This window comes from Prauserella aidingensis (genome assembly GCF_024171865.1).
Taxonomy (GTDB): domain Bacteria; phylum Actinomycetota; class Actinomycetes; order Mycobacteriales; family Pseudonocardiaceae; genus Prauserella; species Prauserella aidingensis.
This window is the reverse complement of record NZ_JAMTCN010000030.1, coordinates 1-57,505: the sequence shown is the minus strand read 5'-3', so window position 1 is coordinate 57,505 and position 57,505 is coordinate 1. Positions and strand designations below refer to the sequence as shown.

At 69.7% G+C, this 57,505-nt stretch carries 51 protein-coding genes and 1 tRNA gene (1 of these 52 cut by a window edge); 28 read left to right on the top strand and 24 right to left on the bottom strand.

What is annotated here, in order from left to right:
- Positions 1 to 143: the 5' end (the start) of a glycosyltransferase family 2 protein gene (locus tag LY13_RS22350; protein WP_253830518.1), read on the bottom strand. The gene continues 691 nt to the left of window position 1, outside the view; only the first 143 of its 834 coding nucleotides appear in the window; the start codon lies at positions 141 to 143; the stop codon falls past the left edge of the window.
- Positions 140 to 964: a GntR family transcriptional regulator gene (locus LY13_RS22345; RefSeq protein WP_253830517.1), complete on the bottom strand. Its 825-nt coding sequence runs from the start codon at positions 962 to 964 to the stop codon at positions 140 to 142. The genes LY13_RS22350 and LY13_RS22345 overlap by 4 nt, the downstream gene beginning before the upstream one ends.
- Before the next feature lie 123 nt (positions 965 to 1,087).
- On the opposite strand from LY13_RS22345, the gene LY13_RS22340 reads away from it, so the two are divergent.
- The 6 genes from LY13_RS22340 (at position 1,088) to LY13_RS22315 (ending at position 6,840) form a co-directional block, all read left to right on the top strand.
- Entirely contained in the window at positions 1,088 to 1,561 is a 474-nt protein-coding gene (locus LY13_RS22340; protein WP_253830516.1) for a hypothetical protein, read from the top strand.
- 258 nt (positions 1,562 to 1,819) lie between these two features.
- On the top strand, positions 1,820 to 2,170 hold the full coding sequence (locus LY13_RS22335) for a hypothetical protein (RefSeq protein ID WP_253830515.1): 351 nt from the start codon (positions 1,820 to 1,822) through the stop codon (positions 2,168 to 2,170).
- Positions 2,170 to 3,687: an FtsK/SpoIIIE domain-containing protein gene (locus LY13_RS22330; RefSeq protein ID WP_253830514.1), complete on the top strand. Its 1,518-nt coding sequence runs from the start codon at positions 2,170 to 2,172 to the stop codon at positions 3,685 to 3,687. The genes LY13_RS22335 and LY13_RS22330 overlap by 1 nt, the downstream gene beginning before the upstream one ends.
- Positions 3,687 to 5,423 carry a replication initiator gene (locus LY13_RS22325; protein ID WP_253830513.1) on the top strand — a complete coding sequence of 579 codons (1,737 nt, stop codon included), beginning with the start codon at positions 3,687 to 3,689 and terminating at the stop codon, positions 5,421 to 5,423. The genes LY13_RS22330 and LY13_RS22325 overlap by 1 nt, the downstream gene beginning before the upstream one ends.
- Positions 5,424 to 5,434: 11 nt before the next feature.
- Positions 5,435 to 5,653 (top strand): helix-turn-helix domain-containing protein, encoded by a 219-nt coding sequence (locus tag LY13_RS22320; protein WP_253830512.1) that lies wholly within the window; start codon positions 5,435 to 5,437, stop codon positions 5,651 to 5,653.
- Positions 5,653 to 6,840: a tyrosine-type recombinase/integrase gene (locus LY13_RS22315; RefSeq protein WP_253830511.1), complete on the top strand. Its 1,188-nt coding sequence runs from the start codon at positions 5,653 to 5,655 to the stop codon at positions 6,838 to 6,840. Before LY13_RS22320 ends, LY13_RS22315 begins: the two co-directional genes overlap by 1 nt.
- Before the next feature lie 91 nt (positions 6,841 to 6,931).
- Here the strand turns inward: LY13_RS22315 and LY13_RS22310 are convergent.
- Positions 6,932 to 7,005, bottom strand: a tRNA-Gly gene (locus LY13_RS22310).
- A 137-nt stretch (positions 7,006 to 7,142) separates the two neighbouring features.
- Here LY13_RS22310 and LY13_RS22305 point away from each other — a divergent pair.
- The 3 genes from LY13_RS22305 (at position 7,143) to LY13_RS22295 (ending at position 9,886) form a co-directional block, all read left to right on the top strand.
- A complete protein-coding gene (locus LY13_RS22305; RefSeq protein WP_253830510.1) occupies positions 7,143 to 8,372 on the top strand; it encodes an oxygenase MpaB family protein in 1,230 nt (409 codons plus the stop codon).
- Between the two features lie 25 nt (positions 8,373 to 8,397).
- Positions 8,398 to 8,979 (top strand): dCTP deaminase, encoded by a 582-nt coding sequence (gene dcd / locus LY13_RS22300; RefSeq protein WP_253830509.1) that lies wholly within the window; start codon positions 8,398 to 8,400, stop codon positions 8,977 to 8,979.
- Between the two features lie 106 nt (positions 8,980 to 9,085).
- On the top strand, positions 9,086 to 9,886 hold the full coding sequence (locus LY13_RS22295) for a CAP domain-containing protein (RefSeq protein WP_253830508.1): 801 nt from the start codon (positions 9,086 to 9,088) through the stop codon (positions 9,884 to 9,886).
- Between the two features lie 62 nt (positions 9,887 to 9,948).
- On the opposite strand, the gene LY13_RS22290 is transcribed toward LY13_RS22295, so the two are convergent.
- Complete coding sequence (locus tag LY13_RS22290) at positions 9,949 to 11,577, bottom strand: acyl-CoA dehydrogenase family protein (RefSeq protein WP_253830507.1); 1,629 nt, start codon at positions 11,575 to 11,577, stop codon at positions 9,949 to 9,951.
- Positions 11,561 to 12,166, bottom strand: coding sequence for a TetR/AcrR family transcriptional regulator (locus LY13_RS22285; RefSeq protein ID WP_253830506.1), 606 nt, complete (start codon positions 12,164 to 12,166; stop codon positions 11,561 to 11,563). Before LY13_RS22285 ends, LY13_RS22290 begins: the two co-directional genes overlap by 17 nt.
- 143 nt (positions 12,167 to 12,309) lie before the next feature.
- Here LY13_RS22285 and LY13_RS26060 point away from each other — a divergent pair, with 143 nt between their 5' ends.
- A complete protein-coding gene (locus tag LY13_RS26060) occupies positions 12,310 to 14,550 on the top strand; it encodes an esterase-like activity of phytase family protein (RefSeq protein ID WP_253830505.1) in 2,241 nt (746 codons plus the stop codon).
- Positions 14,551 to 14,653: 103 nt separating this feature from the next.
- Here LY13_RS26060 and LY13_RS22275 read toward each other — a convergent pair whose 3' ends face one another.
- Positions 14,654 to 15,601, bottom strand: coding sequence for a DUF742 domain-containing protein (locus tag LY13_RS22275; protein ID WP_253830504.1), 948 nt, complete (start codon positions 15,599 to 15,601; stop codon positions 14,654 to 14,656).
- Positions 15,602 to 15,817: 216 nt separating this feature from the next.
- Positions 15,818 to 18,130, bottom strand: a complete 2,313-nt coding sequence (locus LY13_RS22270; protein WP_253830503.1) for a (Fe-S)-binding protein — start codon at positions 18,128 to 18,130, stop codon at positions 15,818 to 15,820.
- Positions 18,131 to 18,290: 160 nt separating this feature from the next.
- On the opposite strand from LY13_RS22270, the gene LY13_RS22265 reads away from it, so the two are divergent.
- Both LY13_RS22265 and LY13_RS22260 read left to right on the top strand, forming a co-directional pair.
- Complete coding sequence (locus LY13_RS22265; protein ID WP_253830502.1) at positions 18,291 to 18,617, top strand: DMT family transporter; 327 nt, start codon at positions 18,291 to 18,293, stop codon at positions 18,615 to 18,617.
- Complete coding sequence (locus tag LY13_RS22260; protein WP_183647948.1) at positions 18,614 to 19,177, top strand: TetR/AcrR family transcriptional regulator; 564 nt, start codon at positions 18,614 to 18,616, stop codon at positions 19,175 to 19,177. Before LY13_RS22265 ends, LY13_RS22260 begins: the two co-directional genes overlap by 4 nt.
- Positions 19,178 to 19,557: 380 nt before the next feature.
- Here the strand turns inward: LY13_RS22260 and LY13_RS22255 are convergent, their stop codons facing one another.
- Positions 19,558 to 20,106: a YbhB/YbcL family Raf kinase inhibitor-like protein gene (locus LY13_RS22255; protein ID WP_253830501.1), complete on the bottom strand. Its 549-nt coding sequence runs from the start codon at positions 20,104 to 20,106 to the stop codon at positions 19,558 to 19,560.
- A 348-nt stretch (positions 20,107 to 20,454) separates the two neighbouring features.
- Between LY13_RS22255 and LY13_RS22250 the strand changes: the two genes are divergently transcribed.
- The 5 genes from LY13_RS22250 (at position 20,455) to LY13_RS22230 (ending at position 25,726) form a co-directional block, all read left to right on the top strand.
- On the top strand, positions 20,455 to 21,120 hold the full coding sequence (locus LY13_RS22250) for a DUF4097 family beta strand repeat-containing protein (RefSeq protein ID WP_253830500.1): 666 nt from the start codon (positions 20,455 to 20,457) through the stop codon (positions 21,118 to 21,120).
- 312 nt (positions 21,121 to 21,432) lie between these two features.
- A complete protein-coding gene (gene dnaK / locus LY13_RS22245; RefSeq protein ID WP_253830499.1) occupies positions 21,433 to 23,301 on the top strand; it encodes a molecular chaperone DnaK in 1,869 nt (622 codons plus the stop codon).
- Complete coding sequence (grpE, locus tag LY13_RS22240) at positions 23,298 to 24,029, top strand: nucleotide exchange factor GrpE (protein WP_253830498.1); 732 nt, start codon at positions 23,298 to 23,300, stop codon at positions 24,027 to 24,029. The genes dnaK and grpE overlap by 4 nt, the downstream gene beginning before the upstream one ends.
- 27 nt (positions 24,030 to 24,056) lie before the next feature.
- Positions 24,057 to 25,277: a molecular chaperone DnaJ gene (gene dnaJ / locus LY13_RS22235; RefSeq protein WP_253830497.1), complete on the top strand. Its 1,221-nt coding sequence runs from the start codon at positions 24,057 to 24,059 to the stop codon at positions 25,275 to 25,277.
- Positions 25,277 to 25,726 (top strand): heat shock protein transcriptional repressor HspR, encoded by a 450-nt coding sequence (locus tag LY13_RS22230; protein ID WP_301299484.1) that lies wholly within the window; start codon positions 25,277 to 25,279, stop codon positions 25,724 to 25,726. The genes dnaJ and LY13_RS22230 overlap by 1 nt, the downstream gene beginning before the upstream one ends.
- A gap of 155 nt (positions 25,727 to 25,881) precedes the next feature.
- On the opposite strand, the gene LY13_RS22225 is transcribed toward LY13_RS22230, so the two are convergent.
- From LY13_RS22225 to LY13_RS22210, 4 genes are all read right to left on the bottom strand, one after another.
- Positions 25,882 to 26,586, bottom strand: coding sequence for a dienelactone hydrolase family protein (locus LY13_RS22225; protein ID WP_253830496.1), 705 nt, complete (start codon positions 26,584 to 26,586; stop codon positions 25,882 to 25,884).
- Between the two features lie 281 nt (positions 26,587 to 26,867).
- Positions 26,868 to 28,043, bottom strand: a complete 1,176-nt coding sequence (locus LY13_RS22220; protein WP_253830495.1) for a globin domain-containing protein — start codon at positions 28,041 to 28,043, stop codon at positions 26,868 to 26,870.
- 514 nt (positions 28,044 to 28,557) lie between these two features.
- Positions 28,558 to 30,147 (bottom strand): alanine/glycine:cation symporter family protein, encoded by a 1,590-nt coding sequence (locus LY13_RS22215; protein ID WP_253830494.1) that lies wholly within the window; start codon positions 30,145 to 30,147, stop codon positions 28,558 to 28,560.
- A 415-nt stretch (positions 30,148 to 30,562) separates the two neighbouring features.
- A complete protein-coding gene (locus tag LY13_RS22210) occupies positions 30,563 to 32,164 on the bottom strand; it encodes an alanine/glycine:cation symporter family protein (protein ID WP_253830493.1) in 1,602 nt (533 codons plus the stop codon).
- Positions 32,165 to 32,568: 404 nt separating this feature from the next.
- Between LY13_RS22210 and clpB the strand changes: the two genes are divergently transcribed.
- The 7 genes from clpB (at position 32,569) to LY13_RS22175 (ending at position 40,555) form a co-directional block, all read left to right on the top strand.
- Positions 32,569 to 35,184: an ATP-dependent chaperone ClpB gene (gene clpB, locus LY13_RS22205; protein WP_253830492.1), complete on the top strand. Its 2,616-nt coding sequence runs from the start codon at positions 32,569 to 32,571 to the stop codon at positions 35,182 to 35,184.
- Positions 35,185 to 35,257: 73 nt separating this feature from the next.
- Entirely contained in the window at positions 35,258 to 36,013 is a 756-nt protein-coding gene (locus tag LY13_RS22200; protein WP_253830491.1) for a TtfA family protein, read from the top strand.
- On the top strand, positions 36,013 to 36,777 hold the full coding sequence (locus tag LY13_RS22195; protein WP_253830490.1) for an SDR family NAD(P)-dependent oxidoreductase: 765 nt from the start codon (positions 36,013 to 36,015) through the stop codon (positions 36,775 to 36,777). The genes LY13_RS22200 and LY13_RS22195 overlap by 1 nt, the downstream gene beginning before the upstream one ends.
- 108 nt (positions 36,778 to 36,885) lie before the next feature.
- Positions 36,886 to 37,455, top strand: a complete 570-nt coding sequence (gene pyrE, locus LY13_RS22190; protein ID WP_253830489.1) for an orotate phosphoribosyltransferase — start codon at positions 36,886 to 36,888, stop codon at positions 37,453 to 37,455.
- A gap of 161 nt (positions 37,456 to 37,616) precedes the next feature.
- A complete protein-coding gene (locus LY13_RS22185) occupies positions 37,617 to 39,203 on the top strand; it encodes a flavin monoamine oxidase family protein (protein ID WP_253830488.1) in 1,587 nt (528 codons plus the stop codon).
- A 224-nt stretch (positions 39,204 to 39,427) separates the two neighbouring features.
- Entirely contained in the window at positions 39,428 to 39,823 is a 396-nt protein-coding gene (locus tag LY13_RS22180) for a DUF2784 domain-containing protein (protein WP_253830487.1), read from the top strand.
- 60 nt (positions 39,824 to 39,883) lie between these two features.
- Positions 39,884 to 40,555, top strand: coding sequence for a TrmH family RNA methyltransferase (locus LY13_RS22175; RefSeq protein ID WP_253830486.1), 672 nt, complete (start codon positions 39,884 to 39,886; stop codon positions 40,553 to 40,555).
- Positions 40,556 to 40,635: 80 nt separating this feature from the next.
- On the opposite strand, the gene LY13_RS22170 is transcribed toward LY13_RS22175, so the two are convergent.
- A complete protein-coding gene (locus tag LY13_RS22170) occupies positions 40,636 to 41,088 on the bottom strand; it encodes an OsmC family protein (RefSeq protein WP_253830485.1) in 453 nt (150 codons plus the stop codon).
- 65 nt (positions 41,089 to 41,153) lie between these two features.
- Here LY13_RS22170 and LY13_RS22165 point away from each other — a divergent pair, with 65 nt between their 5' ends.
- On the top strand, positions 41,154 to 41,837 hold the full coding sequence (locus tag LY13_RS22165; RefSeq protein ID WP_253830484.1) for an ArsR/SmtB family transcription factor: 684 nt from the start codon (positions 41,154 to 41,156) through the stop codon (positions 41,835 to 41,837).
- A gap of 177 nt (positions 41,838 to 42,014) precedes the next feature.
- On the opposite strand, the gene LY13_RS22160 is transcribed toward LY13_RS22165, so the two are convergent.
- Complete coding sequence (locus tag LY13_RS22160; protein WP_253830483.1) at positions 42,015 to 44,195, bottom strand: molybdopterin-dependent oxidoreductase; 2,181 nt, start codon at positions 44,193 to 44,195, stop codon at positions 42,015 to 42,017.
- A 196-nt stretch (positions 44,196 to 44,391) separates the two neighbouring features.
- Positions 44,392 to 45,426, bottom strand: a complete 1,035-nt coding sequence (locus tag LY13_RS22155) for a LacI family DNA-binding transcriptional regulator (RefSeq protein WP_253830482.1) — start codon at positions 45,424 to 45,426, stop codon at positions 44,392 to 44,394.
- Positions 45,427 to 45,601: 175 nt separating this feature from the next.
- Here LY13_RS22155 and LY13_RS22150 point away from each other — a divergent pair, with 175 nt between their 5' ends.
- Both LY13_RS22150 and LY13_RS22145 read left to right on the top strand, forming a co-directional pair.
- On the top strand, positions 45,602 to 46,237 hold the full coding sequence (locus LY13_RS22150) for a nucleoside/nucleotide kinase family protein (protein WP_253830481.1): 636 nt from the start codon (positions 45,602 to 45,604) through the stop codon (positions 46,235 to 46,237).
- A gap of 469 nt (positions 46,238 to 46,706) precedes the next feature.
- Positions 46,707 to 48,281 (top strand): ABC-F family ATP-binding cassette domain-containing protein, encoded by a 1,575-nt coding sequence (locus tag LY13_RS22145; RefSeq protein ID WP_253830520.1) that lies wholly within the window; start codon positions 46,707 to 46,709, stop codon positions 48,279 to 48,281.
- Between the two features lie 29 nt (positions 48,282 to 48,310).
- On the opposite strand, the gene LY13_RS22140 is transcribed toward LY13_RS22145, so the two are convergent.
- The 3 genes from LY13_RS22140 to LY13_RS22130 all read right to left on the bottom strand — a co-directional run bounded on the left by LY13_RS22140 (position 48,311) and on the right by LY13_RS22130 (position 50,636).
- The gene (locus LY13_RS22140; protein WP_372493875.1) at positions 48,311 to 48,982 is read right to left on the bottom strand and encodes a DedA family protein; all 672 of its coding nucleotides are present in this window, start codon (positions 48,980 to 48,982) and stop codon (positions 48,311 to 48,313) included.
- 87 nt (positions 48,983 to 49,069) lie between these two features.
- Positions 49,070 to 49,891 carry a YceI family protein gene (locus LY13_RS22135; protein WP_253830480.1) on the bottom strand — a complete coding sequence of 274 codons (822 nt, stop codon included), beginning with the start codon at positions 49,889 to 49,891 and terminating at the stop codon, positions 49,070 to 49,072.
- Positions 49,892 to 50,102: 211 nt separating this feature from the next.
- Complete coding sequence (locus LY13_RS22130; protein ID WP_253830479.1) at positions 50,103 to 50,636, bottom strand: MarR family winged helix-turn-helix transcriptional regulator; 534 nt, start codon at positions 50,634 to 50,636, stop codon at positions 50,103 to 50,105.
- Between the two features lie 236 nt (positions 50,637 to 50,872).
- On the opposite strand from LY13_RS22130, the gene LY13_RS22125 reads away from it, so the two are divergent.
- A complete protein-coding gene (locus LY13_RS22125; protein ID WP_253830478.1) occupies positions 50,873 to 52,279 on the top strand; it encodes an FAD-binding oxidoreductase in 1,407 nt (468 codons plus the stop codon).
- A gap of 64 nt (positions 52,280 to 52,343) precedes the next feature.
- Here LY13_RS22125 and LY13_RS22120 read toward each other — a convergent pair whose 3' ends face one another.
- The 6 genes from LY13_RS22120 to LY13_RS22095 all read right to left on the bottom strand — a co-directional run.
- Complete coding sequence (locus LY13_RS22120) at positions 52,344 to 52,745, bottom strand: hypothetical protein (RefSeq protein ID WP_253830477.1); 402 nt, start codon at positions 52,743 to 52,745, stop codon at positions 52,344 to 52,346.
- A 65-nt stretch (positions 52,746 to 52,810) separates the two neighbouring features.
- Entirely contained in the window at positions 52,811 to 53,980 is a 1,170-nt protein-coding gene (gene nagA / locus LY13_RS22115) for an N-acetylglucosamine-6-phosphate deacetylase (RefSeq protein WP_253830476.1), read from the bottom strand.
- Positions 53,981 to 54,117: 137 nt separating this feature from the next.
- The gene (locus tag LY13_RS22110; protein WP_253830475.1) at positions 54,118 to 54,861 is read right to left on the bottom strand and encodes an ESX secretion-associated protein EspG; all 744 of its coding nucleotides are present in this window, start codon (positions 54,859 to 54,861) and stop codon (positions 54,118 to 54,120) included.
- Positions 54,862 to 54,867: 6 nt separating this feature from the next.
- Complete coding sequence (locus LY13_RS22105; protein ID WP_253830474.1) at positions 54,868 to 56,259, bottom strand: hypothetical protein; 1,392 nt, start codon at positions 56,257 to 56,259, stop codon at positions 54,868 to 54,870.
- A gap of 13 nt (positions 56,260 to 56,272) precedes the next feature.
- Positions 56,273 to 56,902 (bottom strand): DUF3558 domain-containing protein, encoded by a 630-nt coding sequence (locus LY13_RS22100; RefSeq protein WP_253830473.1) that lies wholly within the window; start codon positions 56,900 to 56,902, stop codon positions 56,273 to 56,275.
- A partial coding sequence (locus tag LY13_RS22095) for a hypothetical protein (RefSeq protein ID WP_253830472.1) occupies positions 56,899 to 57,505 on the bottom strand: 607 nt, incomplete at its 5' end. The genes LY13_RS22100 and LY13_RS22095, both read right to left, overlap by 4 nt.

Below are 57,505 nucleotides of genomic sequence, written 5' to 3'. Positions count from 1 at the left end.
GGATCGGTGCCGTCTTCCTGAATCAGCCACTCGAACTCCCAGCCTTCGGGCATGTCCTGGGCGAGCACGCTGCGCATGGCCTCGTCGAGGTAGTCGGCTTTCGGGCCGTAAGCGGCGGTGATGATCGAGACTCGACGTGTCACTTTTCGCTGCTCCAGGGCTTGAGTGGTGTGTGGAAGTTGAGGACGGTGCGGTCGGCCGGGTACTGGGCATCGGTCACCTCGACCACGCGGCCTTCGGTGTCGACCGACGTGCGCCGGCACCAGATCATGGGCACGCCGTCGGGTAGATGCCAACGTTCGACGTCCACGGTCGACGGCATCGACGCGGTGACGTCGTCGATGACCTCGATGACCTCGATCCCCACTGTGTAGAGCTGGTGCAGCGTGCCGCCCGGCCACGCCGCGTTCGCGGGGTCGGCGATGGCCGGGTTCGATTCGATGAGTTTCATCGGGATCCACGAGATCGACCACGCTTCGAGCCGTTCGGTTCGCGGGTCGGAGTGCTCGTAGATGCGCTGTAGCAGCTCGTCGGACGGGTCGATGTCGAACGCTTCGGCGAGCTTCTCGCCTGCGGGCACCGTCTGGTAGTCGGCCGTGAACTCGAGCTCGTCGAGCTCTACGTCCATGTCGTCCTCGGCGAGACCGCGTCGACTGCGGATCTCCTCGGTCTGCAGGACGACGTCCTTCTCTTCTTGGTGCCGCTTCGATGTGCGGACCACCTGGCGCGGCGGGATCCGAACGACCGGCGCCTTGCCCCTGCCGCCGGTGATCAGGCCTTGCTTTTTGAGCAGGTCGATCGCGGTGCGGGCACTGGTGGTGGAACATGCCCACTGCTCGGCCAGCTGGTGCAGCGTGGGCAGGGCGTCGCCCGGCTGACGCTGGCCAGACTCGATCTGGATGCGCAGATCGTCGGCGATGCGCACCGCAATCGGGCTCCGAGCTGGGGTCTTCTGAGGTTTCATAAGCCAACTTTAGCAGTTTGCGCGCAAACCCCTTGCATCCATCGCGGACCCGTGGTTAGCCTATTTGTAGGTTTGCGGGCAAACCTACAAACACGCAAACACTGGATTGGGAGTTCAAGTCTGATGGGTATGGAGCGTGGGCACCGGTTCGAGGTGCCGTTTGAGCAGGCGTTTCCGGCGGGTTTGGTGCTGAACGGTCAGGTGGAACCGGATAACGAGTTTCAGGAGAACCGCAACGCGCCGCCGCGGCAGAAGGTGGACGAGGCGACTGGGCTGCGCCGTTGGAAGGCAGTGTTCTCGGATCCGGGTTACGCGAAAGAGGCCGAGGCGTCGATCAAGGTGATCTTCCTGTCGGACGTGCAGCCGGTTCCGACGACGGAGGAGTTCATGCCGGGCTGCGGCATGCGTCCGGTGGTCCTTGAGGGGCTGCAGGTCTCGCCGGTGGTGACGGGTCAGGACAAGTTCAAGCGGCTGGGCTGGATGTATTTCGCGACGGGGTTCGCTGCGGCGCAGTCGTCGCCGGGTGGGTCGTCGGCGGGTAAGTCGGCGGGCCGGCGTTCGGGCGAGTCGTCGGCGTCGCAGGCGGAGGCGGCCTGATGTGCGATCCGGCTGCCGGCGATGGGCATTACTTCGTGTGGATCGTGGGCACGTGGCTGTGCTGCAAGTGCGGCGCTCCGGCCCCTGAGCGCGGGTTTGGGGGTGAGGTGGATGCGCGCCGGTCGTGATTTCTGAGGTATGTCAACGGTTTTCGGGAGCGGGGCCGAGCCCGCGGCCACGGACTCGGCCCCTGGTCTCCCAACAGTTTCCTTCCAGCCGTCCGCGGCATTGAAGAACGTTGAGAGGACTTCGACAGTAATGGACAGCCAGGTTTTCGCGGGGCCGGGATCGGTCCCGCACATGGTGGAACAGGGATTGGGGCGCACGCGGCGCGCCTATGTGCAGGCACAGAACAAGTGCGTCTCTGGTCGGTGCGGGACGGCACGCAAGATGGGTCGGATCGCGGAGCTGTACGAACGTGAGGCCCGTTGGTGGGGCGTGCTGTCGCGTTGGACGTCGCATCAGCGCGGCATTCAGTGGATCTACACCACCGCGGCGATCTCCGCGGAGCATGACGCCGAGCGCAGGGCCGAGAGTTACCGCGAGATGGAGGCCAGTTACTGGCGGCGTGCGTTGGCGGTGGCGGCTGATTCGGGGGTGGCTGCCTGATGCCGGTGACGATCGACAAGAACGCCGGCTGGCAGGAGATCGAGGTCCACCCTCGCCGGCATCGCCCGGACGGTGTGTGGGGCTCGCTCGCTGCCGCCCTGGTGTGGCTGGCCCGCGGGGTGGCCTTCGTGGCCACCGTGATCGTGACGTTCGTGGCCTTCAACTGGCTGCCGATGGCCGCGCTGCTGCCGGCGGTCTGGACGTGGGCCGTGGGTCTGGATGTGGTGGCTGCGGTGCAGGTCGTCGTCGCGGCGTGCGTGCTGGTGGCGTGGCTGCTGGTGTGGCCGTCCTCGTTCGATGTGTGGGTCGCCTCGCCGTGGCGCATGTGGATGCGGCGCCGCCGGTATTTCTGGAAGTGGGCCGATGTGATGGTCGCTTCCGGGCTGACGGCCAAGAAGCGGTCCAAGAAGCTGGTCGCGCCCAAGGTGGTGTTCATCCGGCACGGCCGGTTCGCCGACGTGCTCACGGTCCGACTTCCGGCCGGCATCACGCGGGCACGGCTTGCCGAGCACCTGGACGAGCTGGTCGAGGCGATGCATGCCCGTGAGGCACGGGTCGTGGATCCGCCGCGCTGGTCCTGGACCTGCTGGGTCAAGGCCCGCCTGGCCGGCGAGTTCCAGCGGACGGACAAGCCGGGTCTGGTGTTCGTGCGCCTGGCCTTCGGCGACCCGCTGGTGCACGTGCAGGCGCCGGCCCCGGCCGGGTCCGATGTGGACCTGGCGGCGGTGCCGATCGGCACGCGCGATGACGGCGGCCGCTGGCTGGTCAACCTCCTCGGCACGCACACCCTGCTGGCGGGCGCCACGGGCTCGGGTAAGGGCTCGGTGCTCTGGTCGATCCTGGCCGGCATCGGCCCGGCAATCCGCGGCGGGCTGGTGCAGGTCGTGGGGCTGGACCCGAAGGGCGGCATGGAACTCGGCTTCGGCCGGGAGTTGTTCCGACAACTGGTCACCATGGACGGCACCGAGGCCGAGGAAGAAGCCGTCTCGTTCCTGGAAGGCCTGGCCGATGAGGCGGACCGGCGTGCCTCGCTGTTGGCCGGCTATGCGCGGACGTTGGAGCCCTCGAGGTCGATGCCGTTCATCCTCGTCGTCATCGACGAACTCGCCTCCGTCACGGCGTTCATCTCCGATTCCAAACGGCAGAAGCGGGCCGAGGCTGCGCTGGGCCGGCTGCTGACGAAGGGCCGGGCGCCCGGGATGCATGTGATCGGCGCGCTGCAGGACCCGCGCAAGGAGGTGGTCCGCTGGCGCGACCTGTTCCCCACCCGCATCGGCCTGCGGCTGGTCGAAGCGTCCCAGCCGGACATGGTCCTCGGCGACGGTGCCCGTGACCGCGGTGCCCGCTGCGAGGAGATCGCCGACACCTCGCCCGGCGTGGGCTACGTCGTCGAAGACGGCTCCCGCACCGTGACCCGGGTTCGGGCCGGCTATCTGACCGATGACGACATTCGCCAGCTGGCGCAGACCTACCGGCCCGGGCCGGTGCTGCACTCGATCGACGGAGGCGTGGCCTGATGACCGCTGTGACCGAGACTGCGCTGACTGAGGACGTGGAGTTGCCGGCGCCGGTCGGGAAGATCATCCCGGCCACGCTCGAGGACATGGCCGAAACCACGGCCGAAGAGCTGGGCGCGTGTGTGCGGCCGATGGTGCTCGAACGCATCGATACCGCCACGAGCGAGAAGGTCCACGTGCCCGTGCCGTGCGGGGCCACCCAGAGCGCGGTGTGCCCCTCGTGTGCCGATAAGGCGCGGCGGCTGCGGATGCACCAGGCCCGCGAAGGCTGGCACCTGACCGACGAACCCCAGATCGAGACCGAGGAACCCACGACGCAGCAGCGGGCCGCGCTCGGCCAGATCGCCGATTTGACCGAGGCCCGCGCGCTCGCGGTCGGTATCGGCGATGACCGGGCCGCCGAGGAGATCGACGGCGAGATCGAGGCCGCGCACGCCCTGCTCAAAGCTGATGGGCTGCGCGGGGAGAAAGAACCCGTCGAGGACAAGAAACCTCGGACGGTGCGCTCGACCCGCCGCCGACAGGACGCCCCGGACTTGCCGCGGCGGCAGGTCGCCGACACCACCGTCGGCCGCGCCTTCGACACCGGCGACGGCAAGGTCTTCCGCCCGTCGACGTTCCTGACCCTCACTCTGGATTCGTACGGTCCGGTGCACTCGGCGTCCACAAAGCCCGAACACCCGACACGCTGTCGGTGCGGGCGGGTGCATCACCGCGAGGACGGCATCGTCGGCACGCCCCTCGATCCCGGTCGTTACGACTACCGGCGGGCGGCGCGCGATGCGATCCACTTCGGCAAGCTCGTCGACCGGTTCTGGCAGAACCTGCGGCGGGCGTGCGGGTGGAACGTGCAGTACTTCGCCGCCGTCGAACCCCAGAAACGCCTCGCGATGCACCTGCACGCCGCGGTACGCGGCACCATCCCACGGGCACTGCTGCGGCAGGTCGCGGCCGCCACGTATCACCAGGTGTGGTGGCCCGTGCATGACGTGCCGGTCTACAGCCCCGAGCATGCGCCGGTGTGGGACGAGGCCACCGACGCCTACGTCGACCCCGACACCGGGCAGGAGCTGCGGTCGTGGGAAGAGGCGCTGGACGAGACCTTCGACCCGGACGCCGAACCCGCCCACGTGGTGCGCTTCGGTACCGGCGGCATCGATATTCAGGGCGTCAACGCCGGTACGGACCAGGCCGGCAAGTGCCTGTCCTACCTGGTCAAATACCTCACCAAGGACCTCGACTCGTGCTACGAGGCCGACACCGACGCCCAGCGGCGCCACCACGACCGGCTCGCCGACGCGCTGCGCTGGGAACCCTGCTCCGAGGGCTGCGCGAACTGGCTGCTGTATGGCATCCAGCCCGAAGACGCCGGCAAAGGCCTCGTGCCCGGTGCGTGTCAGGGCAAGGCACACAAGCCGGCCACCCTCGGCTACCGGGGCCGGCGGTGCCTCGTCTCGCGCAAATGGTCGGGCAAGAACCTCACCGAACACCGCCACGAACGGCGCGAGCACGTGATGCGCACCCTCGGGGCCGTCGGCGCCACCCCCGAACTCGACACCCCCGACGACCCGGACGGCCGGTACCGGTGGGTGCCCATCCCGCGCGGCGACCCGAAACAACCCGACCGGACACAACTGCTGCTGCACTCCATCGCCCAGAAACGCCGATGGCGCCAGCAATACGACCAAGCACGACAAGCCGCCGAACTTTCGGCAACCGACCAGGCCGCGGCGTGAAGGGGGCACCGATGGACACCACATATCTCGACGTTCAGCAGGCAGCGGCCTACCTCGGCACCTCCGTCCGGTTCGTCCGCCGGCTCATCGCCGAACGCCGTATCGCCTTCCACAAGATCGGCACCCACGTCCGACTCGCCGTCGAAGACCTCGAAGCCTACGTCCAGGCCGGCCGAGTCGAGCCGGTGACTCGTAGCTCTGTGCTGCGAGACCTGGGAGGTGCTGCCTGATGGCGAACAAGAAGGGGCGCCGGAGTTTCGGCAACGTTCGTCAGCTGCCGTCGAAGCGCTGGCAGGCGAGGTATCCGGGCCCGGATGGGGTCGAGCGGCTGGCGCCGTACACCTTCGATACCAGGCGTGCCGCTGAGCGCTGGTTGGCCATGGTGGAAACCCAGATCAATCAAGGCGACTGGGTGGATCCGGAGAAGGGCAAGATCGAGCTCGCCGACTACGCCCGGCAATGGATCCAGGAACGTCCGGATCTACGCCCGCGCACCGTTGACCTGTACGAATGGCTGTTGACGAAGCACGTCGCCCCGGACCTCGGCGGGGTCCAGCTGGGCAAGCTGTCGACGGCGGTGATTCGGCAATGGCGGGCGCGCCGGTTGTCCTCGGGTGTGTCGCAGTCGGTCACGGCCAAGGCGTACCGGTTCTTGCGTGCGGTCCTGACCACGGCGGTGGATGAGGACAACATCCTGCAGCGCAATCCCTGTCGAATCCGGGGAGCGGACAAGGAGAGCCCGGCGGAGCGTCCAACGCTGTCCATTGCGCAGGTGTTCCAACTCGCCGACAAGATGCCCGCCCGTTTTCGCGCGTTGGTTCTGCTCACGGCCTTCACGTCGCTCCGCTGGGGCGAGGCGACTGCGCTTCGCCGCTGTGACGTCGCTGAGGATGCGAGCTGGGTGCGGGTGAGCCGGCAGTTCGTCGAGGTTCGCGGGCAAGGCCTGGTCGAGGGGCCGCCAAAGTCGCGGGCTGGCGCGCGTGAGGTGATCGTTCCGGCCGCGGTGCGGGATGACGTGCTGGAACACGTGGCTGAGTACGTCGACTCGGAACTTACGGCGCTGCTGTTCACGGGTGAACGTTCCGGCAACGCGATCCGCCGGCCGAACTTCAACCAGCGCGTGAAGTGGACGAAGGTTGTCGCGGATATCGGGCTGGAGGGCCTGCACTTCCATGACCTGCGGCACGCGGGCAACGTGTGGGCTTCGAAAACCGGCATGTCGACCAAGGACCTCATGGCTCGGATGGGACACGACGACATGCGGGCGGCGCTGATTTACCAGCGGGCCACGGATGAGGCCGGCCAGCGGATCGCCGATCAGCTCTCGGGGCTTGTCGAGGAATACCGCGAACGGCGTGGCGGAGACGATGACGAGCCGGGCGACGGTGGGGCCGGCCAGCCGGCCCCGGTCGGCTAATGGCACGTTAATGGCACGCTGGCCTTGTCGATCAAGAAAGCAGAAACCCCCAGGTCCACATCAGACGGTGTGTGACCTGGGGGTTTCCACGTGGAGCGGATGACGGGAATCGAACCCGCGTTCTCAGCTTGGGAAGCTGATGTTCTACCATTGAACTACATCCGCCTGTTGCCGACCGATCTTACAACGTCCGCGCGGATCGTCATCCCCACCCCCGGTTCATCTCGCCGCTTGACGTTCACGGCCACAAGTGACAACACTTGTTGTCATCACCTGAACGGGGTCGTGCGAAGGAGCATGCGATGAGCATCGACGAGCGACTGCCCGAGCCCGAGTTCCTGCGCACCGGCGGGTTCCGCCTGGCAACGCGGCTGTACGCACCCGGTGACGTCCGCGGCACCCGGCGTCAGCTCGACGCCTTCCGCGAGTACGCCCAGACGGCCGACCCGCTCGCCGACGACCTCGTCGCCCTGATCGAACGCCTCCCCGACGGCGAGGGTCGCGCCCTCTTCGAACGTGCGCTCGCCGACGGCATCGACGCCGTCCCGGACCCGCCCGCCGAACTGGCCGCGTTCTTCCGCCAGGTGGAAGCCACGCCGTACTGGGTCGACCACGCCCGCATCGACGCCGGCGCCCGCGCCATCGTCCGCACCGGCCTGCTCGGCCTCTTCCCCCTCGGCGACATGGCGCTCATGGGCGGCTACCTGTCGTCCAGGGCGACGAAACCCCTGGTCGGCACCGGTGCGCTCATCGAGGACATGGCACCGAAACGGCTCGTCGAAACCACGCACTGGTGGCTCGACGTCACCACCCCCGGCGCGCTACGCACCCACGAACACGGCTACGCCTCCGCGCTCCGCGTCCGACTCGTCCACGCGCACGTGCGCGCCGCCATGAACCGCCGCCCCGACTGGGACTACGACGCCTGGGACCGGCCCGTCAACCAGATCCAGACCGTCGGCACGCTCCTGCTGTTCTCCCTGGTCTACGTCCTGGGTATGCAGCTGCTCGGTGTCCGCTACACCGACGACGAACGTGCCGACATCCACCACCTGTGGCGCTACGTCGGCTGGCTCATGGGTGTCGACGACGAACTCCTCCCCGCCACCGAGGACGACTCGTGGCGCCTGCTCTGGCTGCTCGCCACCAGCGAATTCATCCCCGACGACGACTCCAAGCGCCTCGCCGCGGCACTGCTCGCCGCGCACGAAGGCGTCGGCGAGGGACGCGGCGCCCTCGGCACCGTGCTCGCCCAGCTCTCGGTACGGCTGCACGGCTCGGTCAGCAGGCTCGTACTCGGCAAGGCCAACTCCGACTTCCTCGGCCTGCCGAACGACCCGATCGCACAGGGAGCCGTGCTCGCGGGCGCGGCCGCCAACTTCGCGGCCGAGAGCGTGCGACGCGTCCTGCCCGGCGCGACAGCGGTACAGGAACGCATCGGCGAGCTCGGCCGCGCCCAGTACCGGCGCAGGCTCGGCTCGGTGTTCCGCATCGACCGCACCTACGCACGGCACATGCGCACCGCGGCCTGAACAGCGCGGCGATAGGGTGGGGTCCGTGCTGCTCAGTGACCGCGACCTCCGCAAGGAGCTCGACGCAGGCCGCCTCGCCGTCGAACCGTACGGGCCGCAGATGCTCCAACCGTCGAGCATCGACGTGCGCCTCGACCGATTCTTCCGTGTCTTCGACAACACGAAGTACACGCACATCGACCCGTCGTTGCAGCAGGACGAACTCACCTCGATGGTCGAGAAGACCGACGGCGAGCCGTTCGTCCTGCACCCCGGCGAGTTCGTCCTCGGCTCGACGTTCGAGATCTTCAGCCTGCCCGACGACCTCGCGGGCCGCCTCGAAGGCAAGTCGTCACTCGGCAGGCTCGGCCTGTTGACGCACTCGACCGCCGGGTTCATCGACCCCGGGTTCGACGGCCACATCACGCTCGAACTGTCGAACGTCGCCAACCTGCCGATCACCCTGTGGCCGGGAATGAAGATCGGCCAGCTGTGCCTGTTCCGGCTCACCAGCTCCGCCGAACACCCCTACGGCTCCAGCGAGGCAGGTTCCAAGTACCAGGGGCAGCGCGGGCCGACGCCGAGCCGCGCGTACCGCAACTTCGACCGCGTCGACACCGCCCGCTGAAGGTCGAGACCTCACGCGAGGCCGGCGCGCCGCGGCGGTGACGCGTGGCTGATCCGTCTCACAGAACGGTTCGCCAAGTCACTCGTTGGTGGTAGCTTGCCCGGTCGTGGCTACCCCGACCCCTCGATACCGCGCAGCGCTGGTGACGCTCAGCGTGCTCGTCGGAGTCGCGGGTGCGGTGGGCGGTCACCTGCTGTGGTTCGAACCGGACTCAACGGACACCGCGCAGGTCGCCGGTCCGCACAGTGGTCTGGAACGGCAACCGCCCGAGCCGTCGTCCACCGGTTCTCCGGGACACCCGGGCGGCCCCGGCGCCGCGGGGTCCGCGAGCCCCGCCCCCGCGACGTCGTCGGTCTCGCTGCCCGGTGGGTCCCCCACCACGACGACCGTCGATCCCGCACCGAGCCGCACGTCGTCGCAGCAGCCGACGACCACCCGGTCCGAGGACTCGCCCACACCGACCACGAGTGCGCCGACGTCCGGCTCCGACAGCGCCTCGCCGACGACCGCCCCCACGACGACCAGCGGCAACCGCACCGACCAGCCACTCGAGGAGCTCGCCAGGTACGTCAACGAGGAACGCGTCCTCGCGGGCTGCTCCCCCGTCAGCGTCGCCCCGGAACTCGACGAATCCGCGCAGGCGCACAGCGACGACATGTCCCGGCAGGGCAGGCTGTCGCACGAGTCCTCCGACGGCACGTCCTTCGAGGAGCGCGTCGAATCGCACGGCTACGACGACCCCGCGGCCGAGAACCTCGCGATGGGCGTGACGTCGGCGCGCGCCGTCGTCGACAACTGGATGGCGCAGGACGCCCACAGCGCCAACATCACCGACTGCGACGTCACCGCCCTCGGCGTCGGCCTCAACGAGAACGGCTGGTACTGGACCCTCGACCTCGGCTACTGACCGTGTTCAGCAGGTAGGCGGCTTTGCGCCCTTGGGGCACAGGCTGCCCACCCGGACGGGTGTCACTCGGTCGGGGTGATGCGGGTGAGGATGCGGGTCGTGTCGACACCCGTGGGCAGGGTGCCGAAGGCCGCGCCCCAGTCGCCCGCCAATCGCGAGGCGCAGAACGCGTCGGCGACCGCCTCGTCGCCGTGGCGCACCAGCAGCGAACCCTGCAACACCAGCGCGAGCCGCTCCACCAGCCTCCGCGCGCGATACTCCACATCGGATAGATCGGCGAGCTCCTTGCGCACCCCGGCGATCGCCTCGTCCAGTCGTCCGTCCACACCGGACGCCGCGTCGAGCTCGGCGACCAGCGCCTCCACCGAGTCCGGCTGCTTCGCCATGGCACGCAACGTGTCCAGCGCCGCGACGTTGCCCGAACCCTCCCAGATCGACGACAACGGCGACTCACGGAACAGTCGCGGCATGCCCGACTCCTCGACGTAACCGTTGCCGCCCAGGCATTCCAGCGCCTCGGCCGCATGTGCGGGCGCCCGTTTGCACACCCAGTACTTCGTCACCGCCAGTGCCAGCCGCCGGAACGCCGCCTCACCGTCGTCGGCCGCCGCGCGGTCGCTCGCACCGGCCAGGCGCATCGCCACGAGCGTCGCCGCCTCCGACTCGACGGCCAGATCCGCCAGCACGTTCGCCATCGCCGGGTGGTCGGCCAGCCGGGTGCCGAACGTCGACCGGTGCCGCGCGTGGTGCGCCGCTCGTACCGTGCCGTAACGCATCCCCGCGGCCCCGCCGATGACGCAGTCCAGCCGCGTGTTCGACACCATCTCGATGATCGTGCGGACCCCGCGGCCCTCCTCGCCGACCAGCCAGCCGATCGCACCGTCGTACTCGATCTCGGCCGACGCGTTCGACTTGTTGCCCAGCTTGTCCTTGAGTCGCTGCAGGTGGATGGCGTTGCGCGAACCGTCCGGCAGCACGCGCGGCAGCAGGAAACACGACAGCCCGCCCGGGGTCTGCGCGAGCGTCAGGAACACGTCCGACATCGGTGCCGACGTGAACCATTTGTGCCCCGTCAGCGCGTACGTGCCGTCGCCGGCCGGGGTCGCGGTCGTCGTGTTGGCGCGCACGTCCGAGCCGCCCTGCTTCTCGGTCATCGACATGCCCGCGATGAGGCCGCGTTTACCCGTCGGCACGCGCAGGCCGTAGTCGTATTCGCGGGCCGCGAGCAGCGGTTCGTAGACGTCGGCGAGCTCGGGGCTGTGCCGCAACGTCGGCACGGCCGAGTACGTCATCGAGATCGGGCACGTGTGGCCCGCCTCGTTCTGGCTCCACACGTAGAACTTCGCCGCCCGCGCCACGTGCGCGCCGGGCCGCGAGTCCCGCCACGGTGCGGCGTGCAGTCCGTGGGAGACGGCGACGTCCATCAGGTCGTGCCAGTGCGGGTGGAACTCCACCTCGTCGATGCGGTGGCCCACCCGGTCGTGGGTGCGCAGCGCCGGCGGGTTCTCGTTCGCCAGCCTGCCCCACTCCTGCACGCGTTCGCTGCCCGCGAGCGCGCCGAGTTCGTGCACCTCGTCGGCCGCCCAGTCCGCACCCTCGCGTGTCAGCGCGGCCAGCAGCGTCGGGTCGTCGGCGACGTCGTGGCCGGTCAACTGCGGCACCTGGTTCGTCACGTCATGGGTTGCCGGCATCGAAGGCTCCTAGGGATCGCAGGGTGAAGGTGGACAGTTCGTCGACCGCGTCCTCGCCGCCCGAGGTCAGCGGTCCGATCATGACCTCGGCGACGGCGCCGACGATCGCGGCGGCGGTCAGCGGGGCCTGTTGCGGCGGCAGCGTGCCGTCGCGCACGCCCTCGCCGATCCGGGCCGCGATGACGTCGCGGAACGCGCGGCGGAACACGATGCGTTCGGCCTCGACCGGAGCGTCGACCGGTTCCGCGAGCAGTGCGTACGCCAGCCGCGGCGCCTTGAGTGCGCGTGCGGCGAACGTGTCGACGACGGCGACGACGCGCTCGCCCGTCGAACCCGGCTGCTGCGCCGCGCGCTCGACGGCCTCGACCTCGCGCGTCACCAGCTGCCGGAACACCTCCACGACCAGCTCCGCCTTGCTGCCGAAGTACCGGTACACGCTGCCGGTGGCGACGCCCGCGCCGTCGGCGACCGCGGCCACCGAACAACCCGCGTAGCCGCGTGTGGCCAGCAGTTCGACGGCGGCGTCGAGGATCGCGGCACGCTGCGAGTCCATGCGTGCCTGGATCCTCGGGGTGCGGCGGTACACCATGCGAAATAGTGAACCACCATTCACAGCTTGAGGCAAGACCGACGATCACGGACAGGCCGGGCGCCGGGGCGATCACGGACATCGGTATGCGGCGTTCGCGTCGTGTTCAGCCCGACAACACCCGAACGGGCTACAAAGCTCGGGTGCGAAACAGAAACCGACTCCTCGCCTGTGCGGCCGCCACGGCGCTGACGGCCACGTTGGCCCCGACGGCCGTCGCGAGCCCCGCCTCGGACAGCCCCGCCCGCCCGGACACCTCGCCCGCCACCGGCGTCCCGTCCCACCCCGGTGAGCACTTCGTCCGCACGGCGACGATGCCCGTCCACGAGAACTCGTCGCCCGACGAGGAGACGGCCGCCGAGATCTCGGCCGTCACCCCCGACGGCCGGACCGTCGTGTACACGGATTCGCCCGGCGAGCGCATCGGCTTCGCGAAGCTCGCAAGGCGCAGCTCCGTCGAACCGGCGGGCACCCTCGACATGCCCGGCGAGCCCACGTCCGTCGACATCGTCGGCGGGTTCGCACTCGTCGCCGTGAACACGTCGGAGAGCTACACGGAACCGTCCGGCGTACTCCAGGTCGTCGACCTCGACACGCGGACCGTCGTCGCGAGCCACGACCTCGGCGGTCAACCCGACGCGATCGACATCTCCCACGACGGCCGCCACGCCGCCGTCGCCATCGAGAACGAGCGCGACGAGGATCTCGATGACGGCGCCATCCCGCAGCAGCCCGCCGGGTTCCTCGACATCGTCGACCTCGACGGCTCGCCCGCGGACTGGCAGGTGCACAAGACCGACCTGACCGGCCTCGCCGACGTCGCGCCGAGCGACCCCGAGCCCGAGTACGTCTCGATCAACGGGCGCGGCGAGGTCGCCGTGACGTTGCAGGAGAACAACCACATCGCCGTCGTCGACCTCGAGACCGGCGACGTGCGCAGCGACTTCACCGCGGGCACGGCGACCGTGCGCGACGTCGACACCACCGAGAACTCCCGCATCGAGCGCGACGGCACCGTTACGGCGCCCCGCGAACCCGACTCGGTCGGATGGCTCGACGACGACACCCTCGCGACCGCCGACGAAGGCGACTACGAGGGCGGCACCCGCACGTGGACCGCGTTCGACGCCCGCACCGGCGACGTCGTGTACAGCTCGGGTGCCGAACTGGAGCAACTCGCCATCTCCTACGGCCAGTACCCGGAGCACCGCGCCGAGAACAAGGGTGTCGAACCGGAGGGACTGGCCGTCGCCACGTACGGCAAGCACCGCTACGCCTTCGTCGCGCTCGAACGTGCCAACCTCGTCGCCGTGTACAACGTGGACGATCCGCGCAGCCCGAAGCTGGTGCAGGGTCTGCCCACCGGCGTCGCGCCCGAGGGCGTGCTGCCCGTGCCGCAGCGCGGCGGACTCGTCGTCTCGGCCGAGGAGGACGACGCCGAGGACAACATGCGTTCCTCGCTCAGCCGGTACCAGCTGACGCGCAAGCCGCTCGCCGCGTCGCTGAAGCACAACCGGGGCGCCCCGTCGATCGTCTCCGACGGCATCGGGTTCGGCGCGTTGTCGGGGCTTTCCGGCGTCCCCGGTGAGCCCGGCGAGGTCGTGGCCGTCACCGACGACGCGTACACGCCGAGCCGCGTGCTCAGCGTCGACACCGCGTCGCATCCGGCCAGGGTGACCGGCGAACTGCCGGTCACGCGCGACGGCGAGGCGGCGTCCTACGACGTCGAGGGCATCGCCACCCGCGAGGACGGCGGTTACTGGCTCGCCACCGAGGGCAAGCCTGCCGACGGGGTGCGCAACCTGCTCGTCGACGTCGACTCCGGCGGCGAGGTGCGCCGTGAGATCGCGCTGCCCGACGCCATTGCAGGCGGAGCCGAGCGGTACGGCTTCGAAGGCGTCGCCGTGACGGGCGACCACGTGTGGGTCGCCGTGCAGCGGGAGTGGGCCGACAACGAACCGGGACGCACCACGCTCGCCCGCTACACGCCCTCGACCGGGAAGTGGTCGTTCGCGGCCTACCCGCTCGACGACGCGCCGGAGAACGGCTGGATCGGCGTGTCCGAGCTGACCGCGCTCGGCGACGGTCGTCTGCTCGTGCTCGAACGCGACAACCAGCGCGGCGAGAACGCGCAGACGAAGAAGGTCTACGAGATCGACGTCTCGACGGTCGATCCCGCGCCCGCCGGGGAAGCGAAACCGGTGCTGCGCAAGCGGCTCTCGCGGGACCTGCTGCCCGCGCTCGAAGCGGGCGGCGGCGCCGTGGCCGACAAGCCGGAAGGTCTCGCCGTGACCGCCGACCGCCGCCTCGTCGGCGCCGTCGACAACGACGGGCTCGACGACGCTCCGGGCGAGTCGGTCCTGCTGCGACTGGGTCGCGCCTGAGGACAGGGAAGGGGCCGGCGGGTGGGTACGGCCGGCCCCTTCCCGCCCGCGGCCACGGACGGTGCGAGCACAGCCGCTGCCGCGGTCCCGACAGGCGCCGCGGTCACAATCGGTGCAGGCCCGCCAGCACACGTTGCATGAGCGCGAAATCCGGCCTGCCCGTCTCGTCCGGGGCCGACGCCGTGTGGACGTGCACCAGATCCGCCCCGAGCAGGTCGCTGAGCAGGACCCGCGCGACACCGAGCGGCACGGCCAGTAGCGCCGCGATCTCCGCGACCGACCGCGGCTCGACGCACAGCCGGCGCACCGCCTGGTAATCGGCGTTGTTCCCGTCTCGCGCCCACGGTCCCGCCGGGTTGACCGTGACGAGCGTTTCGATCGCCAGGTCGTCGCGTGCCTCGGTGCGGCCGCGGGTGATCACGTACGGCCGCACCCGCAGGCGGTTCTCCTCGAGCGGGTCGTAGAGCTCGTCGGCGTACTCGTGGTTGCCGCCGGGGGTGTCGATCGCTGGGACGGCGCGTTCGGAGGGGCGTTCATCGGCGGGCGCGGCCTGCCGGGGGCCGGTGACCTCCACGTGCGCCATGGTGGGCACGGTCGCCGCCTCGCCCGGGTCCTCCGAACGGCCCGCGCCCGCCGCTTCGCGTGTACTCGCGGTCTCGCCGGCCTCGCCCGGCTCCGCGTCACCGTACCGCTCCAACGCCGAGGCCGACGGGAACCGCGCGCCCGACCCGCCGACCCGCGACCGGCTCTTCTTCCGCGCCCGTTCCGGTTCGGTCTCGGGCGAGCCGCGGTTCCCGGCTCGTTTGGCGGCCTCCTTCTCCGCCGCCTTCCGCTCGGCACGCTCGATGCGCTCCAGCGCCTTCGCCGACGGGAAGCGCGCACCGGACCGCACCGGCAGGTCGGTGGCCTCGGCCGGCTCGGAGGGTTCCTCCTCGAACTCCGGTTCCGCGCCGAGCCGTTCGCGCTGCCGTTCCGAGGGGAAGCGCGCACCCGAGCGGCCGACGGCGTCCTCGCGCGACTCCGGTCTCGCTGGTTCCTTCGAGGTACCCATACCCACGCCCTCGCCTCGCACGCCGTGCGGCCGTCTCGTCGCCGGGTACGACCCCGGAGGGCCTGCGACGCTGCGCCGCGTGGCCTGACGAGGATTGTGGAGAACCGGACGGGGTTGTGTATTTCACCCGTGTAAACAAGCTGGGTCGATGCCGAAACAGCAGCGGGCGCCGCACCGGAGGTCCGATGCGGCGCCCGCCTGAGCTACTCGTCCGGGTCAGGAATCCTCGGCCGACCGAGGCGCGCCGGCCTCGTTCGCACCTGCCGGACCGGCCGCGGTGTCGGCCTTGCCGTCCGCCTCGGCCTCACCGCCGGCTTCGGTGTCGGACGCGCCCACCGTGACCGGCTCCTTGTCCGAACCCCGCTTGACCGCCGACAGCAGCAGCTGCGACACGTCGACGACCTCAAGATCCTCGCTGGCCTTGCCGTCGCTCTGCCGCGAGGTGACGCCGTCGTTGAGCATGACGCGGCAGAACGGGCAGCCCGTCGCGATCTTCGACGGTGCGGTGCCGAGCGCCTCGTCGACGCGCTCGACGTTGATCCGCTTGCCGATCTGCTCTTCCATCCACATGCGCGCACCACCGGCACCGCAGCACATGGAGCGGTCGCCGTGCCGCGGCATCTCGCGCAGGTTCGCGCCCGCGGCGTCCGCGAGCTCACGCGGCGCCTCGTACACCTGGTTGTGGCGGCCGAGGAAGCACGGGTCGTGGTACGTGATGTCCTGCGCGACCGGGGCCATCGGCGTCAGCCGCTTCTCGCGCACGAGGCGGTTGAGCAGCTGCGTGTGGTGCACGACCTCGTAGTTGCCGCCGAGATCCGGGTACTCGTTGGCGAGCGTGTTGAAGCAGTGCGCACACGTGACGACGATCTTGCGCTTCTCCGGCTCGACATCCTCGAACACCGAGTTCAGCACCTCGACGTTCTGCTGCGCCAGCATCTGGAACACGAACTCGTTGCCTGCGCGGCGAGCCGGGTCACCGGTGCAGGTCTCCTCCGGTCCGAGCACGGTGTACTTGACGTCGGCCATGTGCAGCAGTTCGGCCACCGCACGCGTCGTCTTCTTGGCGCGGTCCTCGAACGCACCGGCGCAGCCGACCCAGAACAGGTACTCGGTGTCCTCGCTGAACTCGCCGTCGAACACGGGCACCTCGAAGTCGAGGTCCTCGGCCCAGGCCATGCGGTCCTTGGCGTTCTGGCCCCACGGGTTGCCCTTGTTCTCCAAGTTCTTGAACAGCGAGTTCAGCTCGGTCGGGAAGTTCGACTCGATCATGACCTGGTAACGGCGCATGTCGACGATGTGGTCGACGTGCTCGATGTCGACAGGGCACTGCTCGACGCACGCACCGCAGTTGGTGCACGACCACAGCATGTCCGGGTCGATGACGCCGTTCGCCTCGGCGTCGCCCACGAGCGCGCGCTCGGACTCGGCCAGCGCCAGCACGTCGATGCCCGCGTGCGGGTCGTCGCCGGTCAGGCCGATCTCGTCGCCTGCCATGTCCTTCTTGCCGCCCGCCATCAGGTACGGCGCCTTGGCGTAGGCGTGGTCGCGCAGCTGCGTGATCAGCATCTTCGGCGACAGGGGCTTACCCGTGTTCCACGCCGGGCATTGCGACTGGCAGCGGCCGCACTCGGTGCACGTCGAGAAGTCCAGCCAGCCCTTCCAGCTGAAGTCCTCGACCTGGCCCGCACCGAAGACGTCCTTCTCCGGGTCGGCCTCCTCGAAGTCGAGCGGCTTGCCGTCCGACATCATCGGCTTGAGCTTGCCCAGCGCGACGCCGCCGTCGTCCTCGCGCTTGAAGTAGATGTTGAAGAACGCGCTGAACCGGTGCCAGGCGACACCCATCGTGAGGTTCCGGCCGACCACGACCAGCCAGATCATGCCCGACAGCAGCTTGATCAGCGCCATGATCGACACGGCCGCGGTGGCGCTCGGCAGGATCTGCGCGAGCGGCTGGGTCACGAAGCTGGACCACAGAGCCGGGTCCTCGATGCCGCTGGAGATCTTGAACGCCTTGACGCCGAGGATGCCGAGACCCTCGATGACCACCACGGCTTCCACGAAGTAGGCGGCCGCGAAGTCCGACCCCTGGAACCGGGACTGCCGGTCGGCGCGGCGCGGGTGGTTGGCCTGACGGATGATCGCCAGCGCGACACCACCGACCACGGTGCCGATGCCCAGCAGTTCGAGCAGCAGCTGCCACGGAGCCCAGTGGCCGATGATCGGCCACGCGAAGTGCGGGTCGAAGATCTCGCCGTAGGCCTCGAACAGGGCGAGCGAGCCGAGCAGGAAGCCCCACATCACCAGCCAGTGCCATGGCCCGACGTTGCGGAACTTGTTCATCCGCGTGTGGGCGGCGAACTCCTTGATCAGCGTCTTCAGGCGCGGGAGGAACGGTCCGTAGCGCGTGCCGTCCGGCTGCCCGAGTCGGATGATGCGCACCTGCCGGACGACGGCGGCGACGAACACACCCCAAGCGACAATGCTGACGGCAACGCCGATCACGCCGAGCGTGATCTGCAGTGCACCCATGATCGGGCCTTTCGGTTCGGTCTTCGTGGTGGGTGTCGGGAGGGTATCGCTTCTTCGTTCAGGTCCTACTGAGGAGTAACGGATGAGCGATGCCCGAGTCCCACTGATGTGGCAGAAACCTCGCTAATTATGGGACGAACGTTCAGGTATCTTCACAAGAGTGGGTGCATATCTGTTGATCGCAGGAGCGATCGTCGCCGAGGTCACCGGCACCGTGTCGTTGAAGTTGTCGGAGGGTTTCTCCAAGCTGCTGCCCTCGATCGCCGTGGTCGTCGGGTACGGCACGGCGTTCGTGCTGCTGGGGCAGGCGCTGAAACACGGTATGCCGGTCGGGGTCGCGTACGCGATCTGGGCGGCCGCGGGTGTCGCGCTCGTGGCGCTCATCGGATCGGCGTTCCTCGGAGAACCGATGAACCCGACCATGATCGCCGGATTGGCGCTGGTCATCGGCGGGGTGGTGCTGCTCGAAGCGGGGCGCGCCGCGTGAAACGGCAGGTCGACGGCCGCAAAGCGCGGGGAGAGAAGCGGCGCACGGAGATCATCGAGGCGACCCTGCGCGTGATCGAACGCGACGGCGTCGCCGGGGTCACGCACCGCACGGTGGCGGCGGAGGCGGGCGTGCCGACGACGTCGACGACGTACCACTTCGCCACCCTCGACGACCTGCTCGTGGCGACGCTGATCGACTGCGCGCGGGACATGGCCACCGAGGTGTACTGGATGATCGACCGGGCACGCTCACACGGTCGTGGGCGTGGCGCGGAGGAGATCGCCAAGCTGCTGGCGGAGGCGCTCGGCCCGAAGCGCGGGCGGACGATGGCCGAGTACGAGCTGTATCTCCTGGCCGCGCGCAAGCCCGAACTGCGCCCGGCGGCCCGACGGTGGCTCGACGTGCTCACGTCGATGGTGCGCCACGACGACGAGGTCGCCTTCCGCGTGTTCCTCGCCGGCATCGACGGTCTGCTGATCCAGGGCCTCATCGACGACGAACCCCCAGGCGAGGAGGAACTCCGCCCGGTCGTCGACTACCTGCTCAACCCGAGGTGACCCGCCCGCGTGCCCTGCACTCAAGACGCCGTGTTGCGGATCCGGGGGATCGTGTTGCAGGTTCAGGGCGCCGTGTTGCGGATCCCGGGGACCGTGTTGCGTTCCTGGGGCCCGTGTTGCAGATCCCGGACGCCGTGTTGCGGGTTCAGGGGACCGTGTTGCGGGTTCCGGACGCCGTGCCGTGCTCCGCCGTAGAACACCGAATGCAGGACACGTGGTGCCGCGTGCAGGACACGTGATGCGAGTCATGGCCCCGGAGGACGCAACACGCGCCCCTTGAAGCGCAACACGGTCACTCAGGAACGCAACACGCGCCCCGGGATCCGCGACACGAGGCCCCGGGAACGCAACACGCGTCCCCGGGGCGCGGGACTACGGTGTCAGCCCTTGTTCTCGTGAAGGCCCGTGAGGGTTGCGCGGCCCAGCGTGTGGCCGAACATGTTGAACTGCAGGAACGCGGGCCGGGACTCGTCGGGGATGTCGAGCGACTCGACGTCCAGCGCGTGCACCACGAAGATGTAGCGGTGCGGCCCGTGCCCGGGAGGCGGCGCGGCGCCGAGGTACTGGCGCACACCGCCGTCGGTGGTGAGCATCTTCGCGCCTTCGGGCAGGTTCGCCCCGCTCGGATTCCCGGCGTCCGTGGGCAGCTCCGTGACGGAGGCGGGGATGTTGAACACCGCCCAGTGCCAGAACCCGCTGACGGTCGGCGCGTCCGGGTCGTAGCAGGTCACGACGAAGCTCTTGGTGCCGTCGGGGAAGCCGGACCACGCCAGGTGAGGCGAGGTGTCCTCGCCGCCCGCGCCGAACAGGCCGGACAGCTGCGGGGTGGGCAGCGCCTGGCCGTCGGTCACGTCGTCGCTGCGCACGTCGAAGCTCGGCACCTGCGGCAGGAAGTCGTAGGGGTTGAAGTTGAACGGCGCGTCGGCCATCTCACGCTCCTCGTGGTCGGGTGGCACTGAGTCGGCTGGAGACAGAGCCTCCAAGGGCACTTTGGTGGCGGTGAGTGCAACCAAGGTGCCCATGGGGGAACGTCGGCGGGTGCATCGCTGCGACCCGGCCCCAGCGTAGGCAGCCGGGCACGGCGCGTCAGCGCGGCCCGGACGGCGCGGCCCGGCGGCGCCCGGGCGACGCGGCCCGGCGGCGTGGTTCGAGGGGCGGGGATGCGCGGCGCGGGCTCCTCGGGGTGTCGGATCGGGGAAAACCAGGGGGGTCCCCGATATCCCCGTGGGCCGGTCACGCCTAGCGTCGGCGTGGCAGGCGGGAGCGGAGGGAGTGACGTGTCGCGCAGGTCGGTGCTGGCGGTCGGTGGTGCGGTGTTCGTGGTGGCGGGCGTCGGCGTCGGCACGGGGTGGCTGTGGCCGACGTCGGAGGAGCGGACCGGCATCGTGGACGCCGACGTCGAACGGATCCGGCTCGACCTCGGCTCCGGGGACGTCGACATCCGGGTGGACGAGAACGCGCAGCGCACGACCGTGCGACAGTCGGTGCAGCGCCTGTTCGCCGAACCCGGCGAGACGTACGAGGTCGACGGTTCGACGCTGGAACTGGGCGACTGCGACTGGTTCTGCTCGGTGAACTACGAGGTGACGGTGCCGAGTCGGGTGGCGGTCGACGGGGAGTTCAACTCGGCCACGCTCACGGTGGACGGGGTCGGCGATGTGCACGTCGAGATGAACAGTGGCGACGTGCGCGGCTCGGCCCGGGGCTCGGTCGACGTCGACGGCAACTCCGGTTCCGTCGAGCTGGAGGTGGCCGATCCGCGACGGGTCACGGCCGACCTCAACAGCGGCGACGTCCGGCTGACCGTGCCCGACGGCGAGTACGAGGTCCTCGGCGATTCGAACAGCGGCGACCGTGACATCGGCGTGACCGTCAGCCCGAACGCCGACCGGGTGCTCGACCTGTCCACCAACAGCGGCGACGTGCTGGTCGAGCCCCGGTAGATGTGGTGCCCGTCGAATCCGCGGCTTGCGTCATGGCGGCGCAGGTTTCGGGGTACCCGGAGGTCGGCAGGCCGGAGAAGGACACGCGTGGTCTCGACCTGTCGGTCCGTAGCCGCCGCGGGAACAAACGTCGCAGGTCGGACGTTACCCTGGCAGAAAGGTTGAGCAGCCGTCACTCAAGTCTCGTTTGACGACACTCGGCCGGTAGCGTTAGAACTTGAGTGAGCCCCGCTCAGGTCTCGGTGATCCGCCGAGCCGCCCGGTGCGCCGGGCCGGTGGGGTGTCCACAGGATCAGTAGGAGGGAAAGACACATGGCGCGAGCGGTCGGCATCGACCTTGGTACGACGAACTCGGTCGTTTCCGTGCTCGAGGGCGGTGAGCCGACGGTCATCGCCAACTCGGAAGGGGCGCGTACCACCCCGTCCATCGTCGCCTTCGCCAAGAACGGCGAAGTGCTCACGGGTCAGCCCGCGAAGAACCAGGCCGTCACCAACGTCGACAGGACGATCCGGTCGGTCAAGCGGCACATGGGCACCGACTGGAAGACCGAGGTCGACGACAAGGCTTACACCGCCCAGGAGATCAGCGCGCGCGTGCTGATGAAGCTCAAGCGCGACGCCGAGTCCTACCTGGGCGACGAGGTGACCGACGCGGTCATCACCGTCCCGGCGTACTTCGAGGACGCCCAGCGCCAGGCCACGAAGGAGGCCGGCCAGATCGCGGGACTGAACGTCCTGCGCATCGTCAACGAGCCGACCGCGGCCGCGCTGGCGTACGGCCTCGACAAGGGCGAGAAGGAACAGACCATCCTGGTCTTCGACCTCGGTGGCGGTACGTTCGACGTGTCGCTGCTGGAGATCGGCGAGGGTGTCGTCGAGGTCCGTGCCACCAGTGGTGACAACCACCTCGGTGGTGACGACTGGGACGAGCGCATCGTCGACTGGCTGGTCGACAAGTTCAAGTCGTCCAACGGCATCGACCTGACCAAGGACCGCATGGCCCTCCAGCGCATCAAGGAGGCCGCGGAGAAGGCGAAGATCGAGCTCTCCAGCTCGTCCACCGCCAGCATCAACCTGCCGTACATCACGGTGGACGCGGACAAGAACCCGCTGTTCCTCGACGAGACCCTCTCGCGTGCCGAGTTCCAGCGCATCACCTCCGACCTGCTGGAGCGTGCGCGCAACCCGTTCAACAACGTGGTGCGTGACGCGGGCATCTCGGTCGGCGAGATCGACCACGTCGTGCTCGTCGGCGGTTCCACGCGCATGCCGGCCGTGACCGAGCTGGTCACGGAACTGACCGGCGGCAAGGAGCCGAACAAGGGCGTCAACCCGGACGAGGTCGTCGCCGTCGGCGCCGGTCTGCAGGCCGGTGTGCTCAAGGGCGAGGTCAAGGACGTCCTGCTGCTGGACGTCACGCCGCTGTCGCTGGGCATCGAGACGAAGGGCGGCGTGTTCACCAAGCTCATCGAGCGCAACACGACGATCCCGACCAAGCGTTCCGAGATCTTCTCGACGGCCGACGACAACCAGCCGTCGGTGCAGATCCAGGTGTTCCAGGGTGAGCGCGAGATCGCCGCCCACAACAAGAAGCTCGGCATGTTCGAGCTGACGGGTCTGCCGCCCGCGCCGCGCGGCGTGCCGCAGATCGAGGTCTCCTTCGACATCGACGCCAACGGCATCGTGCACGTCACGGCGAAGGACCTGGGCACCAACAAGGAGCAGTCGATGACCATCACCGGTGGCTCCGCGCTGCCGCAGGAGGACATCGACCAGATGGTCAAGGACGCCGAGGCGCACGCCGAGGAGGACCAGCGGCGTCGCGAGGAGGCGGAGACCCGCAACCAGGCGGAGACGCTCTCCTACCAGACCGAGAAGTTCGTGACCGACAACGAGGACAAGTTGCCGGACGAGCTCAAGACCAAGGTCAAGTCGGCCATCGAGGAGACCAACGAGGCCCTCAAGGGCGACGACATCGCCAAGGTCAAGGAGTCCGTCGAGAACCTGAACACGGTCTCGCAGGAGCTGGGCCAGGCGCTGTACGCCAACTCGGACGCCGAGGGCGCGGCCGGTGCCGACGCCGGTGCCGCGGGCGCCGCGGGTGCCGGTGACGCCGGGTCCGCCAAGGCCGACGACGACGTCGTGGACGCCGAGATCGTCGACGAGGACGACAAGAAGTGACAGAGCGGGACGAGACCGAAGCCCGGGAAGAGCAGGAGCCGGTCGTCGTTCGGGACCGTCGCAAGGTCGACCCGGAGTCGGGCGACCTGCGCGCTCCCGAGGACGGCGAGGCGGTCGAGGTACCCGCGGGCGAACTCGCGGGCACGGAGGTCGGCGGGGCGGCCGGCGAGGCCGGGCAGGCCGAGTCGGACGCCCAGTCGGACCTGGCCAAGCAGCTGGAGGAACGCACCGCGGATCTGCAGCGTCTCCAGGCCGAGTACGCCAACTACCGGCGGCGTGCCGACAAGGAACGTGAGCAGCTCGCGGCCTCCGGCAAGGCTTCGCTGGCGGGTGACCTGCTGCCGCTGCTGGACGACGTCGAGCGCGCCGCCCAGCACGGCGACCTGACCGGCGCGTTCAAGTCGGTGGCCGACAAGCTGGTCGAGGCGCTGGAGAAGGCCGGTCTCGAGCCGTTCGGCGCCGAGGGCGACGAGTTCGACCCGAGCGTGCACGAAGCGGTGCAGCACGACACGTCGCCCGACGTGTCCGGCCCGACCGTGACGACCGTGCTGCGGCGCGGCTACCGGTTCGGCGACCGTGTGCTGCGGGCGGCGCTCGTGGCCGTCACGGACCACGAGCCCGGCGAGGCGCCCGCCGACCAGGGCGGGCAGGCAACTGATGCGGAGACGCCGATCGACCCGCCGGTCGAAGGTGAACTCCCCATCGACGGCAATGAGCAGCGGAACTGACGACAAGCGGAAAGGAGGAGACGCCCGATGAGCGCTCGGGAGTGGCTCGACAAGGACTTCTACCGTGAGCTGGGCGTCTCCTCCGACGCTTCCACGGACGAGATCAAGAAGGCCTACCGGAAGCTGGCTCGGGAGAACCATCCCGACGCCAACCCGGGCAACGCCGAGGCGGAGAAGAAGTTCAAGGCCGTCTCGGAGGCCTACGGTGTGCTGTCCGATCCGGACAAGCGCAAGGAGTACGACGAGGCTCGCGCAGTGTTCGGCTCCGGCCGTACCGGTGGCGGGTTCGGCGGCTTCCCCGGCGGAGGCCCCGGGCCAGGTGGCCCCGGTGGTCCCGGCGGCGCGGGCGGATTCGACCTGGGCGACATCTTCGGCCAGGGCGGCGGTGCCGGTGGTCAGGCGGGTGGTTTCGGCGGGTTGGGCGACATGCTCGGCAACCTGTTCGGCCGCCGGGGCGGCGGTGCGGCGGGCCCGCAACGCGGGCAGCGTGGCAGCGACGTCGAAACCGATGTGCGGATCGACTTCGCCGAGGCGGTGAGGGGTGCGACCCTGCCGCTGCGGCTGTCGAGTCCCGCGACGTGCGGTACGTGCGGCGGCAACGGCGCGCGGCCCGGCACCTCTCCGCGGACCTGTCCGACCTGCTCCGGTGCCGGGCTCGTCAACCGCAACCAGGGTGCGTTCGCGTTCTCCGAACCGTGCCCGGACTGCCGCGGCAGCGGTCAGCAGATCGACGACCCCTGCCCGGAGTGCGCGGGCGACGGCGTGTCCACCCGGACCCGCACGCTCACCGTGCGGATCCCGCCGGGCGTCGACGACGGCCAGAAGATCCGTCTCGCCGGGCAGGGCGAACCGGGCAAGGGTGGTGCACCCGCAGGCGACCTGTTCGTGCGCGTGCACGTCAACGCCGACGGCGTGTTCGGCCGGTCCGGCAACGATCTGACGATCACGCTCCCAGTGGAGTTCACGGAGCTGGCGCTCGGTACGACGCTGACCGTGCCGACGCTCGACTCGAAGGTGTCCGTGCGCGTGCCCGCGGGCACGTCGAGCGGGCGCGTGCTGCGGGTGCGTGGCAAGGGAATCGCCAAACGGGATGGCTCGCAGGGCGATCTCCTCGTTACGCTGCAGGTCGTCGTGCCCTCCAAGGTCGACGACGAAGCCAAGGCAGCACTCGAGAAGTACGCCGATGCGGTCGCACAGCACGATCCGCGACCCGAGATCACTGCGCTGTTGCGCGACAGAGGTGAGTGATGTTCGGTCCAGGTTCGCCGGGTTTGGGGATGCCGCACGGCGCGGACGAGGACACGCCCGTCTTCGTCATCTCCGTCGCGGCCCAGCTTTCGGGGCTGCACGCGCAGACGCTGCGGTCGTACGACCGGATGGGACTCGTCTCGCCCGGCCGTACGACCGGCGGCGGCAGGCGCTACTCCATGCGCGACATCGCCCAGCTGCGTGAGGTGCAGCGGCTGTCGCAGGAGGAGGGCGTCAACCTCGCGGGCATCAAGCGGATCATCGACCTGGAGAACCAGGTCGAGGCGCTGCAGGCCCGCGTGACCGAACTGGCCGAGGAACTGTCGGCGGCGTACGCGGCCGCGGAGCAGGCGGCGGCCGCGGTGCACGCTTCGTACCGCAAGGACCTCGTGCCGTTCCGCAAGCAGAACGCGATGGTGGTCTGGAAGCCGGGCAAGCCCAAGCGCTGACCCGGCCCCCTTCTCGCACCGTCGCGTGTCCTGCACTCGCGGGCCCGTGTTGCGGATCCGCGGGACCGTGTTGCGTCCTCGCGGGACCGTGTTGTGGATCCGGGAGCTCGTGTTGCGGGTTCAGGAGTTCGTGTTGCGGATTCCGAGCAGCCGACTCAGCGCAGGTGTTCGCCGAAGAAGGCGAGTACCCGGCGCCACGAATCCTCGCTGGCCTCGTGGTCGTAGCCGAATCCGCTGACGCGGGCCAGGAGGTTGAGTGGGCCGAGCGGGAGTTGGTTGGCGAAGCTGTGCCGAGCCTGCGGGTACTCCTTGACGTCGTGCGGGATGCCGCGTGCGGCGAGTTCGCCTTCGAGCTGCTCGGCGGCACCCTTCAACGTCGGGTCCTTGCCACCGAAGCTGGCGACCACGGGGCAGGCGTCGTCGAGCACAGACCTGTCGGCCGGCAACTGACCGTAGTAGGGCGCGGAGGCGTCGAACTCGCCACTCGCGGCCACGAGCGCGAATCCGCCGCCGAGGCAGAACCCCACGATTCCGACGCGGCCGGTGCAGTCGTCGCGTTCGGCCAGCGCGCGCCGGGTCGCCTCGAGGTCGTCGAAGGCCCTACCACTGCCCGCCATCATCGAGCGGAACACCGACCGGACACACCGCACCAGACCTCCGCGGGAGTACAGGTCCGGCGCGAGCGCGACGAATCCCGCGGTGGCGAAGCGTTCCGTGATGAGACGGGTGTCCCGCGTCAGGCCGAACACGTCGTGCACGACGACGACCCCGGGCCACGGACCCGGCCCGGCGACCTCGGATTGAGGTTCGGCGAGATAGCCGCCGATCGTGCCGTCGGTGACGTCGACGGTGGTCTCCACGGGGCCTCCTCGGTCGCCGATCGTCGGGATTCACCCGCGAATGTAGACCACGTTCGCGACCACAGCCGTGCACTCGCACCCGGGCCGCGCCTGCCCGGGTGCGGCCACTGTTCGCACCGGTCCCTGCGCATGCAACACCAGCTCCCGAGTCCGCAACACGAGTCCCGGAGCGCGCAACACGAGCTCCCGAAGGCGCAACACGCGTCCCGGAGCGCGCAACACGGGCTCCCGAGGGCGCAACACGCGGTGCCTAGTGCAGGACACACGCACCGGGTCGAGAACTATTCCTCGATGAACGGGTCGTAGCGGATCTGGTCCAGGGCGGTGCCCGCGACGAGCATGCGGCTGACGGTCGCGCGGATCATCGCGGGCGAACCGGAGACGAGCACGTCGTGGTCGGCCCACGCGCCGTACGACGAGACGACGTCGGCGAGGGTGCCGACCTCGAACCCGGACAGTCCCTCGTCCTGTTCGACCACCGGGTGGACGGTCAGCCACGGGTTCGTCGCCGACAGCGAGCGCAGCACCTCCAGCGCGTACAGGTCCTCGCGGGCGGCACCGCCGTAGAAGATCGTCACGTTGGGGTTCTTCCCGAACCGGCCGAGGTCGTCGAGGATCGACTGCAGCGGGGTGATTCCCGTGCCGCCCGCGACCATGAGGACGTCGCGGCCGGACTCCCGGTCGACGTGGAGTTGACCCATGGGTGCGCCGAACCGCCACACGTCGCCGGGTTGGGTGTGGCTGACGATGCCGCGGGAGACCCACCCGCCTTCGATGGCGCGGATGTGGAACTCGATCGAACCGTCGGGTCGCGGCGCGTTGGCGGGTGACAGGTTCCGCCACAACCGCGGCCGCTGCGGGACCTCGACGCTCAGGTACTGGCCGGGCCGGTACGGGATGTGACGGTCCGGCTCGATCCGCACGAGCGCCAGGTCCCAGCTCAGCCTGCGATGTTCGGCCACGGTGCCCGTCCACGACGGCGGGTACTCGTCGGACTCGGCGGCGTCCTGCATCGAGCGGGCGACGATCGTGAAGGCTTCCGCCCAGGCGCGTTCGACGTCGTCGGTCCAGCCGGGGCCGAGCTGGCGTTTCACCGCGGCCAGCAGTGCCGTGCCGATCGCCTCGTAGTGGTGCGACTGCACGCCGAACTTGCGGTGGTCGCGGCCGAGTTGCACGAGGTAGGGCGCGACGTCGTCGGGCCGGTCCACCGACTGCAGGATGTTGACGATGGCGCGGACGAGCTTGCCGCTGCGCACGTCCATGTGGATCGGGAAGAAGTCGCGGGCCTCGGGGGCGAGGGTGAACAACATCCCGTAGAAGAACTGGGCGACTTCCGGGGTGTACGGCTCGATCTCACGCCACGTCTCGCGGACATGGCGGACCATCGTGGTCACGGCCTCCGGAGCGTTGCTGGAATCCGCGACCTTGGGAATGGGGTTGAGCGGCTCGGCTGTCATATCGCGGCACCGGGCTCGACAACGCCGCCCGCGCCGGGAACGGACCGGGCGGGGTGGTGGGGGGACTTGCGGTCGATACGCACTGTGATCGTCAGGGCCTTCCAGAGCTAGGCGCGCGCGGGTGACCCGGCGGCCGGCGCGGCGCCGCCGGAGGTGGTCGAACCACGACTCGCCCCGGCGAGGGGTCGTGGCGAGTGGCTTCCGGTCACGCTCACTGTCCAATCCGCCTTTCGGTGCGTACGCACGGGCTCACCCTAAATTCATGTGCACCTGCACGGTAGGGCGAACAGGCCCGCTCGTCCTGTTGTTGCTCCGGATGGGTGGCACCGCGGCCGGTTTTGGGGTGTATGTCACTTGTGCCCGGATAGTTGGCCACCCTCAGGTAACGGACAATTCGTCACTTCGTGTGGTCAACTACATCACCCGCTTGGGTGGTAGTGACGTGAACGCGAAGCGGCCCGGCACCCAGAGTTGGATGCCGGGCCGCTCGCGGCAGGAGTGGTGGACGGGAGTGTCAGACCTCCGTCTTCTCCTTCTTCTTGATCTCGCCGCTGTCGATCTTGCCGAGGAAGTCCTTGACCTCCCTCTTGACCACCGGGAGCAGCAGGTACAGGCCGGTGATGTTGAACAGCGCCAGCAGGAACAGCACGGCGTCGGCGAAGTTGATGACCGACTGGAGCGTGAGCACCGCACCCGCAGCCGACATCACACAGAACAGCACCTGGTAGATGCGGATCGACACCTTGTTCCGGCCGAACAGGTAGCCCCAGGCCTTCTCGCCGTAGTAGCCCCACGTGATGAGCGTCGAGATCGCGAACAGCACCACGGCGACCGTCAGCACGTACGGGAACCACGGCATCGCCGTCGCGAAGGCGTCCGACGTCACCGTCACACCGTCGGGCGCGTCGGCGCCGTTCTGGTTGACGTCGACGAAGCCCTCGGTCCAGATCGCCGGCTTGGCGATGACGATGGTGAGGGCGGTCATGGTGCAGACGATGACCGTGTCGATGAAGGGCTCGAGCAGGGCGACGAAGCCTTCGGTGGCGGGGTTCCTCGTCTTGACCGCCGAGTGGGCGATCGGCGCGGAGCCGAGACCGGCTTCGTTGGAGAAGGCGGAACGCTGAATACCGACGATCAGCGCACCGATGGCACCGCCGGCGACGCCTTCGCCGGTGAACGCACCGCTGATGATCTCGCCGATCGCGGCAGGCACCTCGGTGAAGTTGACGAGGATGACCACGAGGCATGCGACCACGTAGAGCACACCCATGGTCGGCACCAGGCGCGACGTGACGTTACCGATCGACTTGATGCCGCCGATGATGACGACGCCGATGATGATCGCCAGGATGATGCCGAACACCAGGGCGGAGCCGTCGCTGCCGAACAGGCCGTCGTCGCCGCCGGTGACGTCCTTGATCTGGGCGAACGCCTGGTTCGACTGGAACATGTTGCCGCCGATGATCCCGAAGAACAGGATGCCGATGGCGGTCAGCACGGCGAGCACCTTGCCCAGTCCGACGCCGAAGCCGTTCGGGAACCGGTCCGCGATGCCCTTGCTCAGGTAGTACATCGGCCCGCCGGAGACGGTGCCGTCCGCGTGCTCCTCCCGGTACTTCACACCGAGGGTGCACTCCACGAACTTACTGGCCATCGCCAGCAGGCCCGCGCAGATCATCCAGAACGTCGCGCCGGCGCCACCGATGGTGACGGCGGCACCGACACCGGCGATGTTGCCGAGTCCGACGGTTCCGGACAACGCAGAGGCGAGGGCCTGGAAGTGGTTGATCTCGCCGGGTTCGCTCTTGTCCGTGAACTTGCCGCGCACCAGGTCGGTGGCGAGCTTGAACCGGCGGACCTGGATGAACCCGAAGTAGACGGTGAAGACGATCGCGCCCAGGATCAGCCAGGAGACGATCCACGGGAACGTCGCGGGACCGATGGTGACCTCGGCGAAGACGAAGCTCGACAGTCCGTCGGCGATCGGGGTGAAGTTGTCCGCGATCCAGTTCTCGACGCCGGCGAAGATTCCCCCTCCGTCCGCCGCGAGGATGTGGGTGGAGCCCGGCGGATCGGCCGCCGCGGCTGTGCTCTGCAGATACATGGTCAGGTAGTTGACCTGAACGAATGGTTTAGGGCAAGCAAATCAAGCGATTTGTTACGCCGCGTTATCGCAACCGGACGTGCCGGGTGCACTCCGCTGCGTCACTCGGCGCAGGTGGGAGTGCTGAACGGTGGAATGGCCGAGATCGGATACCTGACCGATTCTGTTGTGGCGTGGCTCACGCAGATCGGCCGAAAGGGGTCCGGTGATGATCACTGTCGGTACGACTCGGCGGATCGGACGCCCTGGTGTGAACGGCGCCGCCGGTGACGGGTGCCGCGGGTGAACGGTGCTGTGCGAAGGACGCTCCGGCGTGCAGGAGTCCCGCCACAGAGAAACGCCCTCGGGTGCGCCGGTTGCGACCGGTGCACCCGAGGGCGCTCGGGTTGTCGGGCTGTGACGGCCCGTGGGCCGATCAGGCCTGTGGTTCCTTGTCGGTGCGCTGGATCTCGCCGGACTTGATCTTGCCGAGGAAGCCCTTGACCTCCTTCTTCACGACCGGCATCAGCAGGTAGAGGCCGATGATGTTGAACAGTGCCAGCGAGAACACCACGGCGTCGGCGAACGACAGCACGCTGCCGAGCGTGAGCACGCAGCCCACGACGCCGGTCAGGCAGAACAGCACCTGGTAGATGCGCTCACCCACGCGCGACCTGCCGAACAGGAACGTCCACGCCTTCTGGCCGTAGTAGCCCCACGTGATCATCGTCGACAGCGCGAACAGCACGACGGCGACCGTCAGCACGTACGGGAACCAGGGCAGCACAGTGCCGAACGCCTCGGACGTGATCGTCACGCCCTGCTCGTTGTCGGGCGCCTCGCCACCCGCTGCCACGGTCGCCTTGGTGTTCAGCCACATCTGCGGGCTGGCGATGACGATGGTCAGCGCGGTCATGGTGCAGACGACGACCGTGTCGATGAACGGTTCGAGGAGCGCGACGAAGCCTTCGGTGGCGGGGTTCTTGGTCTTGACCGCCGAGTGGGCGATCGGCGCGGAACCGAGACCGGCTTCGTTGGAGAAGGCCGACCGCTGGAAACCGACGATCAGGGCGCCGATCATGCCGCCCGCAACGCCGTCCCCGGTGAACGCGCCGCTGACGATCTGCCCGATCGCGTCCGGCACGTGACCGATGTTCATGATGATCACGAGCAGGCACGCCGCGATGTAGACGACCGCCATCGCGGGGACGAGCCGGCCGGTCACGGCGCCGACGGACTTGATGCCGCCGATGATCACGACACCGATGATCAGCGCCAGCACGATGCCGAAGATCAGGGCGGAACCGTCGCTGCCGAACAGGCCGTCGTCACCACCGGTGACGTCGCGGACCTGCTGGAACGTCTGGTTGGCCTGGAACATGCTGCCGCCGGCGATGCCGAAGAACAGGATGCCGATGGCGGTCAGTACGGCGAGCACCTTGCCCAGGCCGACGCCGAACGCGTTGGGGAACCGTTCGGCGAGGCCCTTGCGCAGGTAGTGCATCGGCCCGCCGGAGACGGTGCCGTCCTCGTGCTCCTCGCGGTACTTCACGCCGAGGGTGCATTCGACGAACTTGGTGCACATGCCGAGCAGGCCGGCGAGGATCATCCAGAACGTCGCACCCGCACCGCCGATGGTGACGGCGACACCGACACCGGCGATGTTGCCGAGTCCGACGGTCCCGGACAACGCCGAGGCGAGTGCTTGGAAGTGGTGGATCTCGCCCGGTTCCGACTTGTCGGTGTACTTGCCGCGCACGATCTGCGTGGCGAGTTTGAACCGGCGGAACTGGATGAAACCGAAGTAGACGGTGAAGACGGCGGCCGCGAGGACCAGCCAGGCCACGATCCAGGGGAAGGTGACACCGAATACGGAGATCTCGGCGAACACGAAGTTCGAGAAGCCGTCCGAGATCGGCGTGAAGATGTCGTTGATCCAGGTCTCGATCGACGAGAGGAGTTCGCTCTCAGCGGCCAGGACGTGGGTGTCTCCCGACGTCGGCGGCGAGCTTGTGAAGACTGCGCTCGGTACAGGCATGACGTAAAGGTTGACCCGTACGGTCTCTGTCAAACAAGACTTTGGGCCGCTTTGTTACGCCGAGTTGTTACACGGTGCAGCGTCGATCTGTGGTAATGCGGCAAACGTGCCGAACCGGACACCCTCTGTCGCGCGACCGCCACACACAGCCACACCGCCTCCGGTAACACTCGCCCCCAAGGGCACCTTGGTCGCGTTGAGTGCAACCAGGGTGCCCCTGGGGGCGGCGTGTGCCGACCCGCAGACCACGCGCCCAGCGCTCGCCAGGATGACGAGTACGCACCGTGGGATCAGCGCGCCCAGCAAGCATTGAGCGGAACAGACTCAACTTTCCTGACGTTGAACTACGTGACAGTGCTCGAACTGCGAGGCTGTCGGCGAGTACGGACGACAGAGGTGAGGGGATGGACGCTTTCAATCCGACCACGAAGACCCAGCAGGCGATCTCGTCGGCGGCGCAGGCCGCGACGATGGCGGGCAATCCGGAGATCTCTCCTGCGCACCTGCTCGGTGCGCTGCTGTCCCAGTCGGACGGGTTGGCGGGGCCGTTGCTGACTGCGGTGGGGGCCGATCCGCAGACGATCCACTCGGAACTCGAGCCGATCGTCACGAAGCTGCCCGCGGCGTCGGGTTCCACGGTGTCGTCCCCGAACTTCGACGGTCACGCGGTGAAGTCGCTGACGCATGCGCAGAAGCTGGCGACGGAACTCGGTGACGAGTACGTCTCCACCGAACACGTCCTGGTGGGCCTGGCGGCCGAGGGCGGGCCGGTGTCGCAGTTGCTGAGCCGCAACGGCGCGACGGCCGAGGCGCTGCGGGACGCGTTCACACAGGTTCGCGGTTCGGCGCGGGTCACGAATCCCGACCCGGAGGGCACGTATCAGGCGCTGGAGAAGTACGGCGTCGACCTGACCGAGCGTGCCAAGGCGGGTGAGCTGGACCCGGTCATCGGCCGTGACCCGGAGATCCGCCGGGTGGTGCAGGTGCTGTCGCGCCGGACGAAGAACAACCCGGTGCTGATCGGTGAACCGGGTGTCGGCAAGACGGCGATCGTCGAGGGGCTGGCTCAGCGCATCGTGGCCGGTGACGTGCCGGAGTCGCTGCGTGGCAAGCGGGTCGTCTCGCTCGACATGGGCTCGATGGTCGCGGGGTCGAAGTACCGCGGCGAGTTCGAGGAACGACTGAAGGCCGTGCTCAAGGAGATCAAGGACTCCGAGGGGCAGGTCGTGACGTTCATCGACGAGCTGCACACGATCGTCGGCGCGGGCGGCACCGGCGAGGGCGGCAGCATGGACGCGGGCAACATGATCAAGCCGATGCTCGCGCGGGGTGAGCTGCGGATGGTCGGCGCGACGACGCTCGAGGAGTACCGCAAGTACATCGAGTCGGACGCCGCGCTCGAGCGCCGGTTCCAGCAGGTCATGGTCGGCGAGCCGTCGGTCGAGGACGCGATCGGCATCCTGCGCGGGCTGAAGGAGCGCTACGAGGTGCATCACGGTGTGCGCATCACCGACTCCGCGCTCGTCGCCGCCGCGACACTGTCCGACCGCTACATCACGGCGCGTTTCCTGCCGGACAAGGCGATCGACCTGGTGGACGAGGCCGCGTCGCGGCTGCGCATGGAGATCGACTCGCGGCCGGTGGAGATCGACGAGGTCGAACGCGCCGTGCGCAGGCTCGAGATCGAGGAGATGGCGCTGTCGAAGGAGAGCGACGCCGCCTCGAAGGAACGTCTCGGTGCGCTGCGGGAGGAGCTCGCGGAGAAGCGTGAGCAGCTCACGGCGCTCACGGCGCGCTGGCAGAACGAGAAGGGATCGATCGAACGGGTCCGCGAGCTGAAGGAGCAGCTGGAACAGCTCCGCGGCGAGGCGGACCGCGCCGAACGCGACTCCGCCCTGGGCCGGGCCGCCGAGCTGCGCTACGGCCGGATCCCGCAGCTGGAAAAGGAGCTCGACCAGGCCACGGAGGCCGCCGAGTCCTCGGAGGCCGCCGAGTCCGAACCCGACGTGATGCTCAAGGAGGAGGTCGGCAGCGACGACGTCGCCGACGTCGTCAGCGCGTGGACCGGCATCCCCGCCGGCAGGCTGCTGGAGGGTGAGACCGGCAAGCTGTTGCGCATGGAGGAGGAGCTGACCGAGCGGGTCGTCGGACAGGCCGACGCCGTGAAGGTCGTTTCCGACGCGGTGCGCAGGGCGCGCGCGGGCGTGGCCGACCCGGACCGGCCGACGGGCTCGTTCCTGTTTCTCGGGCCCACCGGTGTCGGCAAGACCGAGTTGGCGAAGGGTCTGGCCGAGTTCCTGTTCGACGACGAGCGCGCCATGCTGCGCATCGACATGAGCGAGTACTCGGAGAAGCACAGCGTCGCGCGCCTGGTCGGCGCTCCGCCGGGGTACGTCGGCTACGACCAGGGCGGCCAGCTCACCGAGACCGTGCGCAGGCGGCCGTACTCTGTGGTGCTGCTCGACGAGGTGGAGAAGGCGCACCCCGACGTGTTCGACGTGCTGCTCCAGGTGCTCGACGACGGCAGGCTCACCGACGGCCAGGGCCGCACCGTCGACTTCCGCAACACGATCCTCGTGCTGACGTCGAACCTCGGCTCGCAGGCGATCGCCGACTCGGCGCTCGACGAGCGGCAACGGCGGGACGCCGTCGTGTCGGTGGTGCAGTCGCACTTCAAGCCGGAGTTCCTCAACCGGCTCGACGACATCGTGGTGTTCCACGCGCTCGGCACGGAGCAGCTCGGCGAGATCGTCGACATCCAGGTCGCGCGGCTCGGCAGGCGGCTCTCGCAGCGCAGGCTGACCCTCGACGTGTCCCCCGCGGCGCGCGAGTGGCTGGCACTGAACGGCTACGACCCGGTGTACGGTGCGCGTCCGCTGCGGCGGCTGGTGCAGTCGGCGATCGGCGACCAGCTGGCGAAACAGCTCCTGGCCGGCGACATCAAGGACGGCGACACGGTGCGGGTGGAGGCGCCGGAGTTCGAGGCCTCCGAGTCGTTGTCCGTCACCCGCGGTTCGTAACCGGCCGGATGAGTAGCCGTTCCGCCCGGCCTGCCTCTTCGGTGTGGCGGGCCGGGCGGGATACGCTGCTCGCGTGGGTATTCCGGCGTGGATCTGGTTCGTCGTCGCGGCCGTCGCCGCCGTGGCGGGTCTCGCTCTGCTGATGACCGACCGTGCGCGCGAAAGCTCCCGCAACCGGGAACGCGCGCGCTGGGCTGAGCTGCGCGGCTGGCAGTACGTCGACGAGGACGAGGAGCTGCCGCGCGAATGGTCGGGCGGCGCGATCGGCTACTTCGGCGCCGAGGCGGCGGTCAATGTGGTCGCGGGCTCGACGTTCACCTCCGACGGCAGACGTCCGGTGTTCGTGTTCGACATCGTCGCCGACGGGGTCATCCCCTCGGTGATCGTGGCCGTGCGCTGCAACCGCGTGCAGCCCGCGCTGTTGGAGCTGTGGCTCGCGAGTGTGCCGTTCCAGCGCACGGAGATGCCGGAACTGCTCGGGCCGGTCGGCCAGCGATACGCGTTCGCCGACGAGGTGGCCGCGGGCCGCGGCCTCGTCACGCAGGAACTGGTCGAGGCCGCGGACGCGCTCGGCGGTGACGTCGGCGTCGCGTGGATCGAGCAGGAGTGGGTGCTGGCGAGCCTCGCGCCCAACGTCGGCCCGTCGCGGCTGGAACGTCTGCTCCGCGACCTCGGCGAGATCGCCGACATCATCGACCCGTCCGAAGAGGCCATGGAGGAGCGCTACGTGCCGTCGCAGGCACCGGTCGTCGAACCGCCCTCCGATCCGTCCGACACCGAGGTCGACGAGCCCGGCGTGAACGCTCCGGGCGAAGGCGTCAACCGCTGATGCCGACCGCTGTCATCACCGGCGCCACGTCCGGTATCGGCGCTGCGTTCGCGCGCGAGCTCGCAGGCGAACGCTACGACCTCGTGCTCGTCGCCAGGGACGAGACGCGGCTGCGCACGCGGGCGGACGCGCTCGCCGAGAGCTACGGCGTGTCCGTCGACGTGCTTCCCGCCGACCTGGCCACCGCCGAGGGGCGCGCGGCCGTCGAACAGCGGGTGGTCGGCGGCGTCGACCTGCTCGTCAACAACGCCGGGCTCGGCCTGGGGGGCGAGTTCTGGACGGCCTCGCCCGAGGAGTTGCAGCACCAGCTGGACGTCAACGTCACGGCGGTGCTGCAGCTGACGCGCGCGGCCGTTCCCGCGATGCGCGAGGCGGGTGGCGGCGACGTCATCAACGTCTCCAGCGTCGCGGGCTTCTTCTCCGGCCGCGGGTCGACGTACACGGCCAGCAAGGCGTGGGTGACGTCGTTCTCCGACGGCCTCGCCTCCGCACTGCGCGGTTCGGGCGTGCGGGTCATGGCGCTGTGCCCGGGATTCACCCACACCGAGTTCCACGACCGTGCCGGGCTCGAGAAGTCCGGTCCCAAGGGCATCTGGCTTCAGGCCGACGTCGTGGTCCGCGAAGCACTGTCGGACCTGCGCCGGGGCAAGGCCGTGTCGGTCCCGGGCGCGCAGTACAAGTTCGCGGTCGCCGTCGGGAAACTGTTTCCGCGCGGGCTGATCCGTCGTCTCGGCGGGCTGTTCGCGGGCCGCGACCGCACCTGACGACCGGGAGTCCGGAGGGCTTCCGGGGCGGGCGGCGCGGGCGGCGCGGGTCACGTGTGCCACGGGCCGCGGCCGCGGTCGTGACGCGCGCGTGCCAGACTGCCAGCCGTGGCGACACCCTCGTTGGATCAAGCGGCGAAGAACGAACTGGCCAGGCTCGTCACCGAGCTGTGCGTGGTGCACGGCAAGGTGACCCTCGCGTCCGGCAAGGAGGCCGACTACTACGTCGACCTGCGCCGGGCCACTCTCCACCACGCGGCGGCACCGCTCATGGGAACGCTGTTGCGGCAGTTGACGGCCGACTGGAACTACGTCGCGGTCGGCGGGCTGACCCTCGGCGCGGACCCGGTCGCGACGGCGATGCTGCACTCGGCGGCGTCCGACGGCATGGTGCTGGACGCGTTCGTCGTGCGGAAGAACCTCAAGGAACACGGCATGCAGCGCCGGATCGAGGGCATGGAGGTCGCCGGGCAGCGCGTACTGGCCGTCGAGGACACGTCGACGACGGGCGGCAGCGTGCTGACCGCGGTCGAGGCGCTGAACGAGGCGGGCGCGACCGTCGTGGGCGTCGCGACCGTCGTCGACCGCGGCACCGGTGCGCGCGAGGCCATCGAGGAGGCGGGTCTCGAGTACCGCTACCTCCTCGACCTCGACGACCTCGGCCTCTCCGGCACCTGACTCCGCCCCACCATCGGGCGACCCCCGAACAGCCCGTCTTCGGCCGCGTGTTCCCTAACGCAACGGATATGTCCGCATCGCCCGAGTAGGTGGGTGTGGACGGCAGACTGCTCCCTTCCGCGCGACGAAGGGAGCCGATGTTGTCTACCGAAAGTGCCGGGATGACCCGCCGTAGTCTGCTGCGCTCGATCGGGGTGGCAGGTGGTGCCGGTGCGATGTTCGAGTCGATGCGTGCGCTGGGCCTCGTCGCCTCGCCGCAGGCGCTGGCCGTGCCGGATTTCCGCGAACCGCGCGCCGGCGACCTCGCCGCAGGCAGCCGTGGCAAGACGGTCGTGATCCTGGGCGCGGGCGTGGCCGGTCTGACGACGGCGTACGAGCTCGGCAAGGCGGGCTACCGGTGCGTCGTACTGGAGGCGAAGGACCGGGTGGGCGGCCGGGTGTGGACCGTCCGGGCGGGCACCACCGAGACCGACCTCGACGGTCACACGCAGACCGCGAGGTTCAGCAAGGATCCCGGCAGCTATTTCAACGCCGGTGCCGCACGCATTCCGCAGTCGCACATCACGGTCGACTACTGCCGTGAACTGGGTGTTCCGCTGGAGCCGCTGCTGGCCCACAACGCCAACAAACTCGTCCACGGCGAGGGTGTCGGCGCGCAGCAGTACCGCACCGTGAAGGCCGACTACCAGGGGTACGTGTCGGAACTGCTGTCGAAGGCCGTCGACCAGGGTGCGCTCGACGCCGAGCTGACGGCCGACGACAAGGAGGCGCTGCTGACGTTCCTGTCGTACTACGGCGACATCGGCGACAAGAACGCCGGGTTCGCGTACACGGGGAGCAGCAGGCGCGGATACGAGGTCGAACCGGGCGCGGCGGATCAGGAGGGTGTGCCGTTGGGGCCGCCACCGTCGGTGTCCGAGGTGCTGTCGAGTGGGCTCGGGCGCTGGCTGACGTTCGAATCCCGGTACACCCACGCGGAGACGTTGCTGCAGCCCGTCGGCGGCATGGACGCCGTCACGGACGCGCTCCACAAGGCGGCGAAACGCACCGGTGCGGAGGTGATCACGGGCGCCCCGGTGTCCGAGGTCCGCAACACCGACGCGGGCGTCGACGTCGTCTACCGCGGCCCCGGCGGCAAGGACACCCGCATCAGCGGGGACTTCTGTGTGGCGACGCTGCCGCCGAACGTGATGGCGAGGATCCCGACGAACCTCGACTCCCGCGTGACGTCCGGCCTGCGGTTTCCCGAGGCCTTCTCCTCGGGAAAGCTCGGCCTCGAGTACGACCGCCGGTGGTGGGAGCTCGACGAGCGGATCTACGGCGGCATCACCATGACCGACCTCGACGTGCTCAACATCTGGTACCCGTCGCACGGGTTCCACGACGACCGGGGCGTGATCGTCGGCTACTACACCGAGGGCCCGTACTCCGAGGCCTACAGCCGGCTGACCCCCGCCGAACGCCTGCGCCGCGCGTTGGCGCAGGGCGCGAAGATCCACGGCGAGAAGTACCGGCAGGGCATGCGGGCGTCGTTCTCCGTCTCGTGGGAGCGCACGCCGCACATCGAAGGTGGCTGGATGCGCTGGCCCTCGCGCGATTCCGGTGAGTACGACCTGCTGAACGAACCCGCGGGCAACGTCTACTTCGCGGGCGACTGGCTCAGCCACTTCATCGCGTGGCAGGCCGGTGCGATCGACTCGGCACGGTATGTCGTGACGGCCTTGCACGACCGGGTGCGGAACTCGTGACGCGCGGCCGGCCGGGCCCGCGAGCCCGGCCGGCCACCCTCACCGGCGGATGAACGGGCCGCCCGGAAAGCGAAGCGGATATCGGAACCGTAACGGCCGCCGTGAAACCACTCGTTTCAGGGTTTTTCCGGACGCGGAATCTCCTCCGTGCGCGCTATGTTGACGACGACAGGGGTTCGATTCGCAGGGGAATTCGTCGCCGGTCGCGGGGCAGGTGGGGTTCGATGTTGTGGCTGTTGACGGTTCTGGTGACCGTCGCGCATTTCGTCGCGCTCGCCTACATCGGCCTCGGCGGTTTTCTGGCGTGGATATGGCCGCGCTCGGTGTACGTCCACGTGTTGTTCGCGGCGTGGGGCATCGCCGTGAACGTGTTCTCGCTCGCCTGTCCGCTCACCGTCGCGGAGGACTTCCTGCGTGAGCAGCGCGGGCTCGGACCGCTGCCCGGCGGGTTCAACGAGTACTACATCTACGGGACGCTCATTCCGCATTCGATGCTGCCGTTCGTGGCCGTCGGGGCGTTGTTGCTGGTCGCGGTGTCGTACGTGGGCGTGTACGTGCTGTGGCGGCAGCGCGCAGGCGACCCGCGCTCCGGCCACGGCCACTCCCTGCGGCTCGGTTGACCACGGCTGTTCGGCGGGCGGCGTTCGGATGCGCGCTCGCCGACCCGGGACAATGGCCGCGTGACGGCTGACGATCCGAGCACCGGCGACGCCGGGCCCACCGAGTGGGGCGCGAATCCCGAGGTGGGTGTGGGCCCGTGGGAAGGTCCGTGGCCCAACGACGAGCGCTACGACCCGGAACTGCTCGCCGAGGGCGACCGCCGCAACGTCGTCGACGCCTACCGGTACTGGCGGCGCGAGGCGATCGTCGCGGACATGGACACGCGGCGGAACCCGTTCCACGTGGCGATCGAGAACTGGCAGCACGACCACAACATCGGCACCGTGGTGCGGACGGCCAACGCGTTCGCCGCCGCGGCCGTGCACATCGTCGGCAAACGCCGCTGGAACCGTCGCGGCGCGATGGTGACGGACCGGTACCAGCACCTTCACCACCACCCGACGGTCGACGGGCTCGTCGAGTTCGCCACCGCGCGGGCGCTGCCGATCGTGGCGGTCGACAACACCCCGGGCGCGCAGCCGCTGGAGACAGCGTCGGTGCCGCGCGAGTGCGTGCTGCTGTTCGGGCAGGAAGGCCCCGGGCTGTCGAAGGCCGCCCAGGACGCGGCGTCGCTCGTCGTGTCGATCGCGCAGTTCGGCACGACCCGTTCGATCAACGCCGGCGTCGCGGCGGGCATCGTCATGCACACGTGGGTTCGGCAGCACGCCGACGTCGCCGACGCCTGGGACTGAGGGCCGGGTCCAACGGCACGCGCCCGGCGTCCGGGGCCGATGTCCGGGTCCGACGCCGAGCCGGTGCCCGAGTCCGACGGCTACGCGGTCACGACGGTCGTCCGCACCCGCACGGGCGTGGCCAGGCTGCTCGCGACGAAGCACTCACGGTGGGCCCGTTCGGCGAGGTCGAGCACCGTCGGCTCGTCCGTCCCCGCAGCCACCTGCACGGTGACGTCCAGCTGGATCGTGCCGAGCCGCACGGGTTCCGCGGCGGTGTCGAGCCGGCTGGTGCCCCGGTCCTCGTAGGCGAGGACGTCGATCCCGGCGCGTGCCGCGGCGCCGAGGAACGACAGCAGCTGGCACGACGACGCGGCCATAACGACGAGCTGTTCCGGATTGAGCAGGCCGGGATCACCGCGGAAGGCCGGGTCAGCGCTCAGCTCGACGGCTGCGGTGGCGGGAGGGGCGGCGGCGGTGTGGGCGCGGGAATAGGAACGGATCCCGTGGGCGGTCGAGCCGGACCAGCTCAGCTGTGTCTCGTAGTCGGTCATGCGCCGGACAGTAGGTCCGGAATCGTGCGGCGCACGCCGAAACGTCTGCGGCGTACGGTCGCACCATGAGTCGGGACCGGGACCTCACGCGGGTCGGCGCCGCGTTGGCGGCGCCGGCCCGCGCGGTCTTCGTGAACCTGCTGCTCGACGGCACCGCGCGGCCGGCCGGGGAACTGGGCAGGGCGGCCGGGGTGCGGGCGTCCACCGCGTCGGAACACCTCGGTGTTTTGGTCGACGCGGGCCTCGTGACGTGCGAGAAGCGCGGCAGGCACCGCTACTACGCACTGGCGGGCCCGGACGTCGCCTCGGCGGTCGAGGCGCTCGGATCCGTGGCCGACAGCCTTCCGGTGACGAGCCTGCGGCGCAGCCGGGAGGCGCACCGGCTGGGTGCGGCCAGGTTCTGTTACGACCACCTCGCAGGCCGGTTGGCGGTCGCGCTCGTGGACGCGTGGACCGACGGCGGGTGGCTCCGGGACCGCGACGCGCTGGCGTTGACCGACACCGGCGCCGCCGGATTCCGCGAACTCGGGGTGGACGTCGACGGTGCGGTACGGACGCGTCGGCCCACGACGCGCGTGTGTCTGGATTGGACGGAACGGCGACTCCATCTGAGTGGAGCGTTGGGCGCGGCCGTTGCCTCCCGGTTCGTCGAAGCCGGCTGGGTGACGCGACATGCGTCCGGGCGTGGTGTGGCTGTCACGTCGGCGGGCCGTGACCTTCTCCAAGGGGCGTGGGGGATCGCCGCCTGACGGCACGGTCCGAACCTGCACGGGGCCGCCCGCAACCCTGTCGCCCGGCAGCGTGTGATGGAGCGGCCGGCCCCCGGATCCGCAACACAGGCCCCGGAAACCGCAACACGGGCTCCCGAGTCCGCAACACGCGCCCCGGAATCCGCAACACGGGCTCCCGAAACTGCAACACGCGGGTCAGGGGGTCGGGGTCAGGGTGACCGGGATTCCGCCCAGTGCGGCCGTTCCAGTGGGGACGTCGAGGGCGAAGTCGTCGGTGAGCACGTTCGCGTTCGCCCCGCTGTGCCGGGTGGCGACGGTGGTTCGCACGCCCGTGACGTCGTGTCCCCAGCCGTGCGGAATGCTCACGACGCCGGGCCGCACCGTGTCGGTGATCTCCACCGGGACGGCGATCGACCCGGTGCGGGCGGTGACCGTCACCGAGTCGCCGTCGGCCAGCCCGAGCCCGCCCGCGTCGTCCGGATGCAGCTGTGCCGTGCACCGGTTGCTGCCCCGCACGAGCGGTTCCAGGTTGTGCATCCACGAGTTGTTCGAGCTCAGGTGCCGCCTGCCGATCAGGATCAGGTCCCGCCCGCCGGAAGCCTCACCCACCGGACCGGGTCCCTGCGCCGACGAACGCGTCAACGCCGCCGCCAGCCGCGGGACGTCCGACACGATCGCCTCCGGCGCGAGCTCGACCTTGCCGCTCTCGGTGGACAGCACGTCGGGGATGCGCGGCCGCATCGGCCCCAGGTCGACGCCGTGCGGGGCCGCCTCGAGGTCGGCGAGCGTCAGGTCGAACGGCCCGGCGCGCAGCATCAGGTCGACGATCCGCTCCGGGCCGCGGCGGGTGTCGTCGGCGGCGACGCCGTAGCGCCCCGCGAGGTCGGCGGCGAACAGGTCGTCGAGCGCATCCACGTCGGGATTCGGCCCCTGGCCCGCGATGACGCCGCTGAGCCGCAACAGCGTCCGCCACTCCTGCGGGACGTCGGATGTGAGCGTGGCCGGGGTCCAGTTCGCGACGCTGCGCACCGCGAGCTGGTACAGCGTCACGTCGTAGTGCGGCCGTTCCAGGGCGCTCGGTGCGGGCAGGACGACGTCGGCGTGGCGCGTGGTCTCGTTGCGGTAGATGTCGACCGCCACCATGAAGTCGAGCCCTGCCAGCGCGGCGTCGAGGCGGGCCGCGTTGGGTGCGCTCAGGCACGGGTTCCCCGCGAGCGTGATGAGCGCACGCACCTGCCCGTCGCCCGGGGTTTCGATCTCGTCGGCGAGTGTCGCGACGGGCACCTCGCCGATGACCTCGGGCAGGCCGCGCACGCGGGTGTGACGGCGTCCCGCGCGGAACGGTTTGCCGGGCGCGGTGTTCGCCTGGCCCGCGGCCGCGAGCGGGAACATCGCGCACCCTTCGCGGTCGAGGTGACCGGTGAGCACGTTGAGTACGTCGACGAGCCAGCTCGTCAGCGTGCCGAACTCCTGCGTCGTGGTGCCGATTCGGCCGTAGACCGCGGCGCGGTCGGCGGCCGCGAGTTCGCGGGCGAGCCTGCGGATGTCGGCCGCGGGCAGGCCGGTGGCCTCGGTGACGGTCTCCGGTGCGAAATCGGCCGCCAGTTCACGCACGTCGTCCACCCCGGCGACGTGGCTGGAGAGCGTGCCCAGCCGCACGAGGTTCTCGGCGAACAGCGTGTGCACCATCGCCAGCAGCAACAGCGCGTCGGCGCCGGGACGGATCGCGTGGTGCTCGTCCGCGAACTCGGCCGTGCGTGTGCGCCGCGGGTCGACGACGACGATCCGTCCACCCCGTTTCCGGATCCCGCGCAGCCGCGACCGCACGTCACCGGCCGTCATGAGGCTGCCGTTCGACACGAGCGGGTTGGCGCCGAGCACGAGGAGGTACTCGGTGCGGTCCAGGTCCGGTACAGGGATCGTCATCGCGCCGCCGAACAGGTATCCCGACGAGAAGTGCTTCGGAATCTGGTCGACGGTGCCCGCGGTGTAGACGTTGGTCGTGCGCAGTGCTTTGACGAGCGCGCGCAGGTATACGGACGCGGACACGTTGTGCGACACGGGATTGCCGACGTAGACCGCCACCGCGTCCCGCCCGTGGGCGTCGATGAGGCCGGGCAGGCGGGCGTCGATCTCGGCGAACGCCTCGTCCCACGACGCCTCGACGAGTTCGCCGCCGCGGCGGATCAACGGCGTGCGTAGACGGTCGGGGTCGTGGTGCAGCGCGCCGAGCGACGCGCCTTTCGGGCAGATGTAACCCTGCGAGAGGACGTCGTCGCGGTCCCCGCGAACGCCGGTGACCGTCGCGCCGTCCAGCGTCACCTCGAGCCCGCAGGTCGCCTCACACAGCGGACATGTGACATATGCCGTTGTCATGCGGCGATGGTGACACCAGTCATAACGAGCTGTCGATGTTCGGGACTCCAGCGGCAGCGGACAACGGCAGTGCTCGGATACGGTAGCGCGTCGTTGAGGGGTGGTGGCCGGGCGACGGGCGGGAGCAACACGGCCTCGCGAATCCGCAACACGAGCTCCTGGAGCCGCAACACGGTCCCGGGGATCCGCAACACGGTCAGGGGGTGGGGTTCTCCGGTGGGCAGCCGCACGACGTCCGGTGACGCCATGCCGGTGGGAGTCGCACCGTCTCCGGTTCGCGTTCCGGGTCCTTCAGCCTCGCGAGCAGCAGGCGCATCGCCTCGCGGCCCATGTCGGCGACCGACTGCGTGATCGTCGTGAGCGGCGGGTCGACGAGGTCCGCCCACTCGGGCTCGTCGAAGCAGGCCAGTGCGAGGTCGGCGCCGATCCGCAGGCCGCGCCGCCGGGCCTCCACGACCACGCCCGCGGCCATCGCGTCGTCGGCGGCCAGCACGGCGGTCGGCGGTTCCGGCAGGTCCAGCAGCGCCGACAGCGCCGCGGCCCCGCCTTCCCGGCTGCGCTCGCCGGTGGCGACCAGCTCCGGGCTCCACGACACGCGGGCTCGCCCGAGTCCGAGCCGGTAGCCGAGCACGCGTTCGTCGCTCGTGACCTGCCCTTCCGGCCCGCTGACGAGGCCGATCCGCCGGTGCGCCCGCGCGGCGACGTGCTCGGTGAGCGCCGACATGGCCTGGATGTTCTCGGGCCCGACCTGGTCGATGTCGCTGCGCGTGGTGAGCCGGTCGAGCAGCACCGTCGGCACGTCCGCGGTGAGGAGCTCGTCGACGATGTCGCGGTCGTCCGGCGCGGACACCAGTACCACGCCTTCGATGCGGTGGGCCCGCAGCGCACGCACGACGGACCGTTCGGTGTCGGCGTCGTCGTGGGTGTCCGACAGCAGCACCGTGTAGCCGGCGGCCGCGGCTTCGCGTTCGACGGCCTGAACGAGTGTGCCGATGTGCGGGCTGCCGCTGAGGGAGACCGCCAGTCCGATCGTCTGCGTGCCGCCCGTGACCAGCGACCGGGCGATGACGTCACCCGTGTAGCCGGTCCGCTCGACCGCCGCCATGACGGCCTCGTGGGTTGCGGGAGCCACGGCTCTCGTGCCGTTCACGACGTGTGACACGGTGGTGATCGACACTCCGGCCAGTTCGGCGATGTCGCGTTGGGTCGGCCGGCTCGGTCTCTTCGGCACGGGGACGACGGGCTCCTTCCGAGGGCGGCAAGCGTTTGCGTAGCGGATTGCGCGGCACCTTACCGCTGCCTACCGTCAATCCTGATCGACACCCGGTGGGCGGTGGACGTGGGCCACGGCCGATGCCGGGGTCGCCGGGCCGGCGGCGCGGTGCACGGGTCATGATGGGAGCGAGATGACGACGTTTGATGATCTGCTGGCGCGCGCCGAGGCGCTCGCCGCATCCGGCGGCAGGCGTGTGCTGGGCATCGCGGGATGCCCGGCTTCCGGCAAGACGACCTTGGCGTGGCGACTGGCCGGCGCGCTCGGCAACCGCGCGAAGGTGGTCGGCATGGACGGCTTCCACCTCGCGCAGGTGGAGCTCGCGCGGCTGGGCAACGCCGACCGCAAGGGTGCGCCGGACACGTTCGACGGCGCCGGGTACGTGCACCTGGTGCGCAGGCTGGCCGCGGGCGACGAGCGCGTGTACGCCCCGGAGTTCCGCAGGGAGATCGAGGAGCCGATCGCGGGTGCGGTCGCGGTTCCCGAGGACGTGCCGCTCGTGATCACCGAAGGCAACTACCTGTTGCTCGACGCCGAGCCGTGGGCGCAGCTGCGGTCGCTGCTCGACGAGGCGTGGTTCCTGGAGCCGGACGAGAACGTGCGGCTGGAACGGCTCGTCTCGCGTCATCGCAAGTACGGCCGCTCTCTCGTCGAGGCGCAGCAGCGTGCGTGGGGATCGGATCAGCGCAACGCCGACCTCGTCGCACCGAGCGCGGCTCGCGCGGACCTCGTCGTCAAGGACATGGAGCTGCCGACCTTCGCGGTGTGACCTGCGGTTCCGCTTGGGGCGGCGCGATGAGTCCGGACGACGCTCCGGCAGGGCGCGCCGCCCGTCGACTTGTCCACAGATTTGGGGACAAGTGTGAGTTATCCACAGGTTTGTCCACACGTGGACTGCAGCTTGCGTACGAAAAATGCGTCGTCGTGCGGCCGCGGTCCGAGTAGCCTGGGCACCGGCCTGCTGTCGTTCTTGGGAGTCCACAACGTGCTTGGTGACGACTGAGCCGCTCCGCGTGTGAGCGCGACCGCCGCTCGACCTCGTGGTCGAGTGTGCGCGCTCGGCTGATCCGCGGAGCCGCCACCGCATCCGGTGGCCGCCTGTCCGCGTCCTCGTCACCAGACTCCCGAGGTGTTCAGCCGTGTCTCATGCGTCATCCGTTCCCGGCTCTCCCGTCACCGGCTCTCCTGCCGGAGCAGCGTCCGCGCAGGAGTCGTCCCCGTCCGTCGTCTGCAGCCACCTGTCGTTCGCGTGGCCGGACGGCACCCCGGTGTTCGACGACCTGTCGTTGACCGTCGGCCGCGGGCGCACCGGCCTCGTCGCCCCCAACGGCACGGGCAAGAGCACGCTGCTCGCGCTCATCGCCGGAGCGTTGCCGCCGCGTTCCGGCACGGTCACCGTCGACGGCGTGCTCGGCCACCTGCCGCAGACACTGCCGCAGGCGGGTGAGCTGGCGGTCGCCGACGTGCTCGGTGTCGCTCCGGTGCTCGCCGCGATCGCCGCTGTCGAGGCCGGGGACGTCGACGAACGTCACTTCACCACCATCGGCAACGACTGGGACGTCGAGCAGCGTTGCCGGGCACAGCTCGACCGGATCGGCCTTCCCGGCGTCGAACTGACGCGGCGGCTGCACACGCTCTCGGGCGGCCAGGTCGTGCAGCTCGGCCTCGCCGCACAGCTGCTCGCCGGCCCCGACGTGCTGTTGCTCGACGAGCCCACCAACAACCTCGACGCCGACGCCCGGCGGAAGCTCTACGACGTCCTCGACGGCTGGTCGGGCTGTCTGCTCGTGGTCAGTCACGACCGGACGTTGCTCGACCGGATGGATCGGATCGCCGAACTCGACCAGGGCGAGGTCCGGTTCTTCGGCGGCGGGTTCACCGCCTACGAGGAGGCGATCGAGGGCGAACGGCAGGCGGCCCAGCAACGGATCCGCACCGCGAAACAGCAGGTCAAACGTGAGAAGCGGGAGATGCAGCAGGCTCGCGAGCGCGCCGACCGGCGGGCGGGCACCGGGTCGCGCAAGGCTGCAGAAGCCGGGCTGCCGAAGATCGTTGCCGGGGAACTGCAACGCAAGGCGCAGGTCTCGGCGGCGAAGTCCGACGACGTGCACGCCGCCCGCCTCGACCGGGCCCGCGCGCGGCTCGACGACGCGGAACGGTCCCTGCGCGACGACGACGCGATCGTCGTCGACCTGCCGCAGACCCGCGTGCCTGCCGGGCGGACCGTCTTCCACGGCGAGCACCTCCGTGTGCGCGACCTGTTCGACCCCGGGTTGGACCTGTCGATCCGCGGGCCGGAGCGCATCGCGTTGACCGGACCGAACGGCTCCGGCAAGTCGACGTTGCTGCGGGTGATCAGCGGTGACCTCGAACCGGAGGCCGGCGAGGTGCGGCGGGTCGACGGGCGGGTGGCGCAGCTGGCGCAGCGACTCGACGTGCTCGACGTCGACCGGTCGGTGGCCGAGAACCTGGCCCTGTCCGCGCCGTCGATGTCGCAGGTCGACCGGATGAACCTGCTGGCGCGGTTCCTGTTCCGGGGCGACGGCGCGCAGCGGCCGGTGCGGTCCCTGTCGGGCGGTGAGCTGTTGCGGGCGACCTTGGCGTGCACGCTGTTCGCCGAGCCGGCGCCGCAGTTGCTGCTGCTCGACGAGCCGACGAACAACCTCGACCTCGTCAGTGTCGGCAGGCTCGTGAGCGCGCTGGCCTCGTACGAGGGAGCGCTCGTGGTCGTCAGCCACGACGAGCGATTCCTGTCATCCGTCCGGCCGACACGCCACCTCGAGCTCCGCGACGGAGTGTTACGCGAGCAGTAGGTCTGTTCGGGGGTCGTTCGTTCGGGGAATCAGGCCGGGTTTTCGACGTCGGCCGTCGCGGGTTCGCGCGTCTCCTTGCGGTAGCGGATCAGGCCGTAGGCCGTGCTGACCACGCAGAACGCGACGCTGACCCAGATCAGACCCTCGGTCAGCCACGGGATGTGGGAGATCAGCCCCGCGCCGTAGAAGCCGATGAGCACCAGCGTCGGCACCCAGATGATCGCGCCGACCGTGGTGGAGGCCATGAACCGCCGCATCTCCATGCGCGCGGCGCCGGCCAGCATGGGGGCGACTGTGCGCACGTACGGGATCCACCGCGCCGCGACGATCGCGAGGAATCCCCAGCGGTCGAGGAACGCGTGCGCCCGGTCGAGGTTGCGCTGGTTGAGGACCTTGCCGTCCCGGCCCGCGACGAAGCGCGTTCCGGTGCGGTCGCCGACGAAGTAGCCGACTCTGTTGCCGACGATCGCGGCCACGAGCCCTGCCAGCGCCATGGCCCACACCTCGACGTCGCTGGCGTTGTCCTGCGCCATGATGAGGCCCGCGATGAACAGCAGCGAGTCGCCGGGCAGGAACAGACCGAGGATCAGGGCGCACTCGATGAAGACGAAGCCGAGCACGATGACCCAGAGCAACAGCGGCCCGACCGTTGCGAGCCAGTCCAGGCCGAATCCGGCACCCATCGCGTACGCACCACTCACAGCGACCCAGCGTACGTGGCCGCATCGGCGCGTCACCCGCAAGTACCGAAATCAATGGTCTGCGGGGGAGGTCACCGACGCGAAACGTCACATCTCGGGAAGCTGTTCCCCCTGGACGAGCTGCAAGTCGATCTCCACCTTGACCGTGGTGCCGACGGCCGCGACACCCGCGCGCACCATCGCGTTGTAGTTGATCGCGAAATCGTCACGGCGCAGCTGCGTCTCGGCGTGGAACGCGGCGCGCGTGCCGCCCCACGGGTCCGGCCCGTAGCCGCCGTAGGTCATTTCGAGCGTCACCGGCTTGCGTTCGCCGTGGAGGGTCAGTTCGCCCTCCATCGTCCACTCGGCCGAGCCGCGCTGGACGAGGCCGGTGCTGACGAAGTCGATGGTCGGGAAGTTCGCGACGTCGAGGAACTCGGCCGAACGCAGGTGGTCGTCGCGCATCTTGATGCCGGTGTCGATGGTGTCGGCCGTGATCTGGGCGCGCACGACCGATTGTTCGGTGGGCCTGGCGACGTCCACCCGGCCCTGTACCTCGCCGAACCGGCCCCGGATGCTGGAGATGCCCAGGTGTCGTGCGGCGAACTGCACCGACGAGTGCATCGGGTCGATCACCCACGGTCCGGTGGGAGGCAGTTCGACGGCGCCCTCCTCCGGTTCGAGGACGAGCTCGCCGAGCTCCGCGCCGCCCGTGCTGCCGATCTGGGCCGTGCGCGCCACGGGCAGGTAGCCCGCGGCCGTGACGACCGCGGTGTAGACGCCGGGCTGTAGCAGTTCGGTGCCCACCGTGCCCTGGGCGTCGGCGGTGGCGTGCGCGGCCTGCCGCCCGCTGAGGTCGGTGACGGTGAGGACGGCGTGCTCGATTCCCCAGCCGTCGGTCGTGCGGATGGTGGCGGACAGTCCGGGCATCAGAGCGTGGTTCCCTTCGGTCGTGTCGGGCGGGGCCCGTCGCCGTCGGCCACCGGGGAGTGCGTGTCGCCGTCGACTCCGTTGGGTGAGGAGCTTCCGCCCGTCCGTGTGATGCTAGCGGTGATCTTCATGTGTCGGAAAACGGTGGGTATCACCGTTACGTCCTCGAGTGCGGCTGTTCGCCGGGACGTGGTTCGCGTGCCACAGGGGTTCAGCCGTTCGTGTCGTCGTGGCCGGTGACCTGGTCGTGGTCGGGTCCGCCCGGTGCCGAGTCGCCGGCCAGGCCCGCATGGAACTGTTCGATCTCGGCGTTGAGGCGGTCGAGCAGGGAGGCGACGGCGACGCGGTCCTCGCGCGGCCACTCCTGAAGCATCGAGGCGATCCACCGGGCGCGCTGCTTGCGGTTCTCCTCGAACACGCGCAGCCCTTCGCCGGTCGGAGCGAGCAGGGTCGCCCGGCCGTCCTCGGGGTCGGCGGTGCGTTCGACGAGTCCGTGCTGCACGAGTGTGCTGCTCTGCCTGCTCACCGTGGAGATGTCCGAATGCAGGGCCTCCGCGAGCGCCGACGTGCGCTGCGGGCCGTTGTTGACCAGGTAGAACAGGATCGCGTACGCGGCGCGTTCGATGCCGTCCGGGCCGATCTTGGACAGGTATGACTTCGTCTTCGCCATCGCCCGGTAGAACCGCACCAGCTGGCCGCCGAGCGCATCCGCGACGTCGAGGTCGTCCTGGGATGGAACTGTCATGGGGTGGTCTTTCGCCGCGGTGTTCGTACTGCCACGTCGTTCGTACTGCCACGTCGCGTCGGCCGCCGCACCGGTGCCCGCGAGGGGTCGGGAACCGGTGACGCTCGCCAAGTATTTGACGTTTGCAACTATCTTAGCTCAGGCGGAGCCGTTCGACAGGCTCTCGCGGACACCGACCGTTGTGAAGGACCGCACGTCCCCACCGGTCCGGGTGACGGCGGATTACGGTGCGGACCATGGCCAGTACCTCCCCGGTCGGCACCGCAGCCGGCCTCGCGGACCTGCTCACCGCACGGCTCGGCATCTCCGCCGTGCTCACCGACCCCGACGTCATGGCGACCTACTCGCGCGACCGGCTGCCGCTGGCGCCGTCCGGGACGCCGCTGGCGGTCGTGCTGCCGTCGTCGACCGAGGAGGTGCAGGCCGTCGTGCGCGCGTGTGCGGACGCGGGTGTGCCGGTGGTCCCGCGCGGAGCTGGCAGCGGCCTGTGCGGTGGCGCCAACGCGCTGGACGGCTGTGTCGTGCTCGTGCTCACCAGGATGAACCGGATCGTGGAGGTCGACGCCGCCAACCGCGTCGCGGTCGTCGAACCGGGTGTCATCAACGCCGACCTGCGCGAGGCCGTCGCCGCCCACGACCTGTTCTACCCGCCCGACCCCGCCAGCTACGACTTCTGCACCCTCGGCGGCAACCTGGCGACGAACGCGGGCGGGCTCTGCTGTGTGAAGTACGGCGTCACGACCGACTCGGTGCTGGGTCTCGACGTGGTGCTTGCCGACGGGTCGCTGCTGCGGACGGGGAGGCGCACCGTCAAGGGAGTCGCGGGCTACGACCTGACGAAGCTGTTCGTCGGCAGCGAGGGCACCCTCGGTGTCATCACCCGCGCCACGCTCGCGTTGCGGCCGCTGCCCCAGGCGCCGGGCACGCTGGTCGCGTCGTTCCCCGACACCGCCGACGCGGGCGCTGCCGTCACCAGGATCGTCGGCGACGGGCTCGTGCCGTCGCTGATGGAGATCATGGACGCCACGACCGTGCGCGCCGTGGAACGTCACCTCGGCACGGACCTCGGCAGTGGCGACGGTGGCGGGACGCTCCTGCTGTGCCAGTCCGACGCGGGTGGCGAGGCGGCGTCGGCCGAACTCGCCTCCCTGGAACGGGTCTGCTCGGAGTCCGGCGCCGCGCTCGTGCACTCGACCACCGATCCCGCCGAGGGCGCCCTGCTCATGCAGGCCAGGCGGTCGGTGCACCAGGCGATCGAAGGCATGGGTGCCCAGCACATGATCGACGACGTGTGCGTCCCGCGGACCCGCATCGCCGAGCTCATCGACGGGTGCGCCCGCATCTCCGAGGACGTCGGCCTGCGCATCGTCGTCAACGGCCACGCGGGCGACGGCAACATGCACCCCACCGTGATCTACGACGGCGACGACGAGTTCGCCCGCGCCCGGCAGGCGTTCGACGCGATCTGCGACCTCGGCCTGTCCCTCGGCGGCACGGTCAGCGGGGAGCACGGCATCGGCAAGTTCAAGCAGGACCTGCTCGCCCGCGAACTCGGTCCCGTCGGCCTCCGCGTCCACCGCGACATCCGCCGCAGCCTCGACCCGGACGGCGTGTTCAACCCCGGTTCGATGTTCGACGGGTGATCGGCTCGGCGTGGGCGCCTGGCGCCGCGGGTGGGTGCTCGGCGTGCGGCGATGGTGAGCAGCGTCAGGCGATGGTGAGCAGGCCGATGACGCAGCCGCACGCGAGCCCGAGGATCGCGGCCAGCAGCACGATCCACGGCAACGTGACCTGCATGCCGCCTGCGTCGGCGCGGTGGTGCCGGCCCCCGGACGTCCGCGGGGCGGCAGGCGACGTCGCCGGCGCGGCGTCGGTGTGCGGCGCCGACGGTGCGGTCTGGGCGTCGAGCGCGGCACGTTCGCGTTCGAGGGAACCTTCGCCCGCACCGGACAACAGCCCGTAGCCGCCGGGTGTCTCCACGACGGGTGCCGGCCCGGCGGACTCGGATACCGGGGCGGCGTGCCGCGGCTCCGGCTGCTCAGCGGGAGGAGCGTTGCGAGCCTGTGCCCGCAACGCCTCGGCCAGCAGGCGCTCGGGGTCGTCGCTCATCGATGCCCAGCGTAATGCCGTCGGGTGCGGCCGGTCAGCCGGTGCTCGAACGGGTTGCACGCGAGTCACTCCCTAGTGACCCACTGGCCCACATGCATCACGCGCTGTGTTCGCAAGGTGTCGTCCAGGACCACGAGGTCGGCGCGCAGTCCGGCCGCGAGACTGCCGACCTCACGGTCGAGTCCGAGCAGCCGGGCGGGACGCGTGGCCGTGGCGTGCACCGCGTCGGCGACGCTCATGCCGACCGTGGTGACGACGTTGCGGAACGCGGAGTCCATCGTCAGCGTGCTGCCCGCCAGCGCCCCGGACCCGGGAATGCGGGCCACGCCGTCGCGCACCTCGACGTCGAGTGCGCCGAGCGTGTACTCGCCGTCGGGGGCGCTGGTGGCGGACATCGCGTCGGTGATCAGCGTGGTGCGGCCGGGTCCCGCGTGGCGGGTGGCGAGTCGCACGACGTCGGGGTGGACGTGGACGAGGTCGCAGATCAGCTCGACGGTGACGCGGTCGTCGTCGAGCAGTGCGCCGACGGCGCCGGGTTCGCGGTGGTGCAACGGGCGCATCGCGTTGAACAGGTGTGTCGCGACGGTGGCGCCCGCGTCGACGGCCTCGCGCAGCCGTTCGGATCGGGCGTCGGTGTGGCCGAGCGCCGCGAGCACACCCCGGTCCGCGATCCGCCGCACCGCGTCGATGCCGCCGGGAAGCTCGGGGGCGAGTGTGACCATGCGGACCGGGCCCGCGTCGAGCAGCGCCGACACGGAGTCGTCGTCGGGCTCGCGCAGCACCGCCGGGTCGTGGGCGCCGCAGCGCGTCTCGGCGAGGAACGGGCCTTCGAGGTGCACGCCTGCGAGCAGGCCGTCGGTGACCAGTTCGGTGAGCGCGGAGATTTGGCTCGTCAGCGTCGGTACCGGTTGACTGACCAGGCTCGCGAGCATCGTCGTCGTGCCGTGCCGCAGGTGGGCCGCGACAGCGCGGGCGGCGTCGGCGGGATCGGTCGTCGAGAACGACGCACCCCCGCCGCCGTGACAGTGCGTGTCGACGAAGCCCGGGACGACGAGGCTCCCGCCGACGTCGACGCGCTCGCGGGCCGCGGGCGCGGGCCCGCTACCGGACGCGGTGATGCGTTCCCCCGTGACCGCGACCCAGCCGTCGTCGGTCACGCCCTCGGGCAGGGCGAACCGGCCTCCGGTGAGGACGAGGTCCGGAGGTTCGGACGTGCGGTCGTCGGCAGTGCTCACGAAGCCATCCTATTGGTCCAGACCAGCGCGCGACCATATCGCGGACACGTGACGTGTTCGTGAGTGGGACTTCCCGGGCGCGGCGGATCCGAATCGGATGGGTCCGTCGTGGGGACCTGTGCATCGGAATGCGGGGTCTACATCGACCGCCACGTGGCGTGGAACGTCTGCGCGAGCTGGTCGGGTGTTCCGGGTAGGCAGTGGATGTCGCCGCGGGCGTCGGTGAACGTGACGACGCGTCCCCGGTTCTCGATGTCGATCACGGTGAAGGGCTTGCTGCGCACGTGCTGCGAGCCGGACGCACCCGCGGCGTAGACCTGGTGCGCGGCCGAACGCGGCGCCTTCATCAGCTTCTCGAGCTGCTTCTCGGGGCTCTGTTTCGCGGCGAACATGTCGTGGTTCTCGTCGCGCTGTTCGTAGGCACTGCGCGTGACGTGTAGCGGGCTCACGGACGCGGGCGGGACGTCCGGCAGTTCGGCGACGAACGTGTCGACCAGCCGGGACTCGTCGATCGTCACCAGGCCGACGGCGTCGCCCCGCACCTGCATCAGTACGGCCTGGCCACCCGCAGCGGCCGCTCCGAACCTGCGGTTCTGCGACGGGCCGGCCGCGTGGGAACTCCACGCGTACAGCTCACGCGCGGGCGAGGCCAGGACGCGCAGCGTGACGCGGAACTCGCGGGTGAGGGTCTCGTCGGCGGTCGCGAGACCGAGTCCGGCGAGTTCGCGCATGCAGCGCCGCGTGAACTCGGGCCCGAGCGAGTCCGGGACGTACATCTCGGACTCGCCGAGCAGTGGATGCACGCCGCCGAGGTTCTCCAGTCGCCAGACGTGCACGAGCGCTTCCCGCGGCAGCACCACGGGACGGGTCAGTACGGCCATGAGGAGCTACTCGCCGATGGTCGGCGGGGTGACGACGTGGCCCGTGACGGGGTCGCGCAGCACTTCCTCACCCTCGGTGAGGCTGAACGCCTCGTCGGTGGCGGCGATGTACTTGCGCTGGTGTTCCTCGTCGTCGCCGCCCTGTCCGCCGCGGCCCGCACCGCCCATGCCGCCCATGGGAGCGCCTCCGCGGGCGCCGGCCGATCCGCTCGCCGCGCCACCCGCGGCCGCTGCGCCACCACCGGAACCGGTGGGGCCGAAACCGCCTGCGCCGGACATCCGGCCCGCTCCGGGTGCGGCGCCGGAACCCGCTCCGCCTGCACCACCTGCTGCGCCGCCCGCGAAGCCGCCGGCCCTGCCGACTGTCCCGGGGGTCGAGTACCGGCCTCCTGGTGCGCCCGTCGAGCCCGGCGTCGATCCCGGTGTCGATCCTGGAGTGCCCGTGGGGCCGAAGCCGGTGCCGCGCGGGGTGCCGACGGGGCCGAAGCCGGGAGTGTTGGGACCGGTGGGGCCGAACCCGCCACCGCCGGGGGTCTGGCCGGGGAGGTTCGGAGTGGGCGTGTTGGCCGCGGGCGGCATCGCAGGCTTCGGCGGTGTGTACCCCGAGGTGCCGGTGCTGTCGTTCGGTGTGGTCGTCGGGCCGGGGCTCGACGGCTGGTACGAACCACCGGTCCTGTCACCGCCGCCGGGGTCGCCGGTGCTGACCGGGGTGACCGGCGTGACCGAGCTGCGCGACCCGCTGGTGTCGGTGCCGGTTCCGGGGATGTCGATGACGCCGCTGCTCGAATCGCGTACGTCGGAGTCCGTGCTGTTCGGTCCGCGGGGTTCACCGCCGTCGGCGAACGTGGGGACCTGGCCGTAGTCGGACACCACGGTCGACTGCAGCTGGGAGGTCTGGCCCTCGAACTTCTGCACGGCCGCGCGGGCCTGGGCGATCTGCTGGTTGCGCTCGTTGATCCGCTGCTCGGTATCGGTGTCCCACGGCGTCATGTCGTCGACGATGTTCGTTTCCGGCGGGTTGTCCGGAATATCGGGGAGGGTATTCTTGACGGCGTCGAAGGTGTGGCCGCCGTCGGCGTTGACCATGGAGTTCGCGCGGTAGGCCTTGCTGGTGTGGACCACGGCCTCCATGCCCTTCTTGATCTTGTCCGTGGCGGCGTCGGCGCCCTCGCCTGACCACGCGCTCTCGAGGGACTGGAGCAGTTTGCCGGTCATCTCGGCACCCTGGTCGTGGGCCTGCGCGGCGTTCTTGGCGTCCTCCGACGTGTTGAGCCACTTGCCCGAGTCGCCCTCCCGGATACGGCGCACCATCTCGGGCACGGACAACGCCCCCGAGCCGCCCAGCAGGTCCTTCCAGACGTCGCCGATCGAGAAGTCGACCCTATCGAACACACTCACGCGATCCCCCTCGTCACGCCTTGGCCTTCAAATTCCCCACGACGTCGGCGGCCACCCGCGCCGCTCCCTGGCACGGATCGGCGCCCTCGTCGCCGACGGTCACGGTCACGCTCACCGAGTACTCGTCGGCAAGTCCTACCGCAGTGGTGCAGAAATCGGAGCCAACCGACGGTTGGAACTCGACCGCGGGAAAACCGGCGACTGGGTCCGCTTCCTGGAAAACCGCGCTCTTTGGCTTCGTGTTCTGGTAGAAGGCGCTCAGTCCCTCTCGAGTCGCCGTGTTGTATCCGACCTGAAGTCCCGAGAACCTCTCTGGGTTCGACCAGTCGCAGCCCGGTCCGGCGCCGGTATCCTTCGTTTCCTGCTGTACTCCCTCTTTGCCCAGCGCGTCGTCGAGCTGCTGGGGGGTGAGCGCGGCATCACACGGGTGCTCCTCGAGCACCGCCTCGGGTAGCGGGTTCTCCACAGCTGGTGCACCGCTGTGAGGCAGGTCCGACGATGCCGAGGGGCTCGATTCCGCCTTGGAGCTGGCCGGTGGAGTCGGAGCGCTGCCCGTCGGTTCTGCCTGTCCGTCCGCTTCGCTCGAACATGCGGCGGTGAGTAGCAGTGCGCAGGCCGCGAGGCTCACGATGATGCGCTTCATCCCAGGTAACCTCCGCCCGAGTCCTGGCCGCCGGACTGTTTGACGTCCTTGCCGGACTGCTCGTCCTGTTCTTCGTAGGTGCCGACCATCTTGGCCAACTTCTCAGCGAGGTTTTTCCAGAGGTCTCGCAGCTGCTCCGTGTTCGAATGGCCAGCACTCCAGGATTGCGTCATGGCCTGGGTGAATGCGTTGCATGGTTGAACGTCCGCCGGCGTTCCCATGTGCTTGAGTTGCTCAGTGGTCCGAGTGAGCCCGCTGTAATGCTCTGCCAGCGCTGTGGCCTTTTTCTGGAGTTGGATGGCTTCGTCGCGGTCGAGTCGGAAGCCTCCGCCGGTGCCGGGGTTGGTTTCCTGGCCGTCGACGATGAAGTTGACGCCGCTCCAGGTGTCGGTGACGCCCGCGCCGACCCTGACGGTGGAGCCGGCCGCGGCTTTGCCCGTCACGGCTTCGCCGAGGTCGCCCCAGAAGGACTGTCCGTGTTCGGCGGTCTGCCCGCTCGTGTCCGTCCCCGCCATCGACCCCTCCCCGAGTCCGATGTATGCCAGTCGTGCCTGTGTGCAGACCGCCCGCTCCGTCGCTTCGGCCGAGCGCCGGTCGGGTCGG

Bases quoted from the DNA above. Each gene is read 5' to 3' on its own strand.
- LY13_RS22345 (WP_253830517.1), bottom strand. From the start codon at position 964: ATGAAACCTCAGAAGACCCCAGCTCGGAGCCCGATTGCGGTGCGCATC.
- LY13_RS22340 (WP_253830516.1), top strand. From the start codon at position 1,088: ATGGGTATGGAGCGTGGGCACCGGTTCGAGGTGCCGTTTGAGCAGGCG.
- LY13_RS22335 (WP_253830515.1), top strand. From the start codon at position 1,820: ATGGACAGCCAGGTTTTCGCGGGGCCGGGATCGGTCCCGCACATGGTG.
- LY13_RS22330 (WP_253830514.1), top strand. From the start codon at position 2,170: ATGCCGGTGACGATCGACAAGAACGCCGGCTGGCAGGAGATCGAGGTC.
- LY13_RS22325 (WP_253830513.1), top strand. From the start codon at position 3,687: ATGACCGCTGTGACCGAGACTGCGCTGACTGAGGACGTGGAGTTGCCG.
- LY13_RS22320 (WP_253830512.1), top strand. From the start codon at position 5,435: ATGGACACCACATATCTCGACGTTCAGCAGGCAGCGGCCTACCTCGGC.
- LY13_RS22315 (WP_253830511.1), top strand. From the start codon at position 5,653: ATGGCGAACAAGAAGGGGCGCCGGAGTTTCGGCAACGTTCGTCAGCTG.
- LY13_RS22305 (WP_253830510.1), top strand. From the start codon at position 7,143: ATGAGCATCGACGAGCGACTGCCCGAGCCCGAGTTCCTGCGCACCGGC.
- LY13_RS22290 (WP_253830507.1), bottom strand. From the start codon at position 11,577: ATGCCGGCAACCCATGACGTGACGAACCAGGTGCCGCAGTTGACCGGC.
- LY13_RS22285 (WP_253830506.1), bottom strand. From the start codon at position 12,166: ATGGTGTACCGCCGCACCCCGAGGATCCAGGCACGCATGGACTCGCAG.
- LY13_RS22275 (WP_253830504.1), bottom strand. From the start codon at position 15,601: ATGGGTACCTCGAAGGAACCAGCGAGACCGGAGTCGCGCGAGGACGCC.
- LY13_RS22270 (WP_253830503.1), bottom strand. From the start codon at position 18,130: ATGGGTGCACTGCAGATCACGCTCGGCGTGATCGGCGTTGCCGTCAGC.
- LY13_RS22255 (WP_253830501.1), bottom strand. From the start codon at position 20,106: ATGGCCGACGCGCCGTTCAACTTCAACCCCTACGACTTCCTGCCGCAG.
- dnaK (WP_253830499.1), top strand. From the start codon at position 21,433: ATGGCGCGAGCGGTCGGCATCGACCTTGGTACGACGAACTCGGTCGTT.
- dnaJ (WP_253830497.1), top strand. From the start codon at position 24,057: ATGAGCGCTCGGGAGTGGCTCGACAAGGACTTCTACCGTGAGCTGGGC.
- LY13_RS22230 (WP_301299484.1), top strand. From the start codon at position 25,277: ATGTTCGGTCCAGGTTCGCCGGGTTTGGGGATGCCGCACGGCGCGGAC.
- LY13_RS22220 (WP_253830495.1), bottom strand. From the start codon at position 28,043: ATGACAGCCGAGCCGCTCAACCCCATTCCCAAGGTCGCGGATTCCAGC.
- LY13_RS22215 (WP_253830494.1), bottom strand. From the start codon at position 30,147: ATGTATCTGCAGAGCACAGCCGCGGCGGCCGATCCGCCGGGCTCCACC.
- LY13_RS22210 (WP_253830493.1), bottom strand. From the start codon at position 32,164: ATGCCTGTACCGAGCGCAGTCTTCACAAGCTCGCCGCCGACGTCGGGA.
- clpB (WP_253830492.1), top strand. From the start codon at position 32,569: ATGGACGCTTTCAATCCGACCACGAAGACCCAGCAGGCGATCTCGTCG.
- LY13_RS22195 (WP_253830490.1), top strand. From the start codon at position 36,013: ATGCCGACCGCTGTCATCACCGGCGCCACGTCCGGTATCGGCGCTGCG.
- LY13_RS22185 (WP_253830488.1), top strand. From the start codon at position 37,617: ATGACCCGCCGTAGTCTGCTGCGCTCGATCGGGGTGGCAGGTGGTGCC.
- LY13_RS22180 (WP_253830487.1), top strand. From the start codon at position 39,428: ATGTTGTGGCTGTTGACGGTTCTGGTGACCGTCGCGCATTTCGTCGCG.
- LY13_RS22170 (WP_253830485.1), bottom strand. From the start codon at position 41,088: ATGACCGACTACGAGACACAGCTGAGCTGGTCCGGCTCGACCGCCCAC.
- LY13_RS22165 (WP_253830484.1), top strand. From the start codon at position 41,154: ATGAGTCGGGACCGGGACCTCACGCGGGTCGGCGCCGCGTTGGCGGCG.
- LY13_RS22160 (WP_253830483.1), bottom strand. From the start codon at position 44,195: ATGACAACGGCATATGTCACATGTCCGCTGTGTGAGGCGACCTGCGGG.
- LY13_RS22150 (WP_253830481.1), top strand. From the start codon at position 45,602: ATGACGACGTTTGATGATCTGCTGGCGCGCGCCGAGGCGCTCGCCGCA.
- LY13_RS22135 (WP_253830480.1), bottom strand. From the start codon at position 49,891: ATGCCCGGACTGTCCGCCACCATCCGCACGACCGACGGCTGGGGAATC.
- LY13_RS22130 (WP_253830479.1), bottom strand. From the start codon at position 50,636: ATGACAGTTCCATCCCAGGACGACCTCGACGTCGCGGATGCGCTCGGC.
- LY13_RS22125 (WP_253830478.1), top strand. From the start codon at position 50,873: ATGGCCAGTACCTCCCCGGTCGGCACCGCAGCCGGCCTCGCGGACCTG.
- LY13_RS22120 (WP_253830477.1), bottom strand. From the start codon at position 52,745: ATGAGCGACGACCCCGAGCGCCTGCTGGCCGAGGCGTTGCGGGCACAG.
- LY13_RS22110 (WP_253830475.1), bottom strand. From the start codon at position 54,861: ATGGCCGTACTGACCCGTCCCGTGGTGCTGCCGCGGGAAGCGCTCGTG.
- LY13_RS22100 (WP_253830473.1), bottom strand. From the start codon at position 56,902: ATGAAGCGCATCATCGTGAGCCTCGCGGCCTGCGCACTGCTACTCACC.